The organism is Alicycliphilus sp. T452, from assembly GCF_054512775.1.
Window position 1 is genome coordinate 1 of record NZ_JBTNEH010000009.1, and the last position, 56,463, is coordinate 56,463.

The following is a 56,463-nucleotide window of genomic DNA, read 5'->3' on the forward strand; positions in this document are numbered from 1 at the left end:
CAGCTTTGCCTGGCTGGAGAAGAACCGCAGGCTGTGGAAGAACTGCGAGCGCCTGCTCAACACCAGCCTGCAGTTCATCCACTTGGCGTTCTTGGCGTTGCTACTCAGGAGATCGTAAACAGGTTCTGAGAGGCCACGCCCCCGGGACCAGGACAGCAGCACGGAGCCTTTCGCCCGAAAACCAGGGATCACCCTGATATCCGCTGCACGGATTGTTTGTATACACTTTTTGTATGGATTCCAGTGTACAGACACTGCTGCGCACCGGTTGCGGCCGCCGCGGTGGCGGCCCGCTGGCAGCACAGAGACATGACCCGAGGAAAACCTATGTCCACGAACGTCCACCCTGTCGATGAACGCCTGCCCCTGGGGCGGCTGACGGCCCTGGGCCTGCAACACGTGCTGGTGATGTACGCCGGCGCCGTGGCGGTGCCGCTGATCGTCGGCCGTGCGCTCAACCTGACGCCCGACCAGGTCACCAAGCTGATCTCGGCCGACCTGTTCTGCTGCGGCCTGGTCACGCTGATCCAGGCGCTGGGCGCCACGCAATGGTTCGGCATCAAGCTGCCGGTGATGATGGGCGTGACCTTCGCCGCCGTCGCGCCCATGGTGTCGATGGCGCAGGCCACCTCGGGCCAAGCGGGGGCGGGGCTGATCTTCGGCGCGGTGATCGGGGCGGGCGTGATCTCGATCCTGATAGCGCCGCTGGTCAGCCGCATGCTGCGCTTCTTCCCGCCTGTGGTCACGGGCACCATCATCGCGGTGATCGGCATCAGCCTGATGCGCGTGGGCATCAACTGGATCTTCGGCAATCCCGTGGGGCCGACGGCGCCGAGCGTCGTCAACCCCGAGTACACCAAGTGGCTCAGCGAGGCGCAGGCCATGGCCGGCGCGCCGGGCAGCTCGCTGCCGCCCGTGCCCCAGGGCCTGAAGCTCATGCCCACGGTGCCCAACCCCAGGTACGCCGATCTTTCGGGCGTGGGCATCTCGGCCCTGGTGCTGGTGTCCATCCTGCTGATCGCCCGCTTCGCCAAGGGCTTCATCGCCAACATCTCGGTGCTGCTGGGCATCGTCATCGGCGCCGTCGTGGCCGCGGCCATGGGCCTGATGACCTTCGAGAAGGTGGGCAAGGCGCCCTGGCTCGACATCGTGCTGCCGCTGGAGATCGCCACGCCGATCTTCGACCCCATCCTGATCCTGACGATGACGCTGGTGATGATCGTGGTGATGATCGAATCGACCGGCATGTTCCTGGCGCTCGGCGAGATGACCGACCGCCACATCAGCCAGGAAGACCTCAAGCGCGGCCTGCGCACCGACGGCCTGGGCACGCTCATCGGCGGCATCTTCAACACCTTCCCCTACACCAGCTTCTCGCAGAACGTGGGCCTGGTGGCAGTCACGGGGGTCAAGAGCCGCTTCGTCTGCGTGGCCGGGGGCGTGATCCTGATCGTGCTGGGCGTGCTGCCCAAGATGGGCGCGCTGGTCGAGTCGCTGCCCACCGTGGTGCTGGGCGGCGCGGGCCTGGTGATGTTCGGCATGGTGGCCGCCACGGGCATCCGCATCCTGAGCGCGGTGGACTTCAAGACCAACCGCTCCAACGCGATGATCGTCGCCGTGTCCATCGGCGTCGGCATGATCCCGCTGGTGGCTCCGCAGTTCCGCCAATGGATGCCGCATGCCATCCATCCGCTGATCGAGTCGGGCATCTTGCTATCCTCGCTTGCCGCCGTGCTGCTGAACGTCTTCTTCAACGGCGCCAGCGGCGACGCTTCGGCCGCCGTGGAAGCCGCACGCCAGGCAGAAGCCCATTGAACTGATTTTGTTACGCTTGTCACACATACCCCACGCACCTGCGCAGTGGGGTTTTTATGTTTGTATGCAATCTCTATGATGACGCGTGCCTGCCTTCGGTAAGCCGCCCCATCTCCTTTCCTTCCTGATCCTCACATGTCAAAAGAACTGACCGCGGCCGAACAAGCCCTGCGCGATGCCGCCCTGGAATACCACCGCAATCCCACCCGGGGCAAGATTTCCGTCACCCCCACCAAGCCGCTGTCCAACCAGCGCGACCTGTCGCTCGCCTATTCGCCCGGCGTGGCCTACCCCTGCCTGGATATCCAGGCCGACCCGGCGAAGGCGTTCGACTACACCTCGCGCGGCAACCTGGTGGGCGTGATCACCAACGGCACTGCGGTGCTCGGCCTGGGCGACATCGGACCGCTGGCCGGCAAGCCCGTGATGGAGGGCAAGGGCGGCCTGTTCAAGAAGTTCGCGGGCGTGGACGTGTTCGACATCGAGCTCGACGCGCGCGACCCGGACAAGATCATCGAGATCGTCGCCGCGCTCGAACCCACGCTCGGCGGCATCAACCTGGAGGACATCAAGGCGCCGGAGTGCTTCTACATCGAGCGCGAGCTGTCCAAGCGCATGAACATCCCGGTGTTCCACGACGACCAGCACGGCACGGCCATCATCTCCAGTGCCGCGCTGCTCAACGGCCTGGAACTCGTCGGCAAGCAGATCGACAAGGTCAAGGTAGCCGTCTCCGGCGCGGGCGCCGCAGCCATCGCCTGCGTGGACGTGATGGTCGGCCTGGGCGTGAAGCGCGAGCACGTCTACATGGTGGACTCCAAGGGCGTGATCTACGAGGGCCGTCCCGGCGGCATGGACGAATCCAAGGCACGCTACGCGCAGAAGACCGACGCGCGCACGCTCGCCGACGTGGTCCATGGAGCCGACGTGTTCCTGGGCTGCTCGGCCCCCGGCGTGCTCACGGCCGAGATGGTCAAGACCATGGCGGACAAGCCCATCATCCTGGCGCTGGCCAACCCCGAGCCCGAGATCCGCCCAGAACTGGCCAAGGCCGTGCGCCCCGACTGCATCATCGCCACCGGCCGCTCGGACTACCCCAACCAGGTCAACAACGTCCTGTGCTTCCCCTACATCTTCCGCGGCGCGCTGGACTGCGGCGCCACCAAGATCACCGAAGCCATGAAGCTGGCCTGCGTGCGCCAGATCGCCGCCCTGGCCAAGGAGAACGTCAGCGAGGAAGTGGCCGCCGCCTACGCCGGCAAGGAGCTGGCCTTCGGCCCCGACTACCTGATCCCCACGCCGTTCGACTCGCGCCTGATCCTGAAGATCGCGCCCGCCGTGGCCCAGGCCGCGGCCGACTCGGGCGTGGCCACGCGCCCCATCACCGACATGGATGCGTACAGGAGCAGCCTGACCCGCTTCGTGTACCAGACCGGCATACTGATGCGTCCCGTGTTCAACGCGGCCAAGTCCCTGCCCAAGGCGCAAAAGCGCGTCGCCTATGCCGACGGCGAGGACGAGCGCGCACTGCGCGCCGCCCAGTTCGCCATTGACGACAACGTTGCCTCCCCCATCCTCATCGGCCGCCCGGCCGTGATCGCCGCGCGCATCGCCAAGGCCGGCCTGCGCATGCAGCCGGGCAAGGACGTGGACGTTTGCGACCCCTCGGACGACCCGCGCTTCCGCCAGTACTGGGAGACCTACCACCAGCTCATGAAACGCGACGGCGCCACGCCCGAGATGGCCAAGGCCGCCGTGCGCCGCTCCAACACCATCATCGCCTCGCTGATGGTGAAGCTGGGCGATGCCGACGCCATGGTCTGCGGCCTGGTCGGCACCTACGAAACGCACCTGGAGCGCATCCACAACATCCTCGGCCACGCCCCCGGCGCACGGAAGTACGCGGCGCTGAACGCGCTCATGACGCCGAACAACGGCACGCTGTTCATCACCGACACCTACGTCAACGAAGACCCCACGGCCGAGGAGCTGGCCGACATTGCCTGGGCGGCGGTGCAGGAGGTGCAGCGCTTCGGCCTTCCGCCCAAGGTGGCGTTCCTGTCGCACTCGAGCTTCGGTTCGTCCAAGCGCGCGTCGGCGCGCAAGATGCGCGCCGCGCGCGACCTGTTCGTGGAGCGCCACCCCGACATCGAGTGCGACGGCGAGCTGCACGGCGACGCCGCGCTGGAGCCCAGGATCCGCAACACCTACCTGCAGGACTCCACGCTCGCCTCCCAGGCCAACCTGCTGGTGTGCCCGAACATCGACGCCGCCAACATCCTCTACAACGTGCTCAAGACCACCACCAGCGGCGGCGTGACCGTGGGCCCGGTCCTCATGGGCACCTCGGCCTCGGCCCACATCCTCACGCCCGCGGCCACCGTGCGCCGCGTGCTGAACATGACGGCCCTGGCCGTGGTGAACAGCGCCACGCGCAGCCAGCAATAACCGCTTCGGCAGCAAAAAGGGCTGGCGCCATCAGCGGCGCCAGCCCTTTTTTCTTCATGGACCGAAGGGAAGCAGCGCCCTTATTACTGCTTGACGGCCTCGATCTGCGCCACGATGCGCACGCTCTTGGGAAAGCCGTACTGCACGCCGTAGTCCACGCCGAAGGCGGTGCGGTCGATGGTGGCCTCGAAGTCGCCGCCGCACACCTCGCGCTTGAGCATGGGGCTGTCGTAGCAGGCGAACTGGCTGGCCTTGAAGGTCACGGGCTGGGTCTTGCCTTTGATGGTCAGGTTGCCGGACACCGCCGTCACCTTGTCGCCCTCGAACGTGAACTTGTCACCGACGAAGCGTGCGGTGGGGAACTGCGCAGCGTCGAAGATTTCCGCGCTTTGCAGGTGCTTGTTGAACGAAGCCGTTCCCGTGTTGATGGAGCCGATGTCCAGCGTGAGCTCCACCTTGCCGGTCTTGCCCGCCTTGTCGAACTGCACCGTGCCTTCCTTCTTGTCGAAGCGGCCGCGGTTCACGCTGGCGCCGAAGTGGCTGATCTCAAACGTGGCGAAGGTGTGCGTGGGATCCACTGCATAGGCGGCGGACTGGGCGTGCACGGCGCCTGCGGACAGGGCGGCTGCTGCGGCAAGGGCCAGAAGGGTCGAACGCATGGGCTGGTACTCCGTGAGGGGTGATGAAAAGGGTGATGGGTAGAGGGAAAGGGACGCAATCAGGGCCTGGGCACGCCGGCGAGGGCCAGCTTGAACTTGACCTGCACATCGTCGGCCACCATGGACGTGTCGGCCCATTCGTTCTCGCCGATCTTGAAGGCCAGTCGCTTGATGACGAAGCTGCCGGCGGCGGTGGTCGTCGCGCCGCTCTGCGTGAGCGTGACGGGCACCACCACGTCCTGCGATACGCCCTTGATGCTGAGCTTGCCAGCCACCTCGTACTTGCCCGCGCCCACGGCCTTGATGGCGCCGGACTGGAAGGTGGCCTGCGGGAACTTGGGCACGTTGAACCACACGGCCTTGGGCAGTTCGGCATCGGTCTCGCGCACGCCCAGCGTGGCGCTGCCGGTATCGACCGTGAACGCCACCTTGCTCGTGGCCAGCTTGGCCGGGTCGAACGCCACCTGGGCGTCGAACTTCTTGAACTTCCCCTCCACGGGCACGCCCATCTGCCTGCTCACGAAGGCGATCTCGCTCTGCTCGGGAACGAGCCGCTGCTGCGCGAGGGCGGGGCCGCCCGCAAGGGCGGCGGCGGTGGCCAGCGCCAGGCCGGCGCGCCGGGTCAAGGTCAATGCTGTCATGGCGGGATGCTCCATTCTGTGATAGCGAAAACAGGTCGTGCGCGGCCCACTGCGCATCAGCCCCGGCCGGGCAGCATGCGGGCCATCAGGCCGTCACGGTCGATGAATTGGTGCTTGAACACCGCCGCCACGTGCAGCGCCACCAGAGCGGCCAGGGCATAGGCCGTCAGCGCATGCCAGGGCTTGAGGGCATCGGCCAGCGCGGGGCTGGCTGGCACGAAATCCGGCAGCGGAACCAGGCCCAGAAACACGATGGGAAACCCCGCCGCCGAACTGTAGGCCCAGCCCACCAGCGGCACGATGAAGAACAGCGCATACAGCAGATGGTGCACGCCATGGTGCGCCAGCTGCTGCCAGCGCGGCATCGAGGACTGGACGTCTGCAGGCAGCGGCGGCGGCCGACGGATGAGGCGCGCCATCAGGCGCAGCACGGACAAGGCCAGGATGGCCACGCCGGCCCACTTGTGCCAGTTGTAGAGTTTCAGGCGCTGCGGCGAGAACGGCAGGCCCGCCATGTACCAGCCCATGCCGAGCATGGCCACGATGGCCAGCCCCAGCACCCAATGCAGCGCCATGGCGGTGGCACCGTAGCGTGCGGCGGGTCGCGTGATGACAGAACTCATGGAAATTGCAGGTACCAGGGAAAAAGAAGCCACTCGCAGCGCACCAGGGCCGCCAGGATGACAGGAAGGATCTGTGAATACAGCAGTCTAGAGCCGGCAACATGCGCCAAGTTTCAATTGGTTTGACGTTTTTATTCAAAATTCATGAATCCATGAGTGTGGGCATTCCACATCGCCGGATCTTTCCCTTCGTCCTTGTCTGACTGTCGTGCCATGATCGGCACTTCGCAGGCACCTCCTGCCGCCTGTCCGTTTCTCTTTCAGCAGTTCCATGACTCCCTCGAACGCCCCTGTCGCCTACGGTACCGAAGACGTGCTGATCTCCCTGTGCAACTCCGTGACGCGCGTACTGTCGGTCGCCACGCAGGGGCCGGTGCATTACTCCGGCATGGTGCAACGCATCACGAAGACCTGCCTCAAACCCGACATCGGCTGCTTCGTGCTGTTCAACGGCGGTTTCTCGGGCCTGGTCATCATCAATTTCTCGGCCGCCGCGGCCATGGAAATCTATGAGCGCTACATGCTGAGCATGGGCATGTCCGCGGGCGACCTGGCGAGCTCCTTCACGGCCGACGAGGTCGGCAACGTCATGGGCGAGCTCATGAACCAGGTGGTGGGCGATTTCACCGGCAAGGTGCGGCGCGAGCTGCAGACCCACATCACGCAAAACCAGCCCAAGATGCTCGTGATCAACCAGCAGGTGGTGCTGAGCGTGGACGCCAACCTGGACCAGCCCGAGGCGCGCCGGGTTTCCTTCTACACCGCCAACAACAATATCTTCTACCTCGAGCTGGCGATCGATCACACGCAGTTCATCAAGCTCTACGACTTCGAACCCCAGGACGCTCCCGACCCCGACGCCCTGATGGCCGAGGTCGCGGCCGTGCCGGCTGCCGCGTCGCCCGCCACTCCCGCGGCGGACGACGACACCCAGGCGCTGCTCAAGTCCCTCGGCATGTAGCCCCACCCGCCCCGCGGGACGCGGGAGCCCGCGGGGGGAAAGGGCCATGCGGTGCGGACGCAGGTGATTCAAGGTAAAATAGCCTGTTGCGGTCGGGGGCACCATGCCAATAGTCCACCTACCTACTCCCCCGGCTTTTCATCGACTAATTCCTGAGAGATAGAAGTGCCATGGCGATCGTTGTCAACAAGCCCCTTCCCGAATTTGAAGCCAACGCGACCGGAGGAATCAAGGTCTCCAACGTTTCGCACCAGGGCCAGATTCTGATCCTGTACTTCTACCCGAAGGACAACACCCCGGGTTGCACCACCGAGGCCATGCAGTTCCGCGACAAGTTCAAGGACTTCGAGAAGGCCGGCGCCGTGGTCTTCGGCGTGTCGCGCGACAACATGAAGTCCCATGACGACTTCAAGGAGAAGCTGGAACTGCCCTTCGAGCTCATCGCCGACACGGAAGAGAAGATGTGCCACATGTTCGGCGTTGTCAAGAACAAGATCATGTACGGCAAGAAGGTCAAGGGCATCGAGCGCAGCACCTTCCTCGTCAGCCCCGAGGGCATTCTGGTGCAGGAGTGGCGCGGCCTGAAGGTGCCGGGCCACGTGGACGAAGTGCTCAAGGCCGTCAAGACCATCAAGGCCCCCGTCAAGAAGGCCGCCTGAACGCCAGAGAGCCCCGTCCCGGAGCCGTCGCATGGAGCATGCATAATGGGCCGATGCTGCTGAAAAACGCAACACACTCTTCTCCAACCAAAGCCGCCTCGGTCTCCAGGCGGCTTTGTGCTTTCTGAACCGTCCCCCTTCAGCGAGACCTTTCGCACCATGCCCCTGCCCCCCGCCCCGACCAAGCGCGCCGCCCTGCTCAAGCCCGAGGCGTATCTCCTGACGCCCCCCCAGGAGGAAACGCAAGAATCCGCAGCAGCCGAGACGGCTCCCCTCCCGGGCACGCCGCGCAAGCGCGCCAAAACCAGGGCGGGCGGCGCGACGGCCGCCGCCCCCGCAGCCGCCAAAGTGGCCGAGCCCGCCAAGGCCGCTGCGGTCACGCAGGCCCGCGGCAAGCCGGCGCAGGACAGGCCTGTGCATGACGCGGCCCCGGCCGGGGCGAGCAACGTCACGCCCATCCGCACCGTGGCGGCCGCCGCCCCGCGCAAGCGCCGCGCCACGGGCCCGAAGAAGATGTTCGTGCTCGACACGAACGTGCTGCTGCACGACCCGACGAGCCTGTTCCGCTTCGAGGAACACGACATCTTCCTGCCGATGATCGTGCTGGAGGAACTCGACGCCCACAAGAAGGGCATGACCGAGGTCGCCCGCAACGGCCGCCAGGCCAGCCGCACGCTGGATGCGCTGGCCGCGGCCCATGGCGCCGACGACATGGCCCACGGCCTCAAGCTCGATGCCACGGGCCAGCGCGCCGCCACGGGCAGCCTGTTCTTCCAGACGGCGCCGCTGTCCTACCAGCTGCCCTCCAGCCTGCCCCAGGGCAAGGCGGACAACCAGATCCTGGGCGTGGTGGAGGCCCTGCGCAAGCTGCACGCGCCGCGCGATGTGGTGCTGGTGTCCAAGGACATCAACATGCGCGTGAAGGCCCGCGCACTGGGCCTGGTCGCCGAGGACTACCAGAACGACAAGGCCCTGGAGGACGGCGATCTGCTGTACACCGGCAGCCTGGCCCTGCCCCCGGACTTCTGGACCAAGGCCGGCCGGAACGTGGAGAGCTGGCAGAGCGGCGCGCACATGTACTACCGCATCGGCGGTCCGGTGGTGTCGCAGCTCATGATCAACCAGTTCGTGTACTTCGAGGCGCCGGGCGAGCCCAGCCTGCACGCGCGCGTGACCGAGATCCGCGACAAGACGGCGGTGCTGGAAACCCTCAAGGACTACGGCTCGGCCAAGAACGCCGTCTGGGGCGTGAACACGCGCAACCGCGAGCAGAACTTCGCCATGAACCTGCTCATGGACCCCGACGTGGACTTCGTCACGCTGACCGGCACGGCGGGCACGGGCAAGACGCTGATGGCGCTGGCCTCGGGCCTGACCCAGGTGCTGGACGAGCGCCGCTACACCGAGATCATCATGACCCGCGCCACGGTGAGCGTGGGCGAGGACATCGGCTTCCTGCCCGGCACCGAGGAGGAGAAGATGGGCCCCTGGATGGGCGCGCTCGACGACAACCTGGAGTTCCTGGCCAAGGGCGACGGCGGCAACGCCGGCGAATGGGGGCGCGCCGCCACCAACGAGCTGATCCGCAGCCGCATCAAGATCAAGAGCATGAACTTCATGCGCGGGCGCACCTTCCTGAACAAGTACGTGATCATCGACGAGGCGCAGAACCTGACCCCGAAGCAGATGAAGACGCTGATCACGCGCGCCGGCCCGGGCACCAAGATCATCTGCATGGGCAACTTGGCCCAGATCGACACGCCCTACCTGACCGAGGGCAGCTCCGGCCTGACCTACGCCGTGGACCGTTTCAAGGGCTGGCCCCACAGCGGCCACATCCTGCTCGCGCGCGGCGAACGCTCGCGCCTGGCGGACTTCGCCAGCGAGGTGCTGTAGCCCCTGGAACTTTCAAGAAGATAGCTACCAGTGCAGGCTGGATGGGCGTCAAGGCGGTATTTCATTTGAAATTCTGCCCGCCGCCCGTTCAGACGTCGAAACGCACGCCCTGCGCGAGCGGCAGCGCGCCGCTGTAGTTGATGGTGTTGGTGGCACGGCGCATGTAGCCCTTCCAGGCATCCGAGCCGGACTCGCGCCCGCCGCCGGTCTCCTTCTCGCCGCCGAAGGCGCCCCCGATCTCGGCGCCCGAGGTGCCGATGTTCACGTTGGCGATGCCGCAGTCGCTGCCCGCGGCCGACATGAAGCGCTCGGCGTCGCCGAGGCTGGCGGTGAAGATGGCCGACGACAGGCCCTGCGGCACCGCGTTCTGCAGCGCGATCGCCTCATCAGTGTCGCCCTCGTAGCGCACCACGTAGAGGATAGGCGCGAAGGTCTCCTGCTCCATCACCGCGGACTGCCACGGCATGCGCACCAGCGCCGGGCGCACGTACCATGCGTGCGCGCCAAGGTCCTCGCGCACGCGCTCGCCGCCCAGCACCCGGCCGCCCTCGGCGCGGGCCTGCTCCAGCGCCCGCTGCATGGCGTCGAACGCCGCGCGGTCGATCAGCGGCCCGACCAGCGTGCCCGCCTGCAGCGGGTCGCCGATCGCGATGCTCCGGTAGATCCGCTCCAGCCGTGCAAGCAGCGCATCGGCCACCGATGCGTGCACGATCAGGCGCCGCAGCGTGGTGCAGCGCTGGCCCGCCGTGCCCACCGCCGCGAAGGTGATGGCGCGCGCGGCCAGCTCCAGGTCGGCCGTGGGCGTGACGATCATGGCGTTGTTGCCGCCCAGTTCCAGGATGGCGCGGCCCAGGCGCTCGGCCACCTTCACGGCCACCTGCCGGCCCATGCGCACCGAGCCCGTGGCGCTGAGCACCGCCACCCGCGCGCTGGCTGCGAGCACCGCGCCCACGTCGCGCCCGCCGATCAGCAGCTGGCTCAGGCCCTCGGGCACGGTGCCCGGCCTTTCCTGCTCGAACTCCGCGATGGCCCGCTGCAGCAGGTGCTGGCAGGCGATCGCCGCGAGCGGCGTCTTCTCCGATGGCTTCCAGACGATGGCATTGCCGCAGACCAGGGCCAGCGCGGCGTTCCACGACCACACCGCCACGGGGAAGTTGAAGGCCGAGATGATGCCCACCACGCCCATGGGGTGCCAAGTTTCCATCATGCGGTGGCCGGGCCGCTCGCTGGCGATCGTCAGGCCGTGGAGCTGGCGCGACAGGCCGACGGCGAAGTCGCAGATGTCGATCATCTCCTGCACCTCGCCCCGCCCCTCGGCGGCGATCTTGCCCGCCTCCAGCGACACCAGTTCTCCCAGGGCCGCCTTGTGCCGGCGCAGCAGCCCGCCCAGGCGGCGCACCAGTTCGCCGCGCACCGGCGCGGGCACGCTGCGCCAGGCCAGAAAGGCGCTGTGGGCGCATTCGACCGCGGCCTGCGCCTGCTCCGGGGTGTGCGACGCCAGGCCGGCCAGCACCGCGCCGTCGCGCGGCGCGCGGATGGTCAGGTCCGTGCCCTCATGGGCCCGCAGGTCCAGGTCCAGCGCCTGCAGGATCTGCTGCAGGCATGTGCGGGAGTCCGTCATTGCACACCTCCATCAAAAATAGCCTCTAACGCTTATGCAGCAATCGCTGGCAGCTATCAAATCAGAAGAATCAGTAATCGTCGCCCGCACCCATGGCCAGGTTCTCGAAGCGCGTCTGGTTCTTCTGGAAGAACAGCTTCACCGTGCCCGTGGGGCCGTTGCGCTGCTTGCCGATGATCACCTCGGCGATGTTGGGCTCCTTGCTGTCCTTGTTGTAGTAGTCGTCGCGGTAGATGAACATGATGATGTCCGCGTCCTGCTCAATGGCGCCCGATTCGCGCAGGTCGCTCATCATGGGGCGCTTGTCGGTGCGCTGCTCCACCGATCGGTTGAGCTGCGAGAGCGCAATCACCGGGCATTGCAGCTCCTTGGCCAGCATCTTCAGGCCTCGCGAGATCTCGCCGAGCTCGGTCGCGCGGTTGTCGGAGCTGCTCGAGCCCGAGCCGCTCATGAGCTGCAGGTAGTCCACCACGATCAGCCCCAGCTTGCCGCACTGGCGCGCCAGGCGCCGCGCGTTGGCGCGCAGCTCGGACGGCGTGAGGCCGGGCGTCTCGTCGATGTGCAGGCTCACGGTGCGCAGGCGCTCGATGGCCTCGGTCAGGCGCGGCCATTCCTCGTCGGAGAGCTTGCCGGTGCGCAGGTTGCCCTGGTTCACGCGGCCGATCGAGCCCACGATACGCACCGCGAGCTGCGCCGCGCCCATTTCCATCGAGAAGATGGCCACGGGCAGGCCCTCGTTGAGCGCCACGTGCTCGGCGATGTTCACCGCGAACGAGGTTTTGCCCATCGACGGGCGAGCGGCCAGCACCACGAGGTCGCCCGCCTGCAGGCCGCTGGTCATGCGGTCCAGGTCCATGAAGCCCGTGGGCACGCCGGTCACGTCCATGGGGTTGTCGGCCATCTCCTGCACGCGGTCGAGCAGGTCGATGACCAGGGTGTCGAGCGACTGGAAGCCCTGCTTCATGCGCGAGCCCTCCTCGCCGATGGCGAAGATCTTCTGCTCGGCCTCGTCGAGGATGCGCTCGACCGGCTTGCCCTGGGGGTTGAACGCGTTGGTGGCGATCTCGTCGCTGGCCGTGACGAGCTTTCGCAGGATGGCGCGCTCGCGCACGATCTCCGCGTAGCGGCGGATGTTGCTGGCGCTGGGCACGTACTGCGCCAGGCTGTTGAGATAGGCCAGGCCGCCGGTTTCCTCAGCCTTGCCCAGGCCCTGCAGGTGCTCGTACACCGTGATCACGTCGGCGGGCTTGCTGACGTTGATGAGCGCGCCGATGGCCGAATAGATCTGCTGGTGCTCGTGGCGGTAGAAGTCGCCGTCCACGAGCAGGTCGCCCACGCGGTCCCAGGCCATGTTGTCCAGCAGCAGGCCGCCGAGCACGCTGGACTCGGCCTCGATGGAATGCGGCGGCACGCGCAGCAGGGCAACCTCGCGGTCCGGCGGCGCGGCGACATAGCCGTCGATGAGATCGGGCAGAACGGCAGACATGGGGGAATGGCTTTCGAGAGAGGGCAAGCGTGGAATGCTAGCGGCCGCGGGGAAGCCCGTCACTGCACAACTCTGTGGATAACGGGTGCACAGGCGGTGGGATCCCCGTGCAAAAGGAGGCGGACAAAAAACAAGAGCCGCCCCAGGGGGCGGCTCTCGTCGGAAGCGCCTGGGCGCGCGGGCGTCAGGCGGTTTCGCCGTAGACCGACACGGTCACTTCGACGACCACGTCCGTGTGCAGCGCCACCGTGATGGTGTTGTCGCCCACGGTCTTGATCGGGCCGTTGGGCAGGCGGATCTGCGACTTCACCAGGTCGTAGCCTTGCTTGTTCAGCTCTTCGGCGATGTCGCCGTTGGTGACGGAGCCAAACAGGCGGCCGTCCACGCCGGCCTTCTGCGTCAGCTTGACGGCGGAGCCGGCCAGCTTCTCGCCTTGCGCCTGGGCGGCGGCCAGCTTCTCGGCGGCGGCCTTCTCCAGTTCGGCACGGCGGGCTTCGAACTCGGCCTTGGCGGCCTCGGTGGCGCGGCGGGCGCGGCCGGTGGGAATCAGGAAGTTGCGGGCGTAACCGTCCTTGACCTTGACGATTTCGCCGAGGCTGCCGAGGTTGACGACCTTGTCGAGCAGGATGACTTGCATGGGAATCGTGCTCCTTAGATCTTGTGCTGGTCGCTGTAGGGCACCAGGGCCAGGAAGCGGGCGCGCTTGATGGCGGTGTTGAGCTGGCGCTGGTAGATGGCGCGCGTGCCGGTCAGGCGCGCGGGGATGATCTTGCCGTTCTCGGCGATGAAGTCACGCAGCGTGTCCACATCCTTGTAGTCGATTTCCTCGACGCCGGCGACGGTGAAGCGGCAGAAGCGCTTGCGTTTGAACAGCAGCGACTGGGTGTTGCGCTTCGGACGCTTGTCCTTGTTGAATTTCTTGAACGTGGCCATTTTCGAGCCTCTTGAAAGTTAATCTTGTTGAATATCCTGGATGTGGAACACCAGACCCTTGCCGCCCCGCCCCGTGGCCAGGAACCCCCGGAATGTCCAGAGGCTTCCCAGCGCCTGCCGGGCCAGCCGCTCGGCCAGACTGCCGAAGGCGACCGCCTTGACGCTGGCCTTGACCTGGCGCCCGGCGCCTGCCTCGTGCTGCAGCGACTCGTGCTCGAGCCGCAAATCCAGCGCCGGCAGGCCGGCAGGCGTGTAGCGCAGGGGCTGAGCCTCGGCGATACAGGCCGTCAGGGCACAGTGGTTGTTCACACCTCCTGGGATGGCCGGTCTATCAGCGCTCGGTGGCGGCGAACTCGGCCTGGCTGGCCTTGCGGGCTTCTTCGCGCTCGACAGTCTTCATCATGGAAGACGGGCCGGTCTCGGCCTTCTTCTTCTGCACGGTCAGGTGGCGCAGCACGGCGTCGTTGAACTTGAAGGCGTGCTCCAGCTCGGCCATCACGGCCTGGTCGGCCTCGATGTTCAGGCACAGGTAGTGGGCCTTGGCGAGCTTGTTGATCAGGTAGGCCAGCTGGCGGCGGCCCCAGTCTTCCACGCGGTGCACCTGGCCACCGCCGGCGGTGATCATGCCCTTGTAGCGCTCCAGCATGGCCGGAACCTGCTCGCTTTGATCCGGATGGATCAACAAAATGATTTCGTAGTGACGCATGCAAACTCCTTTTGGATGACACCACCCGCCGCGTCGTGTAGCAGTGTGGCAAGGCAAAGCCGGGCATTATAGCGCTCCCCTGCGAAGCTTGTACACTGCGGCCCGGCGCGCCACCGACCCAGATCATGCCGATGGCGGCAAACGGCGGCGCGGGCCGCGTCCTTGCTTGAAATTTCCCGGCCCGCACCCATGTGCCGCGGATAAGCACTCCACAGTTCCAATCCAACCGTAGCCGACATGTCCGACACCCAGAACCAGAACCCCGCACCCACCCCCGAAGAGGTCGAAGCCGCGCTGGCGGCGAATGCGGCCGACGAGCTGGCCCGCCTGCAGGCCGAGCTCGCCGAGCTCAAGGCCAAGAGCGCCGATCTGGCCGACCAGTTCCTGCGCGCCAAGGCCGAGGCCGAGAACGCCCGCCGCCGCGCCGAGGAAGAAGTCTCCAAGGCGCGCAAGTTCGGCATCGAGAGCTTTGCCGAGAGCCTGCTGCCCGTGTGCGACAGCCTGGACGCCGCCCTGTCCATCGAGAGCGCAACGGCCGAACAGCTGCGCGAGGGCTCGGATGCCACGCTGCGCCAGCTGGTCGGTGCGCTGGAGCGCAACAAGGTGGTGGTCATCAACCCGGCCAGCGGCGCCAGGTTCGACCCCCACCAGCACCAGGCGATCAGCATGGTGCCGGCCGATCAGGAGGCCAACACCATCGTCAGCGTGCTGCAAAAGGGCTACCTGATCGCCGACCGGGTGCTGCGCCCGGCCCTGGTGACTGTCACTGCGCCCAAATAAAAAACATCGCGCCCGCTTGAATAAGGGCGGCGTATCCACAAGTTACTGGCTATCCAGACATTTCAGACATCACGGAGAAAAACATGGGAAAGATCATCGGCATCGACCTGGGCACCACCAACAGCTGCGTGTCCATCATGGAAGGCAACACCACGCGTGTGATCGAGAACAGCGAGGGCGCGCGCACCACGCCCTCCATCATTGCCTACCAGGAAGACGGTGAGATCCTCGTCGGCGCCTCCGCCAAGCGCCAGGCCGTCACCAACCCCAAGAACACCATCTACGCCGCCAAGCGCCTGATCGGCCGCAAGTTCGAGGAAAAGGAAGTGCAGAAGGACATCGACCTGATGCCCTTCGAGATCGTCAAGGCCGACAACGGCGACGCCTGGGTGCAGGTGCGCGGCCAGAAGCTGGCCCCCCCGCAGATCAGCGCCGAAGTGCTGCGCAAGATGAAGAAGACCGCCGAGGACTACCTGGGCGAACCCGTGACCGAGGCCGTGATCACCGTGCCGGCCTACTTCAACGACAGCCAGCGCCAGGCCACCAAGGACGCCGGCCGCATCGCGGGCCTGGACGTCAAGCGCATCATCAACGAACCCACCGCAGCCGCGCTGGCCTTCGGCCTGGACAAGCAGGACAAGGCCGACCGCAAGATCGCCGTCTATGACCTGGGCGGCGGCACGTTCGACGTGTCCATCATCGAGATCGCCGACGTGGACGGTGAAAAGCAGTTCGAGGTGCTGGCCACCAACGGCGACACGTTCCTGGGCGGCGAGGACTTCGACCAACGCATCATCGACTACATCATCGGCGAGTTCAAGAAGGAACAGGGCGTGGACCTGTCCAAGGACGTGCTGGCCCTGCAGCGCCTCAAGGAAGCCGCCGAGAAGGCCAAGATCGAGCTGTCGAACTCCGCGCAGACCGACATCAACCTGCCCTACATCACGGCCGATGCCTCGGGCCCGAAGCACCTGAACATCAAGCTCACGCGCGCCAAGCTGGAGTCCTTGGTCGATGACCTGATCGAGCGCACCATCGCGCCCTGCCGCACGGCCATCAAGGATGCCGGCATCGGCGTGTCCGACATCAACGACGTGATCCTGGTCGGCGGCATGACGCGCATGCCCAAGGTGCAGGACAAGGTCAAGGAGTTCTTCGGCAAGGAGCCGCGCAAGGACGTGAACCCCGACGAGGCCGTGGCCGTGGGCGCGGCCATCCAGGGCCAGGTGCTCAGCGGCGACCGCAAGGACGTGCTGCTGCTGGACGTGACGCCGCTGTCGCTGGGCATCGAGACCCTGGGCGGCGTGATGACCAAGATGATCACCAAGAACACCACGATCCCGACGAAGTTCGCGCAGACCTTCTCCACGGCCGAGGACAACCAGCCCGCCGTGACGATCAAGGTGTTCCAGGGCGAGCGCGAGATCGCCAGCGCCAACAAGCTGCTGGGCGAGTTCAACCTGGAGGGCATCCCGCCCGCATCGCGCGGCACGCCGCAGATCGAGGTGAGCTTCGATATCGACGCCAACGGCATCCTGCACGTGGGCGCCAAGGACAAGGGCACGGGCAAGGAAAACAAGATCACCATCAAGGCCAACTCGGGCCTGTCCGAGGAGGAGATCCAGAAGATGGTGAAGGACGCCGAGCTCAACGCCGCCGAGGACCACAAGAAGCTGGAACTGGTACAGGCGCGCAACCAGGGCGAGGCCGCAGTGCACACCGTGCACAAGAGCCTGGCCGAGCACGGCGACAAGCTCGACGCCGGCGAGAAGGAGAAGATCGAAGCCGCGGTGAAGGACCTGGAAGCCGCCCTCAAGGGCGAGGACAAGGCCGCCATCGAGGAAAAGACCACGGCCCTGATGACCGCCAGCCAGAAGCTCGGTGAGAAGATGTACGCCGATGCCCAGGCGGCCCAGGGTGCGGGCGCCGATGCCGCGGCCGCACAGGCCTCGGCGGGCGCCTCCGCCGGCGCCGCCGCGCAGGACGACAACGTGGTGGACGCCGAGGTCAAGGAAGTCAAGAAGGGCTGACCCGCGCCAACGCAGCATTGCCCGCCCAACCGCCGCGCCGGACCCCAGCATATCGGGGCTCGCGCGGCGTTCCTGCTCCAACCGGCCTGAAGAACCCCCATGTCCAAGAGAGATTTTTACGAGGTCCTCGGCGTTCCCAAGAACGCCTCGGACGACGAGCTCAAGAAAGCCTATCGCAAGCTCGCCATGAAGTACCACCCTGACCGCAACCAGGGTGACGCCGCCAAGCCCGCCGAGGAAAAGTTCAAGGAGGTCAAGGAAGCCTACGAGATCCTGTCCGACGCGCAAAAACGCGCCGCCTACGACCAGTACGGACACGCCGGCGTGGATCCCAACATGCGCGGCGGCATGGGCGGCGCCGAAGGCTTTGGCGGCTTTGCCGAGGCCTTCGGGGACATCTTCGGCGACATGTTCGGCGGCAGCCGCGGGGGGCGCGGCGGGCGCCAGGTCTACCGCGGCAACGACCTGTCCTACGCCATGGACGTCACGCTGGAGGAGGCCGCCAAGGGCAAGGAGGCGCAGATCCGCATCCCGAGCTGGGAGTCCTGCGACACCTGCCATGGCAGCGGCGCCAAGCCCGGCACCAGCGCCAAGACCTGCGGCACCTGCAACGGGGCGGGCGCGGTGCAGATGCGCCAGGGCTTCTTCAGCGTGCAGCAGACCTGCCCCCACTGCCGCGGCACGGGCAAGATCATTCCCGAGCCCTGCACCGCCTGCCACGGCCAGGGCAAGATCAAGAAGCAGAAGACGCTGGAGGTGAAGATCCCCGCCGGCATCGACGACGGCATGCGCATCCGCTCCTCCGGCAACGGCGAACCGGGCACCAACGGCGGCCCGCCGGGCGACCTGTACATAGAGATCCGCGTGCGAAAGCACGACATCTTCGAACGCGATGGCGACGACCTGCATTGCCAGGTGCCGGTGAGCTTCATCACCGCGGCGCTGGGCGGCGAGATCGAGGTGCCCACGCTCGCGGGCAAGGCGGCCATCGACATCCCCGAGGGCACGCAGGCGGGCAAGCAGTTCCGCCTGCGCGGCAAGGGCATCAAGGGGGTGCGTGCGAGCTACCCCGGCGACCTGTACTGCCACATCGTGGTGGAGACGCCGGTCAAGCTCACCGAGCACCAGCGCAAGCTCCTGCGCGAACTCGACGAGTCGCTGAAGAAAGGCGGGGGCAAGCACTCGCCCTCGACCGAGAGCTGGACCGACAGGCTCAAGAGTTTCTTCAGCTGACGGCCACCCGGCAAGCGCAGAAACGGCACGCATGGCGTGCCGTTTTTCTTGGAGGTGCTACCGGCGCCCCTCCCCCAGACTCCGAGGGCAATTTGTCGAAAATTTTTACATCACGTATCAATCGATTGGCACGGCCCATTGATTTTCAAAGCCTTTTTTATTTGGCATGAAAAATGCTTTTTGATACACGTCTGTAATTTCGACCCAATCCAACCATGAAAACCATTGCCGCCCTCGTACTCGCCCTGGCCTCGGTTGGCGCCCAGGCCGATGTGGTGATCACCAATACCTTCAACGGCACCGGCATTCAGCCCCTGGGCGAGCCGGACACCACCACCTATGGCGAGGTTTTCACCACGCCCGATGCCATCAACACGGTGCTCGACAGTTTCAGCCTGATCTTGCAGTCCCTGAATGCAAGTACCAGCCAGCTGTATGCCGGCGTGGCCACCTGGGTCAATGGCGGGGCGGGCACGTCGGTGTTCACCTCTTCCGTCTTCAGTGGCAATTTCACGGACTGGACCGAAGTCGTCATCGGCACCGGCGGCCTCTCGCTCACGCCCGGCCAGCAATACGTGGCCTACTTCAGCGCCTCGGGCCTGTTCGATGGCTCCAACGCCCTGGTGCAGGTGGGTCTGAGCGACGACGCCAACACCTTTGGCATGTCCTGGGACAACGCCAATGGCGGCAGTCCCCTGCATTCCAACTGGAATGGTTGCCAGGCATGCTCCTACCAACTGGCCGGAACCATGGAATTCAGCAGCCCGGGCAATCAGGTGCCCGAGCCAGGCAGCATGGCATTGCTGGGCCTGGGGCTGCTCGGCGCTGCCGCAGCCCGGCGCCGCAGCCCCTCGCAGCCGCGCGTGCCCGAGCTGGCCTGACCCCCAGGCATCGCAGCAGTCATCCCGCATCCGCTGCCGATGCAGGGGGCGCCAAGAGCCCTCACACCCAAGCGCACTCGCAGGTGAAATGCCGCAGGAACTTGGGCTGCCTGGTGATCCTCACGCCGCGGATGCCCGCGGCCTTGGCCTTGACCTCGGCGATCACCTCGGCCGCGTAGTCGAAGTGGCTTTGCGTGTACATGCGGCGCGGGAAGGCCAGGCGCACCAGTTCCATGCTGTGGTAGGTTTCGGTGCCGTCCTCCAGGCGCTTGCCGAACATCACCGAGCCGATCTCCACGCCGCGGATGCCGCCCTCCAGGTAGAGCGCGTTGCACAGCGCCCAGGCCGGGTAGTGCTGCACGGGCATGTCGGGCAGCACGGTGCGCGCGTCGATGTAGACGGCATGGCCCCCGGTGGGCTTGACGAAGCCGACCCCGGCCGCCTCCAGGCGCTCGCCCAGGTATTCGGCGGTGCGCAGGCGGTAGCGCAGGTAGTCCTCCTGCAGCCCTTCCTCCAGCCCCACGGCCAGCGCCTCCAGGTCGCGTCCGGCCATGCCGCCGTAGGTGGGAAAGCCCTCCATCATGATCAGGTCGTTCCTGACCTCGTCCAGCCATTCGTCGCTGCGCAGGACGATGAAGCCGCCGATGTTGACCATGCCGTCCTTCTTGGCGCTCATGGTCGCGCCGTCGGCGTAGGAGAACATCTCGCGGGCGATCTCGCGCACGGGGGTGTTCTCGTAGCCACGCTCGCGCATCTTGATGAACATGGCGTTCTCGGCGAAGCGGCACACGTCCATGACGAAGGGCTTGCCGTATTGCTTCAGCAAGGCGCTGTAGGCGCGGATGTTGGCCATGGACACGGGCTGGCCGCCGCCCGTGTTGTTGGTCACCGTGAGCATGCCGAAGGGAATGCGGCCGCCCTCCTTCTTCAGCAGTGCCTCGGCGCGGTCCAGGTCGATGTTGCCCTTGAACGGGTGGATCGCCGCGGGCTGCAGCCCCTCGGCGATGACCAGGTCCACGGCCTCCACGCCCATGTATTCGAGGTTGCCGCGCGTGGTGTCGAAGTGGCAGTTGTTGGGCACCAGGTCGCCCTTCCTGCACACCGCCGTGAACAGCACCTTCTCGGCCGCGCGGCCCTGGTGCGTGGGCACGAAGTGCGCCATGCCGGTGATGTCCTGGATCACCTTTTCGAGACGGAAGAAGCTGCGCGCGCCGGCGTAGCTCTCGTCGCCCTCCATGATGGCGCCCCACTGGCGCGCGGACATGGCGCCCGTGCCCGAGTCGGTGAGCCAGTCGATGAGCACGTCCTCGGCGCGCAGCTTGAAGACGTTGAGCCTGGCCTCTTCGAGCAGGCGCTCGCGCTCGGCGCGCGTGGTCATGCGGATGGGTTCGACGCTCTTGATGCGAAACGGCTCGATGAGGGTCTTGGGCATGGTCTGTCGCTCCAGATACGTGTGGTGGATGCGCGAAGGTAGACCCGCCCCCAAAACCATGGTGTCGGTCTTTTCCAACATTGGCGGAAAAAACCCGCCGCCGCTGCAACATGCGCCCGAGCCCATTTCCTATCGAAGGCATCGGCAATACGCCGCCTGCCCTTGACAAAAATCAGCTTGTGGTCTTTTGCATCGTCCTATGGTGTGCGGCCTGCGGGGAAACGCCCGCACCAGAACAGCACCGGAACCCGCCGTGAACGCCCTTGCCAGCCCCTCCTCAGCCAGCACCATCGATACGGCCGCCAGCGCCGCCCCTGCCGCCCCCGAACTGGTCTGCCCCGCCGGCAGCCTGCCCGCGCTCAAGGCGGCCATCGACGGCGGCGCCGACTGCGTCTACCTGGGCCTGCGCGACGCGACCAACGCGCGCAACTTCGCCGGCCTGAACTTCGACGAGGCCGCCATCCAGAACGGCATCGCCTATGCCCACGGCCGCGGCCGCAAGGTGCTGATGGCGCTCAACACCTACCCGCAGGCGACCAACCCCGCGCCCTGGCGTTCCGCGCTCGACCGGGCCAGCGCCTGGGGCGTGGACGCCATCATCCTGGCCGACCCGGGCCTGATGCGCTACGCCAGCGAGCGGCACCCCGACCTGCGCCTGCACCTGTCGGTGCAGGGCTCGGCCACCAACCACGACGCCATCAACCTGTACCACGCGCAGTTCAACATCCAGCGCGCCGTGCTGCCGCGCGTGCTGTCGCTGGAGCAGGTCAAGCAAGTAACGCAGCGCACCAGCGTGGAGATCGAGGTCTTCGGCTTCGGCAGCCTGTGCGTGATGGTGGAGGGGCGCTGCGCGCTCTCGTCCTACGCCACGGGCGAATCGCCCAACACGCACGGCGTGTGCTCGCCGGCCAAGTTCGTGCGCTGGCAGGAAACGCCCCAGGGGCTTCAGGCGCGCCTGAACGGCGTGCTCATCGACCGCTACGGCCAGGGCGAGAACGCCGGCTACCCCACGCTGTGCAAGGGGCGCTTCGACGTGGAGGGCGAGAGCAACTACTACGCGCTGGAGGAGCCCACCAGCCTGAACACGCTGGAGCTGCTGCCCCAGCTGGTCAAGATGGGCGTGCGCGCCTTCAAGATCGAGGGCCGCCAGAGGAGCCCCGCCTACGTGGCCCAGGTCACCAAGGTCTGGCGCGAGGCCATAGACCACTGCATGGCGCAGGGCCACCTGTACGCACCCAAGACCGCCTGGATGGCCAGCCTGGACCAGGTGGCCGAAGGCCAGCAGCACACGCTGGGCGCCTACCACCGCCCCTGGAAGTGATGGACACGATGGATAAGCCGATGATGAAGCTGGCCCTGGGCCCCGTGCAGTACTACTGGCCGCGCGAGACCGTTTTCGAGTTCTACCAAGCCATGGCCGAGACCCCGGTGGACATCGTCTACCTGGGCGAAGCCGTGTGCTCGCGCCGCCACGAGCTGCGGAGAAGCGACTGGATGGACATCGCGCGCATGCTGCAGGGTGCCGGCAAGGAGGCCGTCATGTCCACCATGGTGCTGCTGGAATCGACCAGCGATGTGGCCGACATGCACAAGATCGCGCGCGACGAGGAATTCCTCGTCGAGGCGGGCGACATGGGCGCCGTGCACAACCTGGCGGGCAAGCGGCCCTTCGTCGCCGGCCCGCAGCTCAACATCTTCAACGCCGACACCCTGGCCTGGATGGCCGGCCTGGGCGCGCGCCGCTGGGTCATGCCGCTGGAGATGCGCCAGAGCGACCTGGCCGCGCTGCTCAAGGACAAGCCCGCCGGCCTGGAAACGGAGGTGTTCGCCTACGGCCGCATGCCGCTCGCGTTCTCGGCGCGCTGCTTCACGGCGCGCCACTACAACCTGCCCAAGGACGACTGCGGCTTCCGCTGCATCGAGCACCCGGACGGCCAGCTGCTGCAGACGCGCGAGAAAGAGCCCTTCCTGGTCATCAACGGCATCCAGACCCAGTCGGCGCGCGTGCACAATCTGGTGGGCGACATACCCGCGCTGCGCGCGGCCGGAGCAGACATCCTGCGCCTGTCCCCGCAGTCGCAGCACATGGACAAGATCATCGCCGCCTTCGACGCCGCACGCCGCGCCGAGCGGCCGGACCCCGCCGCGCTCGCCAACATGCGCCCCTTCATGCCCGAGGCGTCCTGCAACGGCTACTGGCACGGCAAGCCGGGCCTGGACCTGATCACGCCGGCGCCGGCCATCGCCTGAACCACGAGGAACACACGCCATGAACGCGACCCCGCCCGCCCCCTTCACCCTGCCGCGCCCCGTGGGCGCCGTGCTCGCGCGCCTGCCGGCCTACCCGGGCTCCATGCTCCTGGTGGCGGCCATCAACTTCGCGCTGGCCAGGCAGCTGCCGCAGGACGTCAAGGACATCCTGCAGGGCAAACGCCTGGCCATCCGCGTGCGCGACGCGCGCCTGGGCTTCGACTTCGGTTGGAACGGCCAGCGCTTCGCACCCAGCGCGCCGCAGGCCAACCCCGACCTGGCCATCAGCGCCAACGCGCAGGACTTCCTGCTGCTGGCGCAGCGCCGCCAGGACCCGGACACGCTGTTCTTCAACCGCCGCCTGGTCATGGAGGGCGACACCGAGCTGGGCCTGGTGGTCAAGAACGCGCTCGACGCGCTGGAGCTGCCCGTGCTCGCCCCCAGCCACTGGAGCCCGCGCGCGGTCCTGGAGCGCAAGGCCCCGCACCTGCTGCGCCAGCTGCCGCCCCTGCCCTCGTTCCTGAAGCCCCGGCCATGAGCGCATCCACCACCGACCCTGCCCCGCAGGAAGACCAGCCCCTGGTCTACTCCTGCTCCGGCTGCTCCAGCGCCGCGCAGCTGGCCAACCACATCGCCGTGCAGATGGACCGGCGCGGCATGGCCGAGATGTCGTGCATCGCCGGGGTCGGCGGCGACGTGCCCAAGCTGGTCAGGCTCGCCATGAGCGGCCGCCCCATCATCGCGCTCGACGGCTGCCCCCTGGTGTGCGTCAGGAGCAGCCTGGCGCGACACCGCATCGCCCCCGCGCGCCACTACCAGCTGCATGAATACGGCGTGAAGAAACGCAACCACCAGGACTTCGACGCCGCCCAGGCGGCCGAGGTGCTGGGCCGCATCGAGGCCGACCTGCGCGACCACCCCTTGCGCGGGGGCCGCGCATGAGCCCCCCGAAACGCATCGTCGTCGGCATCTCCGGCGCCAGCGGCGCCGTCTATGGCGCGCGCCTGCTGCAGGCGCTGCAGGGCATGGAGGGCGTGGAGTCGCACCTGGTCGTGTCGCACGCGGGCTGGCTCAACCTGCGCCACGAGCTGGACATGGAGCGTGCCGAGGTCGAGGCCCTGGCCGACCACGTGCACGACCTGGCCGACGTGGGCGCCAGCATCGCCAGCGGCTCCTTCGCCGCGCACGGCATGGTGGTGGCGCCCTGCTCCATGCGCACGCTGGCGGCCATCGCCCATGGCCTGGCCGACAACCTGCTGACCCGCGCCGCCGACGTGGTGCTCAAGGAGCGCCGCCGCCTGGTGCTGCTCACGCGCGAATCGCCCCTGCACCTGGTGCATCTGCGCAACATGGCCACCGTGACCGAGCTGGGCGCAATCTGCTGCCCGCCCATGCCCGCCTTCTACCAGCGCCCCACCACCATCGGCGAGATCGTGGACCACAGCGTGGCCCGCGCGCTGGATCTGCTGGGCCTGGACAACGACCTGGCGCCGCGCTGGCAGGGCCTGCCCAAGAACTCCTGATTTGATAGCTTCCAGCGCTTTATGGACAAGCGCTGGAGCAAGATTTGGCTTGAAAATGCACTACCGTGACCTGCGCGACTTCCTGGCCCAGCTGGAGGCCGCAGGCGAGCTGCGCCGCATCGCCGCCCCGGTCTCGCCGCACCTGGAGATGACGGCGCTCAGCGACCGCGTGCTGCGCGCCGGCGGTCCGGCGCTGCTGTTCGAGAACCCCGCGGGCCACTCGCTGCCGGTGCTGGCCAACCTGTTCGGCACGCCCGCGCGCGTAGCGCGCGCGCTGGGCGTGGCGGGCCTGGCCGAGATACGCGCCTTCGGCGAGGTGCTGGCCCAGCTCAAGGAGCCCGAGCCGCCGCGCGGCATGAAGGACCTGTGGGGCCGGCGCGACCTCGTCAAGACCCTGTGGAGCATGGCGCCGTCCACCGTGCGCCGCCCGCCCTGCCAGCAGATCGTCTGGGAGGGCGCCGACGTGGACCTGGGCCGGCTGCCCATCCAGCACTGCTGGCCCGGCGACGTGGCGCCGCTCGTCACCTGGGGCCTGACCATCACGCGCGGCCCGCACAAGGCGCGGCAGAACCTGGGTATCTACCGCCAGCAGCTGCTGTCGAAGAACGAACTCATCATGCGCTGGCTGGCGCACCGCGGCGGCGCGCTCGATTTTGCCGAGCATTGCCGCCAGAACCCCGGCAAGCCCTACCCCGTGGCGGTGGCCATAGGGGCCGACCCGGCGACCATCCTGGGCGCCGTCACGCCCGTGCCCGACACCCTGTCGGAATACCAGTTCGCGGGCCTGCTGCGCGGCGCGCGCACCGAGGTGGCGCCGGCCATCGGCGTGCCCCTCTCGGTGCCGGCCCAGGCCGAGATCGTGCTCGAAGGCCACATCCACCCCGACGCCGGCCACCCGAGCGGCTGGCGCCACGCGCTGGAGGGCCCCTACGGCGACCACACCGGCTACTACAACGAATGCGCCGAGTTCCCCGTGTTCACCGTGGAGCGCATCACGCTGCGCGAGGACGCGATCTACCACAGCACCTACACCGGCAAGCCGCCGGACGAGCCCGCCATGCTGGGCCTGGCGCTCAACGAACTGTTCGTGCCGCTGCTGCAGCGCGCCTTCCCCGAGATCGTGGACTTCTACCTGCCGCCCGAGGCCTGCAGCTACCGGCTGGCCGTGGTGCGCATCAGGAAGGCCTACGCCGGCCACGCACGGCGCGTGATGATGGGCGTGTGGAGCCACCTGCGCCAGTTCCTCTACACCAAGTTCATCGTGGTCGTCGACGACGACATCGACGCGCGCGACTGGAAGGAGGTCATCTGGGCCATGACCACGCGCATGGACCCGGTGCGCGACACGATGCTCATCGAGAACACCCCCATCGACTACCTGGACTTCGCCTCGCCCGTGGCCGGCCTGGGCGGCAAGATGGGCCTGGACGCCACGAACAAATGGCCCGGCGAGACCCAGCGCGAATGGGGCCGCCCCATGGCCATGGATGCGGACGTGCGCCAGCGCATGGACGCGCTGGCCGACGACCTGGGCCTTTGACGGCATGGAGAAACTGCAATGACCACGACCCCACCGCAATGGGACCCGCAGGCCCCCGAGGTCCAGCGCGACCAGCGCGCCGCCTACGACCGGCTGCGCGAACGCTGTCCCCTGGCCCACAGCGAATCGCAGCACTGGTCCGTGCTGCGCCACGCCGAGGTCATGCGGGTGCTGGATGACCACGCCACCTTCAGCAGCGCCGTGTCGGCGCACCCGGCCGTGCCCAACGGCTACGACCAGCCCGAGCACACGGCCTACCGCCGCGCGCTCGACCCCTTCTTCGCGCCCGAGCGGATGGCGCGCTTCGAGCCCGTGTGCCGCGCCCTCTCCAGCACCACCGTGCAGGAGGCCCTGGCCCTGGGCGGCGAGCTGGAGATCACCCAGGAATTCGCCCTGCCCTTCGCCGTGCGCGTGCAGTCTGCCTTCCTGGGCTGGCCCACGCTGCTGCAGGACGAGCTGCTCGGCTGGCTGCGCCGCAGCCACGCCGCCACGCGCTCGGGCGACCGCGCCCAGACGTCGGCCGTGGCCCAGGAGTTCGAGGACCTGGTCGAGCGCGTGCGCCAGGCGCGGCGCGACGCGCCCCCCACGCAGGACGTCAGCAGCGAGCTGATGCACACCCGCGTCGATGACCGCCTGCTGGACCTGCGCGAGCTCGCCAGCGTGCTGCGCAACTGGACGGTGGGCGAGGTGGGCACCATCGCCGCCTCCATCGGCATCCTCATGCACTGGCTGGCCAGCCATCCCGACTGGCAGCAGCGCCTGCGCGAACAGCCCGCGCTGCTGCCCACGGCCATCGACGAGGTGCTGCGCATCGACGGCCCGCTGGTGTCCAACCGCCGCATCACCACCCGGGCCACCGAGCTGGGCGGATGCCCGCTGCCGGCCGGCAGCCGCCTGTCGGTCAACTGGATCGCCGCCAACCGCGACCCGCGCGTGTTCGGCGACCCCGACGAGTTCCGCATGGACCGCGACCCAGGGCTCAACCTGCTGTACGGCGCGGGCATCCACGTCTGCCCGGGCGCCCCGCTGGCGCGGCTGGAGCTGCGCGTGCTGATGCAGGAGCTGCTCGCGCGCACCACCCGCATCGCCCTGGCCGCTGGCCATGCGCCGACGCGGGCCGTCCACCCCGACGCCGGCTACGCCACGCTGCGGATGCGGCTGGGTTAACTGTTACTCTGTGGCGGCGATCGACCCCGGGAGAACACCTTCATGACCGTCAGCCTCACCTTCCTCGGCGGCGCCGGCACCGTCACCGGCTCCAAGTACCTCGTGCGCCACGATGGCAAGGCGCTGCTGGTGGACTGCGGGCTGTTCCAGGGCTACAAGCTCTTACGCCAGCGCAACTGGCGGCCGCTGCCGGTGGCGCCGCACGAGATCGACGCCGTGCTGCTCACCCACGCCCACCTGGACCATTCTGGCTATCTGCCGCTGCTGGCACGCGATGGCTTCGGCGGCCCGGTGTTCTGCACCTCCGGCACGCGCGACCTGTGCGCCATCCTGCTGCCCGACAGCGGCCACCTGCAGGAGGAAGAGGCGGCCTACCTCAACCGCCACCACCTGAGCAAGCACGAGCCCGCGCTGCCGCTGTACACGCGCCTGGACGCGCAGCACAGCCTGGCGCTCCTGCGCACGCAGCCCGCGCACGCGCCCTTCGAGCCCCTGCCCGGCTGGCGCGCCACATTCACGCGCGCCGGCCACATCCTGGGCGCGGCCAGCATCCTGCTGGAGGTGGGCGGGCGGCGCATCCTGTTCTCGGGCGACCTGGGCCGCCCGGACGACCTGCTGATGTGCGCCCCCGACGCGCCGCCCGCGGCCGACACGGTGCTCGTCGAATCCACCTACGGCGACCGCAGCCACCCGCCGGGCTCGGTGCTGGACGAGCTGGGCCCGGCCCTCGCGCGCCTGGCCGCGCGCGGCGGCGTGGCCGTGGTGCCGGTGTTCGCGGTGGGGCGGGCGCAGACGGTGCTGCACGCCATTGCCCTGCTGAAAGCGCGCGGCGACCTGCCGGCGCGCCTGCCCGTGTACCTGGACAGCCCCATGGCCGTGAGCACCACCGAACTGTTCGAGGACCACGTGGGCGAGCACAGCCTGAGCCGCGCCGAACTGCGCGCCATGGCGCGCGGCACCACGCTGGTGCACAGCGTGGAGGAGTCCAAGGCCCTGGCGCGCCTGCACGGGCCGCGCATCATCCTGTCGGCCAGCGGCATGGCCACGGGCGGGCGCGTGCTGCACCACCTGGCGCTGCACGCGGGCGACCACCGCAACATGATCGTGCTCACCGGCCACCAGGCCGGCGGCACGCGCGGCGCGCGCATCGCCAATGGCGAGAAAAGCATACGCATCCTCGGGCGCGACGTGGAGATCCGCGCCGAGGTGGTGCAGCTGGCCACGGCATCGGCCCATGCAGACGGCGGCCAGGTGCTGGACTGGCTGCGCGCCATGCCCGCCGCGCCGCGCCGCGTGTACGTGGTGCACGGGGAACTGCCCGCCGCCGACATCCTGCGCCAGCGCATCGAGTACGAGCTGCACTGGCCCGCCGAGGTGCCGGAGCATGGCGACACCGTGGCGCTGTAGAAATCCATAGAAAATAGGCTCCAGCGCTTTATGGCAAAGCGCTGGCAGCTCTTTTTTGAGGAGCAAACTCGCCGTACCAGCGCGCACGATGGCATGCAAGCCATCGTGGTTAACGATGGCAAAGGCGGTGCATCAAGGGGAAAATCCAGCCATAGCCTCTCCAAACGAGAAGCCACAACGATTCCCCCCGATGAAAAGCTCCGAGCGCAGTTTCGCGCGCCGTATCGACCTGACCTCGCTGCAACTGTTCGTGGCCGTCTGCGAACTGGGCAGCATCGGCCGCGCGGCCGAGCGCGAGTTCATCGCCGCCTCGGCCGTGAGCAAGCGCCTGTCCGACCTGGAGGCCGCGGTGGACACGGCCCTGCTGTACCGCCACAGCCGCGGCGTGACGCTCACGCCCGCGGGCGAGAGCCTGCTGCACCACGCGCGCGCGGTGCTCTTCGGGCTGGAGCGCATGCAGGGCGAGCTCAGCGAATACGCCGAGGGCGTGCGCGGCCATGTGCGCATGCACGCCAACATCTCGGCCATCGTGCAGTTCCTGCCCGAGGACCTGGGGCAGTTCTCCCGCGCGCACAGCCAGATCAAGATCGACCTGCAGGAACACCTGTCCCCCGACGTGCTGCACGCCGTGCACGAGGGCGCGGCCGACCTGGGCATCTGCAACCTGGGCGGCGGCAACGGCACGGGCGGCGCGGAACTGCAAAGCCGCCCCTACCGCAGCGATCAGCTGGTGCTCGCCGTGCCGCAGGCCCACGCGCTGTCCGCGCGGGAATCCATCCAATTCGACGAAGTGCTCGACTGGGACATCGTCGGCCTGCACGCCGGCAGCAGCATCAGCCTGGCCATGCGCCAGGCCGCCGCCCAGGCCGGACGGCCGCTGCGCCAGCGCATCCAGGTCACCAGCCTGGACGCCATGTGCCGCATGATCGACAACGGCCTGGGCGTGGGCCTGCTGCCCGACCGCGCCTTTGCCCTCATGCAGGGCCTGGGCCGGCTGGTCGCCGTGCGCCTGGACGAGCCCTGGGCCCGGCGCGAGCTGCGCCTGGTGGCGCGCGACTTCGACGCCCTGCCCGTCACCGCGCGGCTGCTGGTCGAGCACCTGGCTCCTACAATTTCACCATCCCCCTGAACCCACGAAACGAGACCGCCATGGGACGCACCCTGTACGACAAGATCTTCGACGAACACGTCGTCCACACCGAGGAGGACGGCACCGCCGTGCTCTACATCGACCGCCACCTCGTGCACGAAGTGACCAGCCCGCAGGCCTTCGAGGGCCTGCGCGAGGCCGGTCGCAAGGTCTGGCGCGTGAGCTCCATCGTCGCCACGGCCGACCACAACACGCCCACCACGGGCTGGGAGCGCGGCTACGACGGCATTGCCGACCCCATCAGCAAGGAGCAGATCGTCACGCTGGACAAGAACATCGCCGCATCGGGCGCGGCCGCGTTCTTCCCCTTCCTCTCCAGGCGCCAGGGCATCGTGCACGTGATCGGCCCCGAGAACGGCGCCACCCTGCCCGGCATGACCGTGGTCTGCGGCGACAGCCACACCAGCACGCACGGCGCCTTCGGCGCGCTGGCCCACGGCATCGGTACCAGCGAGGTCGAGCACGTGATGGCCACGCAGACGCTGCTGGCCAAGAAGGCCAGGAACATGCTCATCAAGGTCAACGGCAAGGTGGCCCCCGGCATCACGGCCAAGGACATCGTGCTGGCCATCATCGGCAGGATCGGCACCGCCGGCGGCACGGGCTACACCATCGAGTTCGCGGGCGAGGCCATCCGCGACCTGTCGATGGAAGGCCGCATGACCGTGTGCAACATGGCCATCGAGGCCGGCGCGCGCGCGGGCCTGGTGGCCGTGGACGACAAGACCATCGCCTACGTCAAGGGCCGCCCGCTGGCCCCCACGGGCGTGGAGTGGGACCAGGCCGTGCAGTACTGGAAGACGCTGCACTCCGACGCCGACGCGCAGTGGGACGCCGTGGTGGAGCTCAACGCCTTTGACATCGTGCCGCAGGTGACCTGGGGCACCAGCCCCGAGATGGTGCTAGGCGTGGACGCCACGGTGCCCGACCCCGACAAGGAAAAGGACCCCTCCAGGCGCGGCGCGGCCGAGCGCGCCCTGACCTACATGGGCCTCACGCCCGGCAAGCCGATCGCCGACATCTTCGTGGACAAGGTGTTCATCGGCAGCTGCACCAACAGCCGCATCGAGGACATGCGCGAGGCCGCCGCCGTGGTCAGGAAGCTCGGCCAGAAGGTCGCCAGGAACGTCAAGCTGGCCATGGTCGTGCCCGGCTCGGGCCTGGTCAAGGAACAGGCCGAGCGCGAGGGCCTGGACCAGATCTTCAAGGCCGCCGGCTTCGAATGGCGCGAGCCCGGCTGCTCCATGTGCCTGGCCATGAACGCCGACCGGCTGGAGCCCGGCGAGCGCTGCGCCAGCACCAGCAACCGCAACTTCGAAGGCCGCCAGGGCGCGGGCGGGCGCACCCACCTGGTCAGCCCGGCCATGGCCGCGGCCGCCGCCATCCACGGCCATTTCGTCGACATCCGCAAGTTCGCCTAACCCCGTCTTCAGCGAGCACCACCATGAAGCCCTCCTTCTCCGTCCTTCTGATCGGCCTGGCCCTGACCCTGGCGGCCTGCAACACCATCAAGGGCATAGGCCAGGACGTGCAAAGTGCCGGCGGCGCCATAGAGCGCGCGGCCCGCTGACAACCCCATCCTCTTCAACCGCCATGCAGAAATTCACCATCCACCAGGGCCTGGTCGCTCCCATGGACCGCGAGAACGTCGATACCGACGCCATCATCCCCAAGCAGTTCCTCAAGTCGATCAAGAAGACGGGCTTCGGCCCCAACCTGTTCGACGAATGGCGCTACCTGGACAAGGGCGAGCCCGGCGTGCCCGAGAGCCAGCGCAAGCCCAACCCCGACTTCGTGCTGAACCAGCCGCGGTACAAGGGTGCCTCCATCCTGCTGGCGCGCAAGAACTTCGGCTGCGGCTCCAGCCGCGAGCACGCGCCCTGGGCGCTGGACCAGTACGGCTTTCGCGCCATCATCGCGCCGAGCTTCGCCGACATCTTCTTCAACAACTGCTTCAAGAACGGCCTGCTGCCCATAGCGCTGCCCGAGGCCACGGTGGACCAGCTCTTCGACGAAGTGGCGGCCTTCCCCGGCTATGAGCTCACCATCGACCTGGAACGCCAGGTCGTGGTCCGCCCGCAGGGCGAGGAAATCCCCTTCGACGTGATCCCGTTCCGCAAGTACTGCCTGCTCAATGGCTTCGACGACATCGGCCTGACCCTGCGCCACGCCGACAAGATCCGCGCGTTCGAGGCCGAGCGCCTGGCCACCAAGCCCTGGCTGGCCCACACCATGGCATCCTGAAAATTTGAGTCAAACCGGCCTTAAGCGCTTGCCAGCCAAGCGCTGGAAGCTACTAAAACAGAAGTGAACACACCATGAAAATCGCAGTCCTGCCGGGCGACGGCATTGGCCCCGAAATCGTCGCCGAAGCCGTCAAGGTGCTCGAGGCCCTCGACCTGAAGCTGGAGATGGAAACCGCCCCCGTCGGCGGCGCCGCCTACGAGGCATCGGGCCACCCCCTGCCCGAATCCACCCTGAAGCTCGCGCGCGAGGCCGACGCCATCCTGTTCGGCGCCGTGGGCGACTGGAAGTACGACACGCTCGACCGCCCGCTGCGCCCCGAGCAGGCCATCCTGGGCCTGCGCAAGCACCTGGGCCTGTTCGCCAACTTCCGCCCGGCCATCTGCTACGAGCAGCTCACGCACGCCTCCAGCCTCAAGCCCGAGCTGGTCGCGGGCCTGGACATCCTCATCATCCGCGAGCTCACGGGCGACATCTACTTCGGCCAGCCGCGCGGCCGCCGCACGGCGCCCGACGGCCACTTCCCCGGCGCCGAGGAAGCCTTCGACACCATGCGCTACAGCCGCCCCGAGATCGAGCGCATCGCCCGCGTGGCCTTCGAGGCCGCGCGCAAGCGCAGCAAGCGCGTCACCAGCGTGGACAAGGCCAACGTGCTGGAGACCTTCCAGCTCTGGAAGGACGTGGTCACCGAGGTGCACAAGGACTACCCCGACGTGCAGCTCGACCACATGTACGTGGACAACGCCGCCATGCAGCTCGTCAAGGCGCCCAAGGCCTTCGACGTGATCGTGACCGGCAACATGTTCGGCGACATCCTCTCGGACGAAGCCTCCATGCTCACCGGTTCCATCGGCATGCTGCCCTCTGCCTCCCTCAACGACAAGAAGCAGGGCCTGTACGAGCCCAGCCACGGCAGCGCGCCCGACATCGCGGGCAAGGGCGTGGCCAACCCGCTGGCCACCATCCTCTCGGCGGCGATGATGCTGCGCTTCTCGCTAGGCCAGACCGAGGCCGCCGACCGCATCGAAGCCGCCGTGAAAAAGGTCCTGGCCCAAGGGCTGCGCACGCCCGACATCCACAGCGAGGGCACGACCCGCGTGGGCACGGTGCAAATGGGCGACGCGGTCGTCAACGCCTTGCGCTGATGCCGCGTTAACCACACGGATGCAGTGCCCGGCACTGCATCCCCTACAATATTTCCATGTTTGCCGCCCGCCCGTTCCCGCCAAAGAACAAGCCTGCCGCCCCGGCAGCGCCGGCCGCGCGCGCAATCACCACCAAAACCACGACCATTAAGGGCTGATCCAGCTCCGGCATCGTCGTGCGCCCTCCCTGGCCAGACGAGCCGGGGCCCAAAAAAGCTGCCACCGGTCGGGTGCGCACCGTTTTTAACTTGAAAGGGCGATTTGAAATGAGCAAGCAATTGGTAGGCCTCGTCGGCTGGCGCGGCATGGTCGGTTCGGTACTGATGGACCGCATGCAGGCCGAGGGCGACTTCGACCTCATCGAGCCGGTCTTCTTCTCCACCTCCAACGCCGGCGGCAAGGCGCCCGCCATGGCCAGGACGCACACCCAGCTCAAGGACGCGAACGACATCGCGGAGCTGGCCAAGTGCGACATCGTCATCACCTGCCAGGGCGGCGACTACACCAAGGAAGTATTCCCCAAGATCCGCGCCGCCGGCTGGAAGGGCCACTGGATCGACGCCGCCTCGGCGCTGCGCATGGAAGACGACGCCGTCATCGTGCTCGACCCGGTCAACGACGGCCTGATCAAGTCCAGGCTGGCCGCCGGCGGCAAGAACTGGATCGGCGGCAACTGCACCAACTCCATCCTGCTCATGGGCCTGGCCGGGCTGTTCAAGGCCGACCTGGTCGAATGGGTGTCCTCCATGACCTACCAGGCGGCCTCGGGCGGCGGCGCCAACCACATGCGCGAACTGCTCAAGGGCATGGGCGTGATCTACGGCAGCGTGGCCGGCGAACTGGCCACCCCGGCATCGGCCATCCTGGAGATCGACCGCAAGGTGGCGGCCACCATCCGCCAGGACGTGCCCACCGAGTTCTTCGGCGCCCCGCTGGCCGGCGGCCTGATCCCCTGGATCGACTCGCAGCTGCCCAACGGCCAGTCCAAGGAAGAATGGAAGGGCCAGGCCGAGGTCAACAAGATCCTGGGCACCCCGGCCACCATCCCCGTCGACGGCTTGTGCGTGCGCATCGGCGCCATGCGCTGCCACTCGCTGGCGCTCACCCTGAAGCTCAAGCGCGACCTCCCGCTCGCCGAGATCGAGTCCCTCATCAAGGGCGGCAACCCCTGGGTGAAGTTCGTGGCCAACGACAAGGCCCTCACCCTCCAGGAACTGACCCCCGCCTCCATCACCGGGGGCCTGCAGGTCGGCGTGGGCCGCGTGCGCAAGCTCAACATGGGGCCCGAGTACGTGTCGGCCTTCGTGATCGGCGACCAGCTGCTATGGGGCGCCGCCGAGCCCCTGCGGCGCATGCTGCGCATCCTGCTGGGCGCCTGACGCGCAGCAACGGCGCCACCCGCGTGGCGCCGTTTTTGTTTTCGCCAGGGCCCGGGCAGACACGCCCGGCCCCGTACCGTTGTCCATTACCAACAGGCACGAAGCCCTTTTCACCCCCTTGGACCGGGCTGGAAAAGCGGTGCAATGCCTTAGCTTGTCAGTGCAAAACATTGATGCTATGGTGCTTTTTACATATTTTCACGTACTGGAGCGGCCCCAGCCATGAGCATGAACACACCGCTCCCCACGGCAAAGCCCACTCAATCATTCGTCGCACACATGCATCGTTGGAAATTTTCTGCCCTGGCCACGGCGGCCATCCTGTCGGCTGGCCTCTACGGCACCGATGCCAGCGCACTGGCCCTGGGACGCGTGAACGTGCAGTCGGCGCTGGGTGAACCGCTACGGGCCGAAATCGAACTGCCGCAGATCACCGCCGCCGAAGCCGAGTCGCTGCGCGTGGCCCCCGCCAGGCCCGAGGTCTTCCGCAGCCAGGGCCTGGAATATTCGCCCGCGGCCGGCAACGTGCAGGTCCAGCTGCACCGCCGCGCCGACGGCTCCATGGTGCTGCGCCTGAGCAGCACCCGCCCCATCAACGAGCCCTTCGTGGACATGGTGATCGACGCCACGTGGAGCTCGGGCCATGTCGTGCGCAGCTACACCATGCTGTTCGACCCTCCGGCAGCCGAGCGCGCGCCTGCGACCGCGACGACCGCGCCGCAGGTGACTGCGCCGCGCGCCGAAGCCGCGCCCCGGACAGCGGCGCCCGCCCCGGCCCCCCGCGCGGCGGCACCGGCCCCGGCGGCCCGCCCCGCGCCAGCGGCCGCGCCCGGCCGCCCTGCGGTCGCCGCCACGGCCCCCGGCAGCGGCGATGAGGTCAGGGTGCGCCGCGGCGACACTGCCGGACGCATCGCCGAGGCGCACCGGCCCGCCAGCGTCTCGCTGGACCAGATGCTGGTCGCCATGGCGCAGACCAACCCCGACGCTTTCGTGCGGGGCAATGTGAACCGCCTGCGCTCCGGCGCGGTGCTGCGCATGCCCAGCGAGGCCGACGCACAGGCCACCCCGGCCGCGCAGGCGCGCCAGATCGTCGCCGCGCAAAGCCGCGACTTCAACGAGTACCGCCGCCGCCTGGCCTCGGTCGCGCCGCGCACGCAGGTGGCCGCCGCCGAGCGCTCGGCCAGCGGCACGGTCCAGGCCCAGGTGGACGAGAGCAAGCCCACGGCCGCCAGCCCCGACAAGCTCACCCTGTCCAAGGGCGGCGTGCAGGCCCACAAGGCCGACGAGCAGATGGCCCGCGACAAGCAGGCCGATCAGAACGCGGCCCGCATGGCCGAGCTGTCGAAGAACATCACCGAACTCAACCAGATCGGCGGCGCCTCCACGCAGGCCGCGGCGGCCGCCCCCGGCAACGCGGCATCGGCCCAACCCGGCATCGCCGTGCCGGCGCCTGCGGCCCTGCCCACGCCGGAGCCCCAGGCAGCGGCCAGCGCCGAAGCCCCCGCCGGCGCCACCGACGCAGCAGGCACCGCGGCATCGGAGGCCGCGCCCTCCGCCGCCGCGCCCGCGCCGGCACCCGCAGCCGCCCCCCAGCCGGCGCCACAGCCGGCAGCCCCCGAGGAGCCGGGCATCCTCGACTCGCTCATGGAAGACCCGCTGCGGACCGGCGGCGCCCTGGCCCTCATACTGGCCCTGCTCGGCTACGGCGGCTACCGCGCGGCCCAAAGCCGCCGCAGCCGGGCCGCCGCCGTGGACAGCTCCTTCGAGGAGGGCCGCGGCACACCGGACTCCTTCTTCGGCGCCAGTGGCGGCCAGCACGTGGACACGGCCAACAGCGGACTGACGACGGGCTCCTCGTCGATGACCTATTCGCCCAGCCAGCTGGACGCCGGCGGCGACGTGGACCCCGTGGCCGAGGCCGACGTCTACCTGGCCTATGGCCGTGACCTGCAGGCCGAGGAAATCCTCAAGGAGGCCATGCGCCACCAGTCGGAACGCGTGGCCATTCCCGCCAAGCTGGCCGAAATCTACGCCAAGCGCCAGGACCGCAAGGCGCTGGAATCGGCCGCCAACGACGTGTTCAGGCTCACGAACGGCGAGGGGCCCGACTGGGCCCGCGTGTCGGACCTGGGCCGCACGCTGGACCCCGAGAACGCGCTGTACCGGCCTGGCGGCCGTCCGGCCACCGCGGCGGGCGGGCAGCCGGGGGCGGACGCATTGCCCGGCGCCTTCCCGAGCACCCTGAACGTCACGGCGCCCACGGCCTCAGGCCCGGATTCCGTGCTTCCGGGCCTCGATCTGGACCTGGACCTGGATCTGGATTTGGACCTGCAAGAAGCCCCGGAGGCGCCCGCGCCCGCGCCCAGCGCCTTCGCCATGGCGGCGGCAGCCAACGAACAGGCAGCCCACGAGGCCGTCGAGGCGCTGCCGCCGGAGGCCGAGGCGCCCATGCCGGCGCTCGCCCCCGAGCTGCCCGGAGCCCCGCAAGCGTCCGTGCCCGCCACGGACGACACGGCAGAACCCGCCTCGGAGGCCGCTGCCGCGACCGGGCCTTTGCCGCTCGATTTTCCGGAAGACGCACTGTCGCTGATGGACTCCGCCATCGCGCCGTTGACCAGCCGCGACGCCAAGGCGCCGGCCGTGGAGTCCCTCGACTTCGACCTGGGCGACCTGTCGCTGGACCTCACCGGCCCGGGCGGGCTCACCGCGTCGCAGCCGGCCGACACGCCTGCCGACGAGCCGCTGCCGGACGACCCGCTGGCCACCAAGCTGGCGCTGGCCGAGGAGTTCAACACCATCGGCGACAGCGAGGGCGCGCGCACCCTGGTGGAGGAAGTGATCGCCGAATCCTCCGGCGAGCTCAAGGCCCGTGCCCAGCGCCTGCTGGCCACGCTCGGCTGATGCGCCGCAGCCCCGTGCGTCCGCGCCGCGCCGGCGCGGCGCCTGAACGGCCGGGAGCCGCGCGATGAGGGTGGCACTGGGCGTCAGCTACAACGGCCAGGCCTACAGCGGCTGGCAAAGCCAGCCCAGCGGCAACACCGTACAAGACCATCTCGAAGCGGCCCTGGGCCGCTTCGCCACTCAGAAGGTGGCGACGATCTGCGCCGGCCGCACGGACGCGGGCGTGCACGGCCTGATGCAGGTCGTGCACTTCGACACTGGGCTGCAGCGCGCGCCGTTCTCCTGGGTGCGCGGCACCAACACCTTCCTGCCGCCCGGCATCGCCGTGCAATGGGCGCAGCCCGTGCCCGACGCCTTCCACGCGCGCGCCTGCGCCGTGGCGCGCCGCTACGCCTACGTGCTGCTGCAGTCGCCCGTGCGCCCCAGCGTGGAGGCCGGGCGCGTGGGCTGGGTGTTCCATGAGCTCGACGGGCAGGCCATGCAGGACGCCGTGCAGCACCTGCTGGGCGAGCACGACTTCAGCTCGTTCCGCGCCAGCGCCTGCCAGGCCAAGTCGCCCGTCAAGACGCTGCACCGCATCGCCATCACGCGCCGCGGCCCGGCCGACGGCCCCTCCCTGCACGGCTGCGCGCCCTGCTACTGGCGCTTCGAGTTCGAGGGCAGCGCCTTCCTGCACCACATGATCCGCAACATCATGGGCTGCATCGTCGCCATCGGCCAGGGGCTGTACCCGCCCGAGTGGATGCGCGAGGTGCTCCAGGCGCGTTCGCGCGACGCCGCGGCGCCCACGTTCTCCCCCGATGGCCTGTACTTCCTGGGGCCGGTGTACGCACCCGAGTGGGATCTGCCCACGCGCACGGCTGCGTATGATTGGCTGCCATGAGCAGCCCCTCCCCCATACGCACCCGCATCAAGATCTGCGGCCTGACGCGCGAGCAGGACGTGGACGCGGCCGTGGACGCGGGCGCGGACGCCGTCGGCTTCGTGCTCTACGCGAAGAGCCCGCGCGCCGTCAGCCCCGAGCGCGCCGCCGCCCTGGCCCGGCGCCTGCCGCCCTTCGTCACGCCCGTGCTGCTGTTCGTGAACGCGCCAGCTACCGAAGTGATAGCTTCCAGCGCTTGCGTACCGGGCACTACGGTGCAATTTCATGGTGACGAGACGCCCGAGGACTGCTGGGCCGCCAGCGACCGGGGGCGCATTCCCTTCCTGCGCGCAGCGCGCATTCCCCTGGGCGAGGGCGCGGCACGGTTCGACCTCGTAGAATACGCGCAGGCTCACTCTCACGCCCGCGCCATCCTGCTCGACGCCCATGTCGAGGGCTATGGCGGCGGCGGCAAGGCATTCAATTGGTCACTCCTTCCACCAAGCGTCGACTGTCACCTCGTTTTGTCTGGTGGACTCACGCCTGCAAACGTAGCCGATGGCATCCTGCAGGTTCGACCGCGTTGCCGAACGCTGGCGGTTGACGTCAGCTCCGGCGTAGAGGCCGACGGCCCCGGCGGCGCCCTCCTGAAGGGCGTCAAGGACGCCGGCAAGATCCAACGCTTCATCGCCGCCGTGCGCGCGGCGGATGCGGCACCAGCTTCCATCTCCTGAATGTTCGAATACCACCAACCCGATGCGTCGGGCCACTTCGGCCCCTATGGCGGCAGCTTCGCCAGCGAGACCCTGACCCATGCGCTGACCGAGCTGCGCGAGGCCTATGCGCGCTACCAGCACGATCCGGAGTTCATCGCCGAATTCCAGTACGAGCTGGCCCATTTCGTGGGCCGGCCCTCGCCCGTCTACCACGCCGCACGCATGTCGCGCGAGATGGGCGGCGCGCAGATCTACCTCAAGCGCGAGGACCTCAACCACACCGGCGCGCACAAGATCAACAACGTGATCGGCCAGGCCATGCTCGCGCGCCGCATGGGCAAGCCGCGCATCATCGCCGAGACGGGCGCGGGCCAGCACGGCGTGGCCACGGCCACCATCTGCGCGCGCTACGGCCTCGAATGCGTGGTCTACATGGGCGCCGAGGACGTCAAGCGCCAGAGCCCCAACGTCTACCGCATGAAGCTGCTGGGCGCCACCGTGGTGCCCGTCGAATCCGGCAGCCGCACGCTCAAGGACGCGCTCAACGAGGCCATGCGCGACTGGGTGGCCAACGTGGACGACACCTTCTACATCATCGGCACCGTGGCCGGCCCGCACCCCTACCCGGTGATGGTGCGCGACTTCCAGAGCGTGATCGGCAAGGAATGCCTCGAACAGATGCCCTCCATGCTGGCCGAGCAGAAAATAGCCGCAGAGCAGCCCGACGCCGTGGTCGCCTGCGTGGGCGGCGGCAGCAACGCCATGGGCATCTTCCACCCCTACATCCCGTTCGAGAAGACGCGCCTGATCGGCGTGGAGGCCGCGGGCGAGGGCCTGGACTCCGGCCGCCACTCGGCCAGCCTGCAGCGCGGCAGCAGCGGCGTGCTGCACGGCAACCGCACCTACATCCTGCAGGACGAGAACGGCCAGATCACCGAGACGCACAGCATCAGCGCCGGCCTGGACTACCCCGGCGTGGGCCCCGAGCACGCCTGGCTGCAGGAGATCGGCCGCGCCGAATACGTGGGCATCACCGACAAGGAGGCGCTCGACGCCTTCCACTACCTGTGCCGCACCGAAGGCATCATCCCGGCGCTCGAATCCAGCCACGCCGTGGCCCATGCGATGAAGCTCGCCAAGACCATGACGCCCCAGCAATCCATCCTCGTGAACCTCTCCGGCCGCGGCGACAAGGACATCGGCACCGTGGCCGACCTGTCGGGCGCGGACTTCTACGACCGCCCCAGCATGCGCGGCCACACCGTCAAGGGAGGGCCCGCCGCATGAGCCGCATCGCAGACACCTTCGCCGCCCTGCAGGAAAAGGGCCGCAAGGCGCTCATCCCCTACGTGACGGCGGGCTTCCCGTTCGCCGACATCACGCCCGCGCTCATGCACGGCATGGTGGAGGCCGGCGCCGACGTGATCGAGCTCGGCGTGCCCTTCTCCGACCCCATGGCCGACGGCCCGGTGATCCAGAAGGCGGGCGAGAAGGCCCTGTCCCTGGGGATCGGCATGGCGCAGGTGCTGGAGATGGTGCGCAGCTTCCGCCAGCGCAACCAGACCACGCCCGTGGTGCTCATGGGCTACGCCAACCCGGTGGAGCGCTACGACCAGCGCCACGGCAAGGGCGCGTTCGCCCGCGATGCCGGCGCGGCCGGCGTGGACGGCGTGCTGGTCGTGGACTACCCGCCCGAGGAATGCGAGCAGTTCGCCGCCGACCTGCGCGTCCATGACATCGACCTGATCTTCCTGCTCGCCCCCACCTCCACGCCCGAGCGCATGCAGCAGGTGGCGCGCGTGGCCAGCGGCTACGTGTACTACGTTTCGCTCAAGGGCGTGACGGGCTCGGGCGCACTCGACACCGCCGCCGTCGAGGCCATGCTGCCGCGCATCCGCGAGCACGTGAAGATCCCCGTCGGCGTGGGCTTCGGCATCCGCGACGCGGCCACGGCCCAGGCCATTGGCCGCGTGGCCGACGCCGTGGTCATCGGCAGCCGCATCATCGGGCTCATCGAGGACCAGCCGCACGAGAAGGTGGTCGGCATCACCGTGGACTTCCTGCGCTCGGTGCGCAAAGCACTCGACGCATAATCACTGCCCTCAAGCAAGAGGAAACCCTATGTCCTGGCTCGAAAAACTCCTGCCCGCCAAAATCCAGCAGACCAACCCCACCGAGCGCCGCCAGATGCCCGAGGGCCTGTGGGTCAAGTGCCCCAGCTGCGACAACGTGCTCTACAAAACCGACCTGGAGCACAACCAGAACGTCTGCCCGCAGTGCGGCCACCACCACCGCATCGGCGCGCGCGCGCGGCTCAACGCCTTCCTGGACGGCGAGGGCCGCTACGAGATCGGCCAGGAGGTGCTGCCCGTGGACGCGCTCAAGTTCAAGGACAGCCGCAAGTACCCCGAGCGCCTGAAGGAGGCGCTGGAGAACACCGGCGAGACCGACGCCCTCGTGGTCATGGGCGGCGCCGTCAAGAGCATCAACGTGGTGGCCGCCTGCTTCGAGTTCGACTTCATGGGCGGCTCCATGGGCTCCGTGGTGGGCGAGCGCTTCGTGCGCGGCGTGGAGACCGCCATCGAGCAGAAGGTGCCCTTCATCTGCTTCACCGCCACGGGCGGCGCGCGCATGCAGGAGGGGCTGCTCTCGCTCATGCAGATGGCCAAGACCAACGCCGCGCTCACGCGCCTGGCCAAGAAGGGCCTGCCCTACATCAGCGTGCTCACCGACCCGACCATGGGCGGCGTCTCCGCCGGCTTCGCCTTCGTGGGCGACATCGTGATCGCCGAGCCCAAGGCCCTGATCGGCTTCGCCGGCCCGCGCGTGATCGAATCCACCGTGCGCGTGACCCTGCCCGAGGGCTTTCAGCGCGCCGAGTTCCTGCAGACCAAGGGCGGCGTGGACTTCATCTGCGACCGCCGCGAGCTGCGCCAGACCGTGGCGCAATGTCTGTCCATGCTGCAGCGCCTGCCGGCAGACGCCGTTGCTTGAAAAACGATAGCTGCCAGCGCTTGCCTATCAAGCGTTTACGGCTGTTTTACCTCGAAATCTTCATCCCGCCATCACGCTGGCCTGCAAATGGCCCAGCACGATGGACAGCACCTGCAGCAGCACCAGCAGCACCAGCGGCGACAGGTCGATGCCGCCCATGAGGGGCACCACGCGCCGCACCGGCTGCAGCAGCGGCTCGCACAGGCGGGCGATCACGTCGCTGATGGGCGAGCGCGTCTGCATCCACGACAAGATGGCATAGGCAATCAGCAGGCCCATCAGGCCCGACACGGTGACGCGCGCCAGGCTGAACACCGCCATCCACGGCAGCCAGGACAGGCCGATGCCCGCGCCCAGCAACAGCCACAGCAGCAGGTATTGCACCAGTTGCAGCAAAAAGGCCGCCACCAGGCACGACAGATCCCAGCGCCCCGCGGACGGCACCAGCTTGCGCAGCGGCAGCACCAGCCAGTCGGTGAGTGCAAATACCAGCCGCCCCACGGGATTGGCAAACGGCACGCGCTGCATCTGCATGTACAGGCGCAGCAGGCAGGCGCCGGTCAGCAGACCGCTCGCGACTTCGAGAAGATAGGAAATGATCTGGAACAGCATGGGCAGGGACAAAAAGACTTGCGCCGGCAAAGCGCCACGGCGCCGACGCCGGCGCAGCATGGGATGATAGCGATGCAGCCCACGCGCACCGCCATGTCCCACCCGCTGACACTGACTTCACTGCCGCTGTTTCCGCTCGACACCGTGCTGTTCCCCGGTGGCGTGCTGGCGCTGCGCGTGTTCGAGGTGCGCTACCTGGACATGGTGCGCAAATGCCGGCACGCGGGTGCGCCGTTCGGCGTGGTCGCGCTCACCGCCGGCCATGAGGTGCGCCGCGCCGGCGCGCCCGCGGAGCAATTCCACGACATGGGCACCCTGGCCACCATCGAGCAGATGCAGGCACCGCAGCCCGGGCTGATCACCCTGCTCTGCCGGGGCACGGAGCGTTTTCGCATCACCCACCGCGACCACCTCCCGCACGGGCTGTGGGTGGCCGACGTGCGGCAACTGCCCGGCGACCCGCATGTGCCGGTGCCGGCTGACCTGCAGCGCGCGGCCGCCATGCTGGCGCAGGTGCTGGCCTCGCTGCACGGACGCGAGGCGGGCTCGGGCATGCACGTCCCTCCCACGCCAGCGCAGCTGCAGGACTGCGGCTGGGTGGCCAACCGCTGGTGCGAGCTGCTGCCCGTACCCCTGGACAGCAAGCAGCGCCTGATGACGCTGGACAATCCGCTCGTGCGCCTGGAGCTGGTGGGCGACATGCTCGAACGCATGGGCATCGCCCTGTAGACACCGCCAGACCAAAGGAATGCCGCACACATGCTGATGCAAGCACTGACCTGGCCTCGCTCCATCAAGCGGCTGGTCGTCGTCACGCTGGACCTGGGCCTGGGGCTGCTGGCGATGTGGCTGGCCTTTTCGCTGCGGCTGGACACCCTGCACTGGCCCGAGGGGCTGCAATGGCTGGTCTACCTGCTCGGGCCGGCCATGGCCTTCCCCGTCTTCGTCCACATGGGCCTGTACCGCGCCATCTTCCGCTACAACGGCATCGCCGCGCTGCTGGCGACCGGCCGCGCCGTCGCCACCTATGGCGCGCTGCTGCTCGTTCTGCTGCTACTGGCCAAATGGGAGGGCGTGCCGCGCAGCGTGGGTATTCTGCAGCCCCTGATCCTGCTGCTGCTCATAGGCACCAGCCGCACGCTGGGCTGGCTCTGGCTCTCGGGCCAGACACGCGATGCGCGCTACCGCCTGCTGATCTACGGCGCCGGCGTCGCGGGCGCGCAGACGGCCGCCGGCCTGGCAGGCGCACGCCAGTACACGCTGCGCGGCTTCGTGGACGACGACCCCAGAAAGGCCGGCAGCAGCATCAACGGCGCCCGCGTCCATGGCGCCAGCGCCCTGCCGGCGCTGGTGGAGCGCGAAGGCATCACCGACGTGCTGCTGGCGCTGCCCAGCGTCTCGCACGAGCGGCGGCGCGACATCATCGGGCACCTGAGCGAGCTGCCTGTGCGCATCCGCACGCTGCCCAGCCTCACGGACCTCGCGAGCGGCCGCGTGAGCGTGACCGACTTCCAGGACCTGGACATCGTCGACCTGCTGGGCCGCGCGCCCGTGGCCCCGGACCGGGACCTGCTCGAGCGCAACCTGCGCGGCGCCGTGGTGCTCGTCACGGGCGCGGGCGGCAGCATAGGCAGCGAACTGTGCCGGCAGATCCTGCGCGCCCACCCGTCCAGGCTGCTGCTGGTGGACCACAGCGAATACGCGCTCTACGGCATCCACCAGGAACTGCAGGCTGCCATCGAAGCGCAGCAAGACGGCGACACCGCCCGCTGCACGCTCGTGCCCTTGCTCGCCAGCGTGACCGACGAGGCACGCATGGCCCGCATCTGCCGGGAGCATCAGCCAAGCTCCATCTACCACGCCGCCGCCTACAAGCACGTGCCCATGGTCGAGGCCAACGCGGCGGAGGGCACATTCAACAACGTGTTCGGCACGCTTTCCGTGGTCCGCGCCGCAATGGAGCACGGCGCGCGCCACTTCGTCCTGATCTCCACCGACAAGGCCGTGCGCCCCACCAACGTCATGGGCGCGAGCAAGCGCATCGCGGAACTGGTGCTGCAGGCCATCTCCGCCTGCGGCCGGCCGCCGTTCGGCACCGCCCGCGCGCCAACGTTTTCCATGGTGCGCTTCGGCAACGTGCTGGGCTCCAGCGGCAGCGTGATCCCGCTGTTCCGGCGCCAGATCGCCGCGGGCGGCCCCATCACGGTCACGCACCCGGAGGTCACGCGCTATTTCATGACCATCCCCGAGGCGGCCCAGCTCGTGCTGCAGGCCGGCGCCATGGCCGAGGGCGGCGACCTGTTCCTGCTCGACATGGGCGAGCCCATACGCATCGTGGATCTGGCCCGGCGCATGGTGGCGCTGTCGGGCCTCACGGTGCGCAGCGACGCGCACCCGAGCGGCGACATCGAGATCCGGTTCATCGGCCTGCGCCCCGGCGAGAAGCTGTACGAGGAGCTGCTGATAGGCGACAACCCCCTGCCCACGGCGCACCCGCGCATACTGCGCGCGCACGAGGAGCACGCGCCATGGTCAGACATGCAGCCCAGGCTGGAGGCCCTGCGCCGCGCGGCACTGGCCGGCGACACGCCTGCCATCATGGCCCTGCTGCGGCAGATGGTGCCCGGCTACCAGCCCGCCGGCCCGGCCAGCCCATGACGCCCGGCCTGCTGCGCGCCACGCTCACGCTGCTGACCTGCAGCGCGAAACCCGGATAGCGCACCATAGCCGCAAGGCGGGCCCAGCAGCACGCCCCAGGCGAGCGGCGCAGATCGGCCAGCCCCAGGGCCATGCAGCCCACGGCCCAGGGCATGGTGTCCAGCGCCATGCCGAGGCATTCATCCGACATCTCGAAGCTGAAACGCAACCGGAACGCGGATCACCACGAGAGCGCCGCCGTCGACAGGTCGGCCAGCGCGAACAGCGCCACCGTGCGGCTTGCGCACATGCTGCGCCAAAGGCTCATGCACGCCTCCCGAACACCGCGCCCACGGTGCACAGCAGGATGCGCAGGTCGCCCGCCATGCTGCGGTGCTCCACGTAGTCGAGGTAGTGGCGTTGCTTGATGGGCATGATGGTGTCCACGTAGGCGCGCTCGGCGTCCGGTGCGGCGGCGAGGATGCCCTCCTCGTCGATGAAGGCGATGCTCGCCGGGTCAGTGATGCCGGGGCGCACCGAGAGGATTCTGCCGCGCGCCGCCTCGGGGTAGAGCGCCATGTAGCGCGGCACCTCGGGGCGCGGGCCGACGAGACTCATCCTCCCGCGCAGCACGTCGATGAGCTGCGGCAGTTCGTCGAGCTTGTAGCGGCGCAGCACGCGGCCCACGCGCGTGATGCGCGCATCGCCGCTCGCCGTGACCAACGGGCCGCTGACATGAACGCGCATGGTGCGGAACTTGTGGATGCGGAACGTGCGCCCGCGCAGCCCCACGCGCTCCTGCCGAAAAAACACCGGGCCGGGCGAATCGAGCCGTATCGCCAGCGCCGCCAGCAGCCCCAGCGGCCACAGCAGCGCGAGGGCGATCAGGGAAAGGGCCACGTCCATGCAGCGCTTCACGCCCGCTCCAGCACGTGGCGCACGGCGCAGACCACGCGCAGCGCGTCTTCATCGCTCATGCGGCTGTAGATGGGCAGCGACGCGGTGCGCTCGTAAATGGACTGGCTCACGGGGAAATCCTCGGGCCGCAGCGCGCACGATTCGCGCCAGTACGTCATCTGATGCAGCGGCACGTAGTGCACGCTCATGCCGATGCCCTGTGCGAACATGGCATCGACGAAGGCGTCGCGCGGCATGCCTTGCACCTCGATGGGAAACAAGTGCCACGCATGCAGGTCGCCCGGCGCCGGCAGCGGCGGCAGCGTGAGCGGCAGATCCGTCAGCGCGCCGAGGTAGATGCGCGCGATGGCCTCGCGCCGCTGCTGCATGCGCCGCAGCTTGGGCAACTGCGCCAGGCCGATGGCGGCGGCGACGTCAGTCAGGTTGTACTTGAAGCCCGGTGCGATCACGTCGTAGCGCCACGCGGGCACGGGTGTGTTGAAGCGCGCGAACGCATCACGGTCGATGCCGTGCAGGCGCATCACGCGCGCGCGGTGAGCCAGTTGCGGGTCGCGCATGACCAGCATGCCGCCCTCGCCTGTGGTCATGGTCTTGTTGGCGTAGAAGCTGAACACCGTGGCGTCGCTCTCCAGGGTTCCGACGAGTTGCCCGCCATGCGTGGCGGGCAGCGCATGAGCCGCGTCCTCCACCACCTTGATGCCGTACGAGCGCGCCAGCGCCAGGATGGCCGTCATGTCGGCGCTGCGCCCACCGAAGTGCACGGCGATGATGGCGCGCGTGCGCGGCGTGATGCGCCGCGCCACCTGCACGGGATCGATGCAGAGCGACGCGCGCTCCACGTCCACCAGCACCGGCTGCGCGCCCAGGTAACGGATCACCTCGGCCGTGGCCGTGAAGGTGTGCGTGGTGGTGATTACCTCGTCGCCCGGGCCGATGCCCAACGCCTCCAGCGCCAGGTGCAGCCCGGCGGTGGCGGAATTGACGGCGATGGTCTGCAAGCTGGTGTCGCCCAGGGATTCGGCGAACGCCGCCTCGAAGCGCCGCGCCTTGGGGCCCGTAGTGAGCCAGCCGGAGCGCAGGGTGTCGAGCACCTCGGCCTCTTCCTCGGGGCCGATGTCGGGCAGGGCGAAGGGCAGGAATTCAGTCATGGGGCTTATCGATCAGGCAAAGCACATGCGTGCGCAGCCACGGCACGGCATTGGCCCAGGCATAGAGGCCAGGATGCACGCGGCAGAACGCGCGCCCCAGCGGCGGCGCCAGCGTCACGCGGCGCGCCTGCACACGGCCCTGCGGGAACAGTTCGCGCACGCGCGCCAGGGGCACGCCGCGCACGTCGGGGTTGCGCGGGTTGTTCACGGTGAAATCGTGCCACAGCACCGCACCGCCGGGCCGCAGCCATTGCCAGACGCGCGCGGCCAGCGCCTGCTGCGCATCGGCGGAGAGGACGGACGAGAACACCGTGAACAGCAGCACCAAGTCCTGGCTGCCCTCGGGCAGGTCGGCGTGCAGCGCGTCGACACTCCGGATGCGGCACGCGGCGGGGAGCCGGGCGCGGGCCTGGGCGGCGCGGGCCTCCAGCAACTCGATGCCCTGCACGTGCGCGGGGTCGGTGCCCAGGCGGATCAGATCCTGGAGGTTGCCACCGCTGCCACAGCCTACTTCGAGCACCGCGAGGCCGGCCAAGTCACGGCCGCGCAGAAGCTGGACGATGGCGCGCTGACGTTCCTGCCAGGCCGCGAGGGCGTAGGGATCGGTGAGCGCGTAGCGCTGCGCATCCCGCGCCGCGTCGCGGCGCGCGTAGCGCGCACGGACGGCCTCGGTCTCGGACGGGCGCGTCATCGCGTCAAGGCTCCGTAGGCGGTCCGGGGCTCGCGGCGGTGCAGCACGTCCCACCAGCCGCACAGCGATCCCCAGCCGTAGCCCAGGTGGCAGGCCGCGATCACGGCTACCACGCGCGCGGCGTACGCGGGCGTGAGGCCGTCCATGCCCGCGAGCGCCAGCACGAGCAGCGCGCCATAGGCCAGCAGCAGCGCGGCCAGCGGCCAGGGGCTCACGACGGCCGCCAGCACCACGCCCAGCCCTAGCGCGAGCACGAACGCTGCGGGCACCAGGTGCCGCAGCGCCGCGGGCTGCCCATGCTTGGCGATCACGAAGGGCTTCCAGTAGCCGTACTGCGCCCACTGGCGCAATACCTGCGCAAGCCGCGCGCGCGGAAAGTAGGTGGAGCGGATGCGCGGGTTCTGCCAGATGCGCCCGCCCGCGCGGCGGATGCGCAGGTTGTGCTCGTCGTCCTGGTTGCGCACCAGCCGCTCGTCGAAGCCCCCCACGCGCTCGAACGTCGCGCGCGGCCAGCAGCCGAGGTAGACCGTGTCCACTTCACCCTCGTAGTCCAGGACGCGCGAGCGCGCGCCGCCCGCCACCCAGCGCGACTGGAAGGCCGCTGCCACGGCACGCTGCATGGGCGTGCGGCCCTCGGCGCGCCAGGGGCCGCCGGCGTTGTCGGCGCCGCTCTCGCGCAGCGCCGCGATGCATTGCGCGAGGTAATCGCTCGCGTATTCGCTATGGATGTCCAGCCGCGCGATGACCTCGCCGCGCGCCTGCGCGATGCAGCGGTTCAGGCCCGTGGAGACGATGCGGCCGGGGTTGTCCACGCGCTGGAAACGCTTATCCTGCGCGCACCAGCCGTCGAGCAGCTCGCGCGTGCCGTCGTCGCTCTGGCCGTCGGCCACGAGCACTTCCATGCTCCAGCCGGGCGGCAGTTCCTGCCGCGCCACGCTCTCGCAGAACGCGAGGATGTGGACTCGCTCGTTGCGGCATGGGGCGATCACCGAAAGCAGGCTCACGCGCCCTCCCCGCAGCGGAAGTAATAGTGATAGCGGTGCATGGGGAACACGCCGCTTTCCACCCCCCCGAAGCGCTCGCGCATCTGCGCGGCCAGGGCCGTGCAGCGCGTGCTCCACTGCGATCCGATCTCCCAGTAGTGCCCGTCGGTCAGCCGCCTGCGGCACGGGATGCGCAACCCCAGGCACACGTTCACGAAGCGGTTGTGGATGCCAAGCCGCCCCGCAAAGCCCAGCCAGGGGAAGTGCCCCGGCAGCGAGATGAAGGCATTGGGCGCCAGCGCGCGCAGCACGTCGAGGTGCGCGCCGAACTGCTCAAACGGGATGTGCTCCAGCACCTCGCAGCACGAGACCACGTCAAACCGCTCGCCGCGCAGGCGCGCGGGCAGGTCTGCGAGCGGCGCGCAGACGTCCGCACCCAGCGCGGGGTTGATGTCTGCCGTCACCACCTCAATGCTCGACTGCCGCAGGAAGGTGGAGACGAAGCCGTTGCCGATGCCCACCTCCAACACGCGGTGCGGTCGGAAGGCGCGCAGCTGCAGGATCTGGAACGAAAGGGAATGCAGGTGCTCGGGCGTGAAGCTCGCATCGCCCGTGTAGTAGGTACGCGCCAGCCCCGCCTCGCGCGCCGCGCCTACCTTGCCTTGCCTGCCCATGTCGCGCGTTTCCAAGAATACATATCAAACTGGCATTTTGTCATGTGCACCAACCGATGAAAGCTATCATTTTTGAAAATTACCACCCGCTAAGTATCGGTGCGAACCGCGCGCAGGGCGCACACGAGGTAACCCACGTAGATACATGTGGCCGCCGCCGCATAGGCCGTCGCCACGCCCGCCGCACCCCAGCGCAAACCCACGAGCGCCGCGCCTAAAGCGGCCGCGAACAACAGGCACTGGCCCAACAGGCTCAGGCCCAACCAGCCGCGCCATGCAGGGAGGAAGGCCACGGGGCTGGCGACCATGCGCACGGTGCCCAGAGGCAGCAGGAGCAGCACGACCAGCGCCAGCTCGTGCCCCAGCGTGGGGAACAGCCAGGGCAGCAACAGCCACGCGGCCAGCGCGCCCACGAGATGCATGGAAATGGAAACGCCCGCCATGCGCCGCAGCGCCGCCGTCACCACCTCCCGCGCCTGGGCGCGCGAGCCGCTCGCGACGACCTGTGCGCGCAGGCCATCGGCCCAGGCCAGCCCGACGAGGCTGGTCGGCAGCATCGCCACGCGCATCCCGAGCGCGATCACCCCGGCTGCAGCGTCGCCCGCAGTCAGGCCCACGGCCAGCACCTGCCCGTGGTTGGCGGCGGTGTTGAGCGCCAGCCCCAGCCACTCCGCGCGCACGAAAGACCAGCGCGTGCACAGCAAGCGCTGTAGGCGGCGCGTGCCATGCGGCGGAGCACGCATCACGCAAAGGCTGGCCCACGCGGCTGCAGGCAGGCTCCAGACGATGACCTCGGGCGCCTGCAGCACGTAGGCAATAGCCTGCAGCGGCACCATGCAGAGCGCGGGCAGCGCGCGTACCGCCGCAGCAAGGGCCACCCGGCCCTCGCGCGCATGCCCGGCGGCGCGCACCTGCACGAGCGCCAGCGGCGCCACTGCCAGTGCACCCGCGCCCGCCCACCACGGCACGGCCGCGGCCAACGCCACGCCGGCGCCCAGCACTGCCACGCCCAGGCCCAGCCTGAGTGCCAGCCACCGCGCCGCCTCGAACAGCGATGCGGCGCGCGGCGCGCGCGCGTCGAGCTGGCCCGCGTATTCCATGCGCAGCGTGATGAGCGCGGCCAGTACGGTGGCGAGGGCCAGCGCCTGGCTCCATTCGCCGAAGCGCCCCGCCCCGGCCCACCACGATACGAGCCAGGCCGAGACGAAGAACGCGCCGTGCTGCGCGAGCGTCCAACCCACGGCCGCGCGCACGCTCGAAAAGCTCATCCTCCGCACCCCACGCCCTGGCAGGGGACCTCTAGCAGGCGGGCGATGCGCCCGGCGTGGCGATCCATGCAACAGACGTTGTGACCCAGCTCGGCGAAGCAGGCTGCCGATGCCAGGCCCACGTAGCCGGCACCGACGATGGCGATCTTCATGACGTGTGAAATAAAATCATGGGTTTCCCCCCGGAGCCAAGCATTGTCCACGCTCCCTGGCCCATCTTCCTACACTCCCCTATGTCCTCCGAACAGACCAGCCCCGCCGCCGCCCAGGACGAAAACCAACTCATCGCCGAGCGCCGCGAGAAACTCAAGGCCCTGCGCGAGAGCCAGGCCCAGGGCCTGGGCGTGGCGTTTCCCAACGATTTCAAGCCGCGCAACCACGCGGCCAGCCTGCAGCAACGCTATGGGGCGCTCGATGCCGAGGCGCTGGAGGCACAGGACGTAACCGTCAGCGTGGCCGGCCGCATGATGCTCAAGCGCGTCATGGGCAAGGCCAGCTTCGCCACGCTGCAGGACGGCTCCCTCGGCGACACGGGCGGGCGCATCCAGCTCTACGTGACGCGCGACGCCATCGGCGAAGAGGCTTATGCCGACTTCAAGCGCTGGGACCTGGGCGACATCGTGGGCGCGGAAGGCCTGCTCATGAAGACCAAGACGGGCGAGCTGTCGGTCAAGGTCACGCGCCTGCGCCTGCTCACCAAGAGCCTGCGCCCCATGCCCGACAAGTTCCACGGCGTGGCCGACCAGGAGGTCAAGTACCGCCAGCGCTACGTGGACCTGATGACCGACGAGGCCGCGCGCCGCCGCTTCGTGGCGCGCAGCAAGGCCATCGGCAGCATCCGCGCGTTCATGATCGAGCACGGCTTCCTCGAGGTGGAGACGCCCATGCTCCACCCCATCCCCGGCGGCGCCAACGCCCGGCCCTTCGTCACGCACCACAACGCGCTGGAGCAGGAGATGTTCCTGCGCATCGCGCCCGAGCTGTACCTCAAGCGCCTCATCGTGGGGGGCTTCGAGCGCGTGTTCGAGATCAACCGCAACTTCCGCAACGAAGGCATCTCGGTGCGCCACAACCCCGAGTTCACGATGATGGAGTTCTACGCGGCCTACTGGAACTACCGCGACCTCATGGACTTCACCGAAGCGCTCGTGCGCGACGCGGCGCTCAAGGCCACGGGCACGCTGCAGCTGACCTACGGCGCTCGCGCGGTGGACCTGTCCCAGCCCTTTGCACGCCTGACGATCCGCGAGGCCATCTACGAATACACCGAGGCCGGCGCGCACGTGGACGACGCCGCATGGCTCGTGAGCGCGCTCAAGAAGCTGGGCATGACCGAGGAGAAGGACCGCCTGTCCACGCGCTCCCTGGCCAGCCTGCAGGTGCTGTACTTCGAGGAAACGGTGGAGGACAAGCTCTGGCAGCCCACTTTCATCATGGAGCACCCGACCGAGATCTCGCCGCTGGCGCGCGCCAACGACACACGCCCCGAGGTCACCGAGCGCTTCGAGCTCTACATCACCGGCCGCGAGTTCGGCAACGGCTTTTCCGAGCTCAACGACGCCGAGGACCAGGCCGCGCGCTTCAACGCCCAGGTGGCGGCCAAGGACAGCGGCGACGACGAGGCCATGTTCTTCGACCACGACTTCGTGCGCGCGCTGGAGTACGGCATGCCCCCCACGGGCGGCTGCGGCATCGGCATCGACCGCCTGATGATGCTGCTTACCGACAGCCCCAGCATCCGCGACGTGATCCTGTTCCCGGCCCTGCGCCGCGAACAGTGAGCCCCATGCTGGAGCGCCTGAAGACCATCCTGCCGCCTTGGGCGCACGACTGGCTCGACGTGATCGTGCCGGGCGTGCAGATCGCGCTCATCGTGCTGGCGGCGCTGCTGCTGCACTACATCGTGCGGCGCCTCATCCGGCGGGCCAGCGACCACTACCAGTTCCCGCACGAGCTGCTGGCGCCCATCAATGCCGTGGTGCGCTGGCTCATCCTCGGCGGCGCCGCCCTGCTGGCGCTGGAGCGCCTGGGCGTGTCCGCGGCCGTGCTGTGGACGGCCTTCACCGGCTTCGCCACCGTGGGCGCAGTGGCCTTCTTCGCCGCGTGGAGCGTGCTGTCCAACCTGTTCTGCGCCTTCCTGATCCTCACCGTGGGGCCGTTTCGCGTGGGCGACCACATCGAGCTGCTGGACACGGCGGAAAAACCCGGCGCCCTGGGCCGCGTGCTGGACATCAACCTGCTGTACACCACGCTGGAAGACGCCACCGCCCCCGAGCCCGGAACGCTGCTGCAGATCCCCAATGCGCTGATCTTCCAGCGCGTCGTGCGCCGCTGGCGCGCCGGCATGCCGGTGCCGCCTGCCAAGATGCATCCCGCACCGCGCACCGCAGCGGATGCGGCAGAATCCGCTGCGGCCCCCAAGGCCGCCAGCTTTCCCTGAGACAGCCATTTCAGGGAAGTTGATCCATGGCAATTACCTGCCTGCCGTAGCAAAATTTTGGCGACAGCACCAGCCTTGCTTACCCTGTTGCCAATACCATGCGCACGGTTAACCATGGTGGTCTTGATCGCAGGCCCCCACCGGGGCCTGACGATTTTTCAGACCGCTTCACCAAAAGTTGGAGATCGTTTTATGAGCATTCCGTTCCGCATGCACACCGTCGTCGCCGCACTGGGCCTGGCCAGCGCGGCTTTGTTGTCCACCGCGCATGCACAGGTCAAGATCGCCATGGTCGTCCCGGCCACCGGGCCCGTCACCCAATACGGTGACATGGTCAAGGAAGGCGTGAACACGGCCGTGGAACAGGCCAACGCCGCCGGCGGCATCAACGGCAAGAAGATCGAGCTGGTCACCGTGGACGACGCCTGCGAGCCCAAGCAAGGCCCCGTCGCCGCCAACCGCGTGGTCAACGACAAGATCCACTACGTGGTCGGTCCCGTATGCTCGGGCGCGGCGATTGCCGCCGCCCCCATCTACAACAACGAGGGCGTGGTCGTCGTGACCCCCTCGGCCACCTCGCCCGCGCTGACCGAGGGCAAGAACTACCACTTCATCTTCCGCACCATCGGCCGCGACGACCAGCAGGGTCCCGCCGCCGCCAAGTTCATCATCGAGAAGGTCAAGCCCAAGAAGGTCGCCGTGCTGCACGACAAGCAGTCCTACGGCCAGGGCATCGCCGCCTCGGTGCGCGACGACCTGAAGAAGGCCGGCATCAACGTGGCGCTGTTCGAGGGCATCAACGCCGGCGACAGCGACTACTCCGCCGTCATCACCAAGCTCAAGAGCGCTGGCGTCGACTTCGTCTACTACGGCGGCTACCACCCCGAAATGGGCCTGCTGCTGCGCCAGGCCGGCGAGCAGGGCCTGAAGGTGAAGATGATGGGCCCCGAGGGCGTGGGCAACCCCGAGGTCAACGCCATCGCCGGCCCCGCCGTCGAAGGCATGCTGCTGACCCTGCCCGCAGACTTCTCGACCAACCCCAAGAACGCCGCCATCGTGAAGGCCTTCAAGGACAAGAAGCGCGACGCCGGCGGCGCCTTCCAGATGACCGCCTACGCTGCCGCGCAGGTCATCATCGACAGCATCAAGGCCGTGGGCGACAACCCCGCCAAGGTGGCCGACCACATGCACAAGACCACCTTCGAGACGCCCCTGGGCGCCATCGGCTGGAACAAGAACGGCGACCTGAAGTCCTTCGACTTCCAGATCTTCGAGTGGCACAAGGACGGCAGCAAGTCCGTCGCCAAGTAAGCTGCCTGCGCTCTTCACCCCGACGCCCTCTCCGCCAGGAGGCGGGGCCGTCGGGGTTTTGTCGTGCCCCCCGGGCATGGCCGCCCATTTGTTCCCCATCTCTTTATCGAGAGGCCCAGGATGTCTGAATTCCTGCCGCAGCTGCTCCAGCAGCTCTTCAACGGCCTGTCGCTCGGAGCGATCTACGCCCTGATTGCCATCGGCTACACCATGGTGTACGGCATCATCGGCATGATCAACTTCGCGCACGGCGAAATCTACATGATCGGCGCCTACGCGGGCCTGGTCACCCTGGCCGCGATCGGCACGCAGAGCGGCCTGCCGATTGCCGTCATCATCGCCCTCATGCTGCTGGTCGCCGTGCTCGTCACGGGCGTGTACGGCTTCGTGGTCGAGCAGGTGGCCTACAAGCCGCTGCGCAACGGGCCGCGCCTGGTGGCACTGATCTCGGCCATCGGCATGTCCATCTTCCTGCAGAACTGGGTGGCCCTGGGCCAGGGCGCGCGCGACATGGCCGTGCCTTCGCTGCTGCCGGGCGCGCTGCGCTTTGGCGACGAAAGCGGCTTCGAGATCTTCGTGCCCTACACCCGCGTGCTCATCATCGTCGTCACCGTGGTGCTGATGATCGCCCTCACGCTCTACATCAAGCATTCGCGCATGGGCCGTGCCTCGCGCGCCTGCTCGCAGGACATGCACATGGCGGGGCTGCTCGGGATCGACGTGAACCGCGTGATCTCGTTCACCTTCATCCTGGGCGCGGTGCTGGCGGCCGTGGGCGGCGTGCTGATCGCGCTCGCCGTGGGCAAGCTCAACCCCTTCATCGGCTTCATCGTGGGCGTCAAGGCGTTCACGGCGGCCGTGCTCGGCGGCATCGGCTCCATACCCGGCGCCATGCTGGGCGGCGTGCTGCTGGGCGTGGCGGAGACTTTCGCGGCCGCCTACATCTCGTCGGAATACAAGGACATCGTGGCCTTCGGCCTGCTGGTGCTGATCCTGCTGTTCCGCCCCACGGGCCTGCTCGGCAAACCTGAAGTGGAGAAAGTCTGATGAGCGCCGCCATCTCCTCCTCCGCCCGCCCCGGCTGGCGCCAGAACCTGGCCCATGCCCTCACGGCCACGGTGCTCACGGCCGTGGTGGTCACGCCCATCTTCGGCCTGCACCTGGAGCGCGCGGGCGTACGCACCATCATCGCGCAGCACTGGAGCAACGTGGCCTGGGCCTGCCTGCTCGTCTTCATCGCGCAGATGCTGCGACCCCTGTTCGCGGGGCGCAACATGCACCTGCCCTGGCCGAAGCTGCCCGCCATCCCCGCGCGCCAGCGCGGGGTGTGGATCACGGCGGCGCTGCTGCTGGCCGTGGCCTGGCCCTTCTTCGCCGGGCGCAACGCCGTCGATATCGCCACCCTGGCCATGATCTACGTGATGCTGGGCCTGGGCCTGAACGTGGTCGTGGGCTTCGCCGGCCTGCTGGACCTGGGGTTCGTGGGCTTCTACGCCGTTGGCGCCTACACCTATGCGCTGCTGTTCCACTGGGCGGGCTGGAGCTTCTGGGAGGCGCTGCCGCTGGCGGGCGCCGCCTCGGCGCTGTTCGGCTTCGTGCTGGGCTTTCCGGTGCTGCGGCTGCGCGGCGACTACCTGGCCATCGTGACGCTGGGCTTCGGCGAGATCATCCGCCTGCTGCTGGTCAACCTCACGGACTT

General features: G+C 68.4%; 54 protein-coding genes and 1 pseudogene (1 of these 55 only partly in view). 37 read left to right on the plus strand and 18 right to left on the minus strand.

The genetic code is table 11. From position 1 onward, the window contains the following. The 3 genes and pseudogenes from ACX12L_RS09865 to ACX12L_RS09875 form a co-directional block, all read left to right on the plus strand. Positions 1-118 (plus strand): annotated as a pseudogene (locus tag ACX12L_RS09865) (IS5/IS1182 family transposase); the annotation flags it as partial. Between the two features lie 209 nt (positions 119-327). Next, positions 328-1,815, plus strand: coding sequence for a nucleobase:cation symporter-2 family protein (locus tag ACX12L_RS09870; protein ID WP_459262375.1), 1,488 nt, complete (start codon positions 328-330; stop codon positions 1,813-1,815). A gap of 135 nt (positions 1,816-1,950) precedes the next feature. Then, entirely contained in the window at positions 1,951-4,263 is a 2,313-nt protein-coding gene (locus ACX12L_RS09875; protein ID WP_459262376.1) for an NADP-dependent malic enzyme, read from the plus strand. An 83-nt stretch (positions 4,264-4,346) separates the two neighbouring features. On the opposite strand, the gene ACX12L_RS09880 is transcribed toward ACX12L_RS09875, so the two are convergent. From ACX12L_RS09880 to ACX12L_RS09890, 3 genes are read right to left on the minus strand one after another with little or no spacing between them, the layout of a single operon-like run. Then, positions 4,347-4,922: a YceI family protein gene (locus tag ACX12L_RS09880; protein WP_459262377.1), complete on the minus strand. Its 576-nt coding sequence runs from the start codon at positions 4,920-4,922 to the stop codon at positions 4,347-4,349. A gap of 59 nt (positions 4,923-4,981) precedes the next feature. After that, entirely contained in the window at positions 4,982-5,563 is a 582-nt protein-coding gene (locus tag ACX12L_RS09885) for a YceI family protein (RefSeq protein WP_459262378.1), read from the minus strand. Between the two features lie 56 nt (positions 5,564-5,619). Beyond that, the gene (locus tag ACX12L_RS09890) at positions 5,620-6,186 is read right to left on the minus strand and encodes a cytochrome b (RefSeq protein ID WP_459262379.1); all 567 of its coding nucleotides are present in this window, start codon (positions 6,184-6,186) and stop codon (positions 5,620-5,622) included. A 271-nt stretch (positions 6,187-6,457) separates the two neighbouring features. Between ACX12L_RS09890 and ACX12L_RS09895 the strand changes: the two genes are divergently transcribed. The 3 genes from ACX12L_RS09895 (at position 6,458) to ACX12L_RS09905 (ending at position 9,702) form a co-directional block, all read left to right on the plus strand. After that, a complete protein-coding gene (locus ACX12L_RS09895) occupies positions 6,458-7,147 on the plus strand; it encodes a DUF3334 family protein (protein ID WP_459262380.1) in 690 nt (229 codons plus the stop codon). Between the two features lie 170 nt (positions 7,148-7,317). Further along, positions 7,318-7,806, plus strand: a complete 489-nt coding sequence (locus ACX12L_RS09900) for a peroxiredoxin (protein ID WP_459262381.1) — start codon at positions 7,318-7,320, stop codon at positions 7,804-7,806. A gap of 159 nt (positions 7,807-7,965) precedes the next feature. Continuing rightward, complete coding sequence (locus ACX12L_RS09905) at positions 7,966-9,702, plus strand: PhoH family protein (protein WP_459262382.1); 1,737 nt, start codon at positions 7,966-7,968, stop codon at positions 9,700-9,702. Between the two features lie 88 nt (positions 9,703-9,790). Here ACX12L_RS09905 and amaB read toward each other — a convergent pair whose 3' ends face one another. From amaB to rpsF, 6 genes are all read right to left on the minus strand, one after another. Continuing rightward, positions 9,791-11,323 carry an L-piperidine-6-carboxylate dehydrogenase gene (gene amaB / locus ACX12L_RS09910; protein WP_459262383.1) on the minus strand — a complete coding sequence of 511 codons (1,533 nt, stop codon included), beginning with the start codon at positions 11,321-11,323 and terminating at the stop codon, positions 9,791-9,793. Between the two features lie 70 nt (positions 11,324-11,393). After that, positions 11,394-12,809, minus strand: a complete 1,416-nt coding sequence (gene dnaB / locus ACX12L_RS09915; protein ID WP_459262384.1) for a replicative DNA helicase — start codon at positions 12,807-12,809, stop codon at positions 11,394-11,396. Positions 12,810-12,993: 184 nt separating this feature from the next. Next, positions 12,994-13,446, minus strand: a complete 453-nt coding sequence (gene rplI / locus ACX12L_RS09920) for a 50S ribosomal protein L9 (RefSeq protein WP_459262385.1) — start codon at positions 13,444-13,446, stop codon at positions 12,994-12,996. Between the two features lie 14 nt (positions 13,447-13,460). Further along, positions 13,461-13,742, minus strand: a complete 282-nt coding sequence (rpsR, locus tag ACX12L_RS09925) for a 30S ribosomal protein S18 (protein ID WP_011794373.1) — start codon at positions 13,740-13,742, stop codon at positions 13,461-13,463. An 18-nt stretch (positions 13,743-13,760) separates the two neighbouring features. After that, positions 13,761-14,051, minus strand: a complete 291-nt coding sequence (priB, locus tag ACX12L_RS09930) for a primosomal replication protein N (protein WP_459262386.1) — start codon at positions 14,049-14,051, stop codon at positions 13,761-13,763. 22 nt (positions 14,052-14,073) lie between these two features. After that, the gene (rpsF, locus tag ACX12L_RS09935; protein WP_013519928.1) at positions 14,074-14,448 is read right to left on the minus strand and encodes a 30S ribosomal protein S6; all 375 of its coding nucleotides are present in this window, start codon (positions 14,446-14,448) and stop codon (positions 14,074-14,076) included. A gap of 237 nt (positions 14,449-14,685) precedes the next feature. Here rpsF and grpE point away from each other — a divergent pair, with 237 nt between their 5' ends. The 4 genes from grpE (at position 14,686) to ACX12L_RS09955 (ending at position 19,372) form a co-directional block, all read left to right on the plus strand. Beyond that, entirely contained in the window at positions 14,686-15,228 is a 543-nt protein-coding gene (gene grpE, locus ACX12L_RS09940) for a nucleotide exchange factor GrpE (RefSeq protein WP_459262387.1), read from the plus strand. An 83-nt stretch (positions 15,229-15,311) separates the two neighbouring features. Next, on the plus strand, positions 15,312-17,258 hold the full coding sequence (gene dnaK, locus ACX12L_RS09945; RefSeq protein WP_459262388.1) for a molecular chaperone DnaK: 1,947 nt from the start codon (positions 15,312-15,314) through the stop codon (positions 17,256-17,258). A gap of 99 nt (positions 17,259-17,357) precedes the next feature. Beyond that, positions 17,358-18,491: a molecular chaperone DnaJ gene (gene dnaJ, locus ACX12L_RS09950; protein ID WP_459262389.1), complete on the plus strand. Its 1,134-nt coding sequence runs from the start codon at positions 17,358-17,360 to the stop codon at positions 18,489-18,491. Positions 18,492-18,706: 215 nt separating this feature from the next. Continuing rightward, a complete protein-coding gene (locus tag ACX12L_RS09955; RefSeq protein ID WP_459262390.1) occupies positions 18,707-19,372 on the plus strand; it encodes a PEP-CTERM sorting domain-containing protein in 666 nt (221 codons plus the stop codon). 61 nt (positions 19,373-19,433) lie between these two features. On the opposite strand, the gene ACX12L_RS09960 is transcribed toward ACX12L_RS09955, so the two are convergent. Next, on the minus strand, positions 19,434-20,804 hold the full coding sequence (locus tag ACX12L_RS09960; RefSeq protein ID WP_459262391.1) for a tryptophanase: 1,371 nt from the start codon (positions 20,802-20,804) through the stop codon (positions 19,434-19,436). A gap of 199 nt (positions 20,805-21,003) precedes the next feature. On the opposite strand from ACX12L_RS09960, the gene ubiU reads away from it, so the two are divergent. The 20 genes from ubiU (at position 21,004) to accD (ending at position 42,082) form a co-directional block, all read left to right on the plus strand. Beyond that, entirely contained in the window at positions 21,004-22,125 is a 1,122-nt protein-coding gene (gene ubiU, locus ACX12L_RS09965; protein ID WP_459262392.1) for a ubiquinone anaerobic biosynthesis protein UbiU, read from the plus strand. Positions 22,126-22,148: 23 nt separating this feature from the next. Beyond that, a complete protein-coding gene (locus tag ACX12L_RS09970; protein WP_459262525.1) occupies positions 22,149-23,054 on the plus strand; it encodes a U32 family peptidase in 906 nt (301 codons plus the stop codon). 19 nt (positions 23,055-23,073) lie between these two features. After that, positions 23,074-23,592 carry a ubiquinone anaerobic biosynthesis accessory factor UbiT gene (gene ubiT, locus ACX12L_RS09975; RefSeq protein WP_459262393.1) on the plus strand — a complete coding sequence of 173 codons (519 nt, stop codon included), beginning with the start codon at positions 23,074-23,076 and terminating at the stop codon, positions 23,590-23,592. Continuing rightward, positions 23,589-23,996 (plus strand): putative zinc-binding protein, encoded by a 408-nt coding sequence (locus tag ACX12L_RS09980; RefSeq protein ID WP_459262394.1) that lies wholly within the window; start codon positions 23,589-23,591, stop codon positions 23,994-23,996. The genes ubiT and ACX12L_RS09980 overlap by 4 nt, the downstream gene beginning before the upstream one ends. Further along, entirely contained in the window at positions 23,993-24,577 is a 585-nt protein-coding gene (locus tag ACX12L_RS09985) for a UbiX family flavin prenyltransferase (RefSeq protein ID WP_459262395.1), read from the plus strand. The genes ACX12L_RS09980 and ACX12L_RS09985 overlap by 4 nt, the downstream gene beginning before the upstream one ends. 55 nt (positions 24,578-24,632) lie before the next feature. After that, positions 24,633-26,117, plus strand: a complete 1,485-nt coding sequence (gene ubiD, locus ACX12L_RS09990; RefSeq protein WP_459262396.1) for a 4-hydroxy-3-polyprenylbenzoate decarboxylase — start codon at positions 24,633-24,635, stop codon at positions 26,115-26,117. An 18-nt stretch (positions 26,118-26,135) separates the two neighbouring features. Continuing rightward, complete coding sequence (locus ACX12L_RS09995; protein WP_459262397.1) at positions 26,136-27,284, plus strand: cytochrome P450; 1,149 nt, start codon at positions 26,136-26,138, stop codon at positions 27,282-27,284. A 42-nt stretch (positions 27,285-27,326) separates the two neighbouring features. Then, the gene (locus ACX12L_RS10000) at positions 27,327-28,691 is read left to right on the plus strand and encodes an MBL fold metallo-hydrolase (RefSeq protein ID WP_459262398.1); all 1,365 of its coding nucleotides are present in this window, start codon (positions 27,327-27,329) and stop codon (positions 28,689-28,691) included. Positions 28,692-28,881: 190 nt separating this feature from the next. Continuing rightward, positions 28,882-29,820: a LysR family transcriptional regulator gene (locus ACX12L_RS10005; RefSeq protein WP_459262399.1), complete on the plus strand. Its 939-nt coding sequence runs from the start codon at positions 28,882-28,884 to the stop codon at positions 29,818-29,820. A 20-nt stretch (positions 29,821-29,840) separates the two neighbouring features. Further along, positions 29,841-31,262 carry a 3-isopropylmalate dehydratase large subunit gene (gene leuC / locus ACX12L_RS10010; protein WP_459262400.1) on the plus strand — a complete coding sequence of 474 codons (1,422 nt, stop codon included), beginning with the start codon at positions 29,841-29,843 and terminating at the stop codon, positions 31,260-31,262. A gap of 23 nt (positions 31,263-31,285) precedes the next feature. After that, entirely contained in the window at positions 31,286-31,411 is a 126-nt protein-coding gene (locus ACX12L_RS10015) for an entericidin A/B family lipoprotein (RefSeq protein WP_013519944.1), read from the plus strand. A gap of 23 nt (positions 31,412-31,434) precedes the next feature. After that, complete coding sequence (leuD, locus tag ACX12L_RS10020; RefSeq protein WP_459262401.1) at positions 31,435-32,085, plus strand: 3-isopropylmalate dehydratase small subunit; 651 nt, start codon at positions 31,435-31,437, stop codon at positions 32,083-32,085. 74 nt (positions 32,086-32,159) lie between these two features. Continuing rightward, complete coding sequence (leuB, locus tag ACX12L_RS10025) at positions 32,160-33,230, plus strand: 3-isopropylmalate dehydrogenase (RefSeq protein ID WP_459262402.1); 1,071 nt, start codon at positions 32,160-32,162, stop codon at positions 33,228-33,230. A 266-nt stretch (positions 33,231-33,496) separates the two neighbouring features. Beyond that, complete coding sequence (gene asd, locus ACX12L_RS10030; RefSeq protein WP_459262403.1) at positions 33,497-34,609, plus strand: aspartate-semialdehyde dehydrogenase; 1,113 nt, start codon at positions 33,497-33,499, stop codon at positions 34,607-34,609. A gap of 279 nt (positions 34,610-34,888) precedes the next feature. Beyond that, the gene (locus ACX12L_RS10035) at positions 34,889-37,510 is read left to right on the plus strand and encodes a FimV/HubP family polar landmark protein (RefSeq protein WP_459262404.1); all 2,622 of its coding nucleotides are present in this window, start codon (positions 34,889-34,891) and stop codon (positions 37,508-37,510) included. A 64-nt stretch (positions 37,511-37,574) separates the two neighbouring features. After that, complete coding sequence (gene truA, locus ACX12L_RS10040; protein ID WP_459262405.1) at positions 37,575-38,393, plus strand: tRNA pseudouridine(38-40) synthase TruA; 819 nt, start codon at positions 37,575-37,577, stop codon at positions 38,391-38,393. After that, positions 38,390-39,106, plus strand: a complete 717-nt coding sequence (locus ACX12L_RS10045) for a phosphoribosylanthranilate isomerase (protein WP_459262406.1) — start codon at positions 38,390-38,392, stop codon at positions 39,104-39,106. Before truA ends, ACX12L_RS10045 begins: the two co-directional genes overlap by 4 nt. Further along, positions 39,107-40,375 (plus strand): tryptophan synthase subunit beta, encoded by a 1,269-nt coding sequence (gene trpB / locus ACX12L_RS10050; RefSeq protein ID WP_459262407.1) that lies wholly within the window; start codon positions 39,107-39,109, stop codon positions 40,373-40,375. Continuing rightward, positions 40,372-41,181, plus strand: coding sequence for a tryptophan synthase subunit alpha (trpA, locus tag ACX12L_RS10055; RefSeq protein WP_459262408.1), 810 nt, complete (start codon positions 40,372-40,374; stop codon positions 41,179-41,181). Before trpB ends, trpA begins: the two co-directional genes overlap by 4 nt. Positions 41,182-41,209: 28 nt before the next feature. Beyond that, positions 41,210-42,082, plus strand: a complete 873-nt coding sequence (gene accD, locus ACX12L_RS10060) for an acetyl-CoA carboxylase, carboxyltransferase subunit beta (protein ID WP_459262409.1) — start codon at positions 41,210-41,212, stop codon at positions 42,080-42,082. A gap of 60 nt (positions 42,083-42,142) precedes the next feature. Here the strand turns inward: accD and ACX12L_RS10065 are convergent, their stop codons facing one another. Beyond that, entirely contained in the window at positions 42,143-42,694 is a 552-nt protein-coding gene (locus ACX12L_RS10065; RefSeq protein ID WP_459262526.1) for a YggT family protein, read from the minus strand. A gap of 93 nt (positions 42,695-42,787) precedes the next feature. On the opposite strand from ACX12L_RS10065, the gene ACX12L_RS10070 reads away from it, so the two are divergent. Together ACX12L_RS10070 and ACX12L_RS10075 are read left to right on the plus strand one after the other, a co-directional pair. Beyond that, the gene (locus ACX12L_RS10070) at positions 42,788-43,423 is read left to right on the plus strand and encodes an LON peptidase substrate-binding domain-containing protein (protein ID WP_459262410.1); all 636 of its coding nucleotides are present in this window, start codon (positions 42,788-42,790) and stop codon (positions 43,421-43,423) included. A gap of 30 nt (positions 43,424-43,453) precedes the next feature. Next, positions 43,454-45,352, plus strand: coding sequence for a polysaccharide biosynthesis protein (locus tag ACX12L_RS10075; protein WP_459262411.1), 1,899 nt, complete (start codon positions 43,454-43,456; stop codon positions 45,350-45,352). Positions 45,353-45,655: 303 nt separating this feature from the next. Here the strand turns inward: ACX12L_RS10075 and ACX12L_RS10080 are convergent, their stop codons facing one another. From ACX12L_RS10080 to ACX12L_RS10110, 7 genes are all read right to left on the minus strand, one after another. Further along, positions 45,656-46,237: a sugar transferase gene (locus tag ACX12L_RS10080; protein ID WP_459262412.1), complete on the minus strand. Its 582-nt coding sequence runs from the start codon at positions 46,235-46,237 to the stop codon at positions 45,656-45,658. Between the two features lie 8 nt (positions 46,238-46,245). Continuing rightward, positions 46,246-47,397, minus strand: a complete 1,152-nt coding sequence (locus ACX12L_RS10085; RefSeq protein WP_459262413.1) for a DegT/DnrJ/EryC1/StrS family aminotransferase — start codon at positions 47,395-47,397, stop codon at positions 46,246-46,248. Next, positions 47,390-48,088 (minus strand): class I SAM-dependent methyltransferase, encoded by a 699-nt coding sequence (locus tag ACX12L_RS10090; protein ID WP_459262414.1) that lies wholly within the window; start codon positions 48,086-48,088, stop codon positions 47,390-47,392. The genes ACX12L_RS10085 and ACX12L_RS10090 overlap by 8 nt, the downstream gene beginning before the upstream one ends. Next, the gene (locus tag ACX12L_RS10095) at positions 48,085-49,092 is read right to left on the minus strand and encodes a glycosyltransferase family 2 protein (RefSeq protein WP_459262415.1); all 1,008 of its coding nucleotides are present in this window, start codon (positions 49,090-49,092) and stop codon (positions 48,085-48,087) included. Before ACX12L_RS10095 ends, ACX12L_RS10090 begins: the two co-directional genes overlap by 4 nt. Beyond that, on the minus strand, positions 49,089-49,745 hold the full coding sequence (locus ACX12L_RS10100) for a class I SAM-dependent methyltransferase (protein ID WP_459262416.1): 657 nt from the start codon (positions 49,743-49,745) through the stop codon (positions 49,089-49,091). Before ACX12L_RS10100 ends, ACX12L_RS10095 begins: the two co-directional genes overlap by 4 nt. Before the next feature lie 89 nt (positions 49,746-49,834). Beyond that, positions 49,835-51,013: a hypothetical protein gene (locus ACX12L_RS10105; protein WP_459262417.1), complete on the minus strand. Its 1,179-nt coding sequence runs from the start codon at positions 51,011-51,013 to the stop codon at positions 49,835-49,837. Then, on the minus strand, positions 51,010-51,165 hold the full coding sequence (locus tag ACX12L_RS10110; protein ID WP_459262418.1) for an NAD-binding protein: 156 nt from the start codon (positions 51,163-51,165) through the stop codon (positions 51,010-51,012). The genes ACX12L_RS10105 and ACX12L_RS10110 overlap by 4 nt, the downstream gene beginning before the upstream one ends. A gap of 81 nt (positions 51,166-51,246) precedes the next feature. On the opposite strand from ACX12L_RS10110, the gene lysS reads away from it, so the two are divergent. The 5 genes from lysS to ACX12L_RS10135 all read left to right on the plus strand — a co-directional run. Next, positions 51,247-52,794, plus strand: a complete 1,548-nt coding sequence (lysS, locus tag ACX12L_RS10115; protein WP_459262419.1) for a lysine--tRNA ligase — start codon at positions 51,247-51,249, stop codon at positions 52,792-52,794. Between the two features lie 5 nt (positions 52,795-52,799). Beyond that, a complete protein-coding gene (locus ACX12L_RS10120; RefSeq protein WP_459262420.1) occupies positions 52,800-53,453 on the plus strand; it encodes a mechanosensitive ion channel family protein in 654 nt (217 codons plus the stop codon). Between the two features lie 192 nt (positions 53,454-53,645). After that, entirely contained in the window at positions 53,646-54,764 is a 1,119-nt protein-coding gene (locus ACX12L_RS10125) for a branched-chain amino acid ABC transporter substrate-binding protein (RefSeq protein WP_459262421.1), read from the plus strand. A 120-nt stretch (positions 54,765-54,884) separates the two neighbouring features. Beyond that, positions 54,885-55,811, plus strand: coding sequence for a high-affinity branched-chain amino acid ABC transporter permease LivH (livH, locus tag ACX12L_RS10130; protein WP_459262422.1), 927 nt, complete (start codon positions 54,885-54,887; stop codon positions 55,809-55,811). Further along, positions 55,811-56,463, plus strand: the 5' portion of a protein-coding gene (locus tag ACX12L_RS10135) for a high-affinity branched-chain amino acid ABC transporter permease LivM (RefSeq protein WP_459262423.1). 607 nt of this gene lie beyond the right edge of the window; the window shows 653 of its 1,260 coding nt (coding positions 1-653); it begins with the start codon at positions 55,811-55,813; the stop codon falls past the right edge of the window. The genes livH and ACX12L_RS10135 overlap by 1 nt, the downstream gene beginning before the upstream one ends.

Coding starts and splice junctions, on each gene's coding strand:
- ACX12L_RS10075 (WP_459262411.1), top strand. CDS start 43,454: ATGCTGATGCAAGCACTGACCTGGCCTCGCTCCATCAAGCGGCTGGTC.
- ACX12L_RS10085 (WP_459262413.1), bottom strand. CDS start 47,397: ATGACTGAATTCCTGCCCTTCGCCCTGCCCGACATCGGCCCCGAGGAA.
- ubiU (WP_459262392.1), top strand. CDS start 21,004: ATGGTGTGCGGCCTGCGGGGAAACGCCCGCACCAGAACAGCACCGGAA.
- ACX12L_RS10125 (WP_459262421.1), top strand. CDS start 53,646: ATGAGCATTCCGTTCCGCATGCACACCGTCGTCGCCGCACTGGGCCTG.
- ACX12L_RS09875 (WP_459262376.1), top strand. CDS start 1,951: ATGTCAAAAGAACTGACCGCGGCCGAACAAGCCCTGCGCGATGCCGCC.
- ACX12L_RS10045 (WP_459262406.1), top strand. CDS start 38,390: ATGAGCAGCCCCTCCCCCATACGCACCCGCATCAAGATCTGCGGCCTG.
- ACX12L_RS09870 (WP_459262375.1), top strand. CDS start 328: ATGTCCACGAACGTCCACCCTGTCGATGAACGCCTGCCCCTGGGGCGG.
- leuD (WP_459262401.1), top strand. CDS start 31,435: ATGCAGAAATTCACCATCCACCAGGGCCTGGTCGCTCCCATGGACCGC.
- ACX12L_RS10105 (WP_459262417.1), bottom strand. CDS start 51,013: ATGAGCTTTTCGAGCGTGCGCGCGGCCGTGGGTTGGACGCTCGCGCAG.
- ACX12L_RS10035 (WP_459262404.1), top strand. CDS start 34,889: ATGCATCGTTGGAAATTTTCTGCCCTGGCCACGGCGGCCATCCTGTCG.
- ACX12L_RS10065 (WP_459262526.1), bottom strand. CDS start 42,694: ATGCTGTTCCAGATCATTTCCTATCTTCTCGAAGTCGCGAGCGGTCTG.
- ACX12L_RS10070 (WP_459262410.1), top strand. CDS start 42,788: ATGTCCCACCCGCTGACACTGACTTCACTGCCGCTGTTTCCGCTCGAC.
- dnaB (WP_459262384.1), bottom strand. CDS start 12,809: ATGTCTGCCGTTCTGCCCGATCTCATCGACGGCTATGTCGCCGCGCCG.
- ACX12L_RS09980 (WP_459262394.1), top strand. CDS start 23,589: ATGAGCGCATCCACCACCGACCCTGCCCCGCAGGAAGACCAGCCCCTG.
- dnaK (WP_459262388.1), top strand. CDS start 15,312: ATGGGAAAGATCATCGGCATCGACCTGGGCACCACCAACAGCTGCGTG.
- ACX12L_RS09955 (WP_459262390.1), top strand. CDS start 18,707: ATGAAAACCATTGCCGCCCTCGTACTCGCCCTGGCCTCGGTTGGCGCC.
- ACX12L_RS10120 (WP_459262420.1), top strand. CDS start 52,800: ATGCTGGAGCGCCTGAAGACCATCCTGCCGCCTTGGGCGCACGACTGG.
- ACX12L_RS09985 (WP_459262395.1), top strand. CDS start 23,993: ATGAGCCCCCCGAAACGCATCGTCGTCGGCATCTCCGGCGCCAGCGGC.
- ACX12L_RS09890 (WP_459262379.1), bottom strand. CDS start 6,186: ATGAGTTCTGTCATCACGCGACCCGCCGCACGCTACGGTGCCACCGCC.
- ACX12L_RS10110 (WP_459262418.1), bottom strand. CDS start 51,165: ATGAAGATCGCCATCGTCGGTGCCGGCTACGTGGGCCTGGCATCGGCA.
- lysS (WP_459262419.1), top strand. CDS start 51,247: ATGTCCTCCGAACAGACCAGCCCCGCCGCCGCCCAGGACGAAAACCAA.
- dnaJ (WP_459262389.1), top strand. CDS start 17,358: ATGTCCAAGAGAGATTTTTACGAGGTCCTCGGCGTTCCCAAGAACGCC.
- ACX12L_RS10090 (WP_459262414.1), bottom strand. CDS start 48,088: ATGACGCGCCCGTCCGAGACCGAGGCCGTCCGTGCGCGCTACGCGCGC.
- ACX12L_RS10000 (WP_459262398.1), top strand. CDS start 27,327: ATGACCGTCAGCCTCACCTTCCTCGGCGGCGCCGGCACCGTCACCGGC.
- ACX12L_RS09880 (WP_459262377.1), bottom strand. CDS start 4,922: ATGCGTTCGACCCTTCTGGCCCTTGCCGCAGCAGCCGCCCTGTCCGCA.
- ACX12L_RS09970 (WP_459262525.1), top strand. CDS start 22,149: ATGAAGCTGGCCCTGGGCCCCGTGCAGTACTACTGGCCGCGCGAGACC.
- livH (WP_459262422.1), top strand. CDS start 54,885: ATGTCTGAATTCCTGCCGCAGCTGCTCCAGCAGCTCTTCAACGGCCTG.
- ACX12L_RS10100 (WP_459262416.1), bottom strand. CDS start 49,745: ATGGGCAGGCAAGGCAAGGTAGGCGCGGCGCGCGAGGCGGGGCTGGCG.
- ACX12L_RS09905 (WP_459262382.1), top strand. CDS start 7,966: ATGCCCCTGCCCCCCGCCCCGACCAAGCGCGCCGCCCTGCTCAAGCCC.
- ACX12L_RS09900 (WP_459262381.1), top strand. CDS start 7,318: ATGGCGATCGTTGTCAACAAGCCCCTTCCCGAATTTGAAGCCAACGCG.
- amaB (WP_459262383.1), bottom strand. CDS start 11,323: ATGACGGACTCCCGCACATGCCTGCAGCAGATCCTGCAGGCGCTGGAC.
- ACX12L_RS10015 (WP_013519944.1), top strand. CDS start 31,286: ATGAAGCCCTCCTTCTCCGTCCTTCTGATCGGCCTGGCCCTGACCCTG.
- asd (WP_459262403.1), top strand. CDS start 33,497: ATGAGCAAGCAATTGGTAGGCCTCGTCGGCTGGCGCGGCATGGTCGGT.
- ACX12L_RS10080 (WP_459262412.1), bottom strand. CDS start 46,237: ATGGACGTGGCCCTTTCCCTGATCGCCCTCGCGCTGCTGTGGCCGCTG.
- ubiD (WP_459262396.1), top strand. CDS start 24,633: ATGCACTACCGTGACCTGCGCGACTTCCTGGCCCAGCTGGAGGCCGCA.
- leuC (WP_459262400.1), top strand. CDS start 29,841: ATGGGACGCACCCTGTACGACAAGATCTTCGACGAACACGTCGTCCAC.
- rpsR (WP_011794373.1), bottom strand. CDS start 13,742: ATGGCCACGTTCAAGAAATTCAACAAGGACAAGCGTCCGAAGCGCAAC.
- ACX12L_RS09995 (WP_459262397.1), top strand. CDS start 26,136: ATGACCACGACCCCACCGCAATGGGACCCGCAGGCCCCCGAGGTCCAG.
- grpE (WP_459262387.1), top strand. CDS start 14,686: ATGTCCGACACCCAGAACCAGAACCCCGCACCCACCCCCGAAGAGGTC.
- accD (WP_459262409.1), top strand. CDS start 41,210: ATGTCCTGGCTCGAAAAACTCCTGCCCGCCAAAATCCAGCAGACCAAC.
- trpB (WP_459262407.1), top strand. CDS start 39,107: ATGTTCGAATACCACCAACCCGATGCGTCGGGCCACTTCGGCCCCTAT.
- ACX12L_RS09960 (WP_459262391.1), bottom strand. CDS start 20,804: ATGCCCAAGACCCTCATCGAGCCGTTTCGCATCAAGAGCGTCGAACCC.
- leuB (WP_459262402.1), top strand. CDS start 32,160: ATGAAAATCGCAGTCCTGCCGGGCGACGGCATTGGCCCCGAAATCGTC.
- rplI (WP_459262385.1), bottom strand. CDS start 13,446: ATGCAAGTCATCCTGCTCGACAAGGTCGTCAACCTCGGCAGCCTCGGC.
- ubiT (WP_459262393.1), top strand. CDS start 23,074: ATGAACGCGACCCCGCCCGCCCCCTTCACCCTGCCGCGCCCCGTGGGC.
- truA (WP_459262405.1), top strand. CDS start 37,575: ATGAGGGTGGCACTGGGCGTCAGCTACAACGGCCAGGCCTACAGCGGC.
- ACX12L_RS10005 (WP_459262399.1), top strand. CDS start 28,882: ATGAAAAGCTCCGAGCGCAGTTTCGCGCGCCGTATCGACCTGACCTCG.
- rpsF (WP_013519928.1), bottom strand. CDS start 14,448: ATGCGTCACTACGAAATCATTTTGTTGATCCATCCGGATCAAAGCGAG.
- ACX12L_RS09885 (WP_459262378.1), bottom strand. CDS start 5,563: ATGACAGCATTGACCTTGACCCGGCGCGCCGGCCTGGCGCTGGCCACC.
- ACX12L_RS09895 (WP_459262380.1), top strand. CDS start 6,458: ATGACTCCCTCGAACGCCCCTGTCGCCTACGGTACCGAAGACGTGCTG.
- trpA (WP_459262408.1), top strand. CDS start 40,372: ATGAGCCGCATCGCAGACACCTTCGCCGCCCTGCAGGAAAAGGGCCGC.